This window comes from Sagittula sp. (assembly GCF_052825245.1).
Map to the genome: position 1 here is coordinate 443,715 of NZ_JBRBWD010000032.1, position 52,913 is coordinate 496,627.

The following is a 52,913-nucleotide window of genomic DNA, read 5'->3' on the forward strand; positions in this document are numbered from 1 at the left end:
CACAGGCGCGCCCTTCTGCGCCCCGCCTACCGGATCGCGGAAGCCTTCGACCTCTGACCCCCCCAGATTTTTCGAAGGAAAATCTGCCCGCCGGTAAAATCTTCGACCGAAGATTTTACCCCTGCGGCGTCATGTTCGCCCGCGCCTGCCCGCGCTTCAGGCCCAGCTGCCGTTCGCGCCAGATGATGAGCACGCCGGCCAGCACGACGATGGCCGCGCCGATCAGCACGCTGGCTGTCGGCACCTCGTCGAAGAACGCGTAGCCGAAGAGGATCGCGAACAGGATCGAGGCGTATTCGAACGGCGCCAGCACTGCCGCCCCCGCGAACTTGTAGGACGAGGTCAGGAAGATCTGCGCCACGCCGCCGATCAGCCCGGCGGCCACCAGCATCCAGAACACCGCCCAGCCCGGCCATGTCCAGCCGAACGGCACGGTCGCCAGCGAAAACAGCGTCGCCGTCAGGGAGAAGTAGAACACGATGGCGGAGGTTTCCTCGCTCGACACCATGCGGCGGATCTGGATCTGCGCCAGCGCCCGCATCACCGTGGACACGCCGATGAAGATCAGGCCCAGCATGGCCGCCTCGCTCCAGGCGTCCGGCGACAGCCGCGGCCACAGCGCGATGGTCACCCCGCCAAGCCCCAGCAGAACCGCCGACATCCGGAACAGCCTCAGGCGTTCGCCCAGCATCAGCGCAGCCAGAAGTACCGTCAGCATCGGCGCGGCATAGCCCAGCACCGTGACCTCCGGCAGCGGCAGAAGCCCCAGCGCGGCAAAGTTGCAGCCCATGGCGGTCACACCCACCAGCCCGCGCCAGACGTGCATCAGGGGGCGCGTGGCCTTGAACCCGGTGCGCAGGTCGCCGCGCAGGGTGAGCCACATAACGATCACCGGCATGGCAAAGAACGAGCGGAAGAACACCGCCTGCCCCGCGGGCACCTCGGTCGAGCTGGCCTTGATGAGCGAGGCCATGATCGTGAACAGGAAGACGGAGGCCAGCTTCAGCGCAATGCCGCGCATCGGTGACATGTGAGAAGGTCCTTTCGCGTTGCCGCTACCGTGAACCCCGCCAGTCGGAAGGTCAATCTGCCTGCCCCGTTTTACATGCCTTCGGCATGGAAAAAATCGCAATGGGTTAACGCGGCAGAGGGCCACGCAACAGGCGCGCAGCGCCGTCGGGGCGAAAAGGTTACCAACCGGCCGTTTCGCCCCCCTCAACCGGCCGGTTCACCGGTAACGGCGGTGCAAGCTGTGTGAAGATTGTCCTGCGGTGTTGTGGACAGCCACTTCCGCGCCACCACATCTGCACGGCGCACGCCCTGTTACCCTTCCGTGCGCACCGTGCACGAAACCCGATTGTCACCGCGCGTTCACACCTCGGGACCAAGGCTCACGCGCGCGCCAATGTCTCCATACCGGAAACAGTCAACGGGTCAGGTCGTCTCCAGGCAATGCCGGCGGAAGGCCTTCTTCAGCATGTCGAGCTCGGCGCGCAGCAGGTCGACCTCCGCCCGGATGTCATCGCCCAGCGCCTCGCCCGAGATCAGCGAAAAGCTCTGCAAGACGCCGTTGGTCGCCGCGTCGGTGATCAGGAAGGTCTGCACCCCGTCGCCGATCGCCTCTGCCGGGACCGGCACCTGGAGCAGCCACTGCGCCCCCGCCTCCCGTGCCTTGCCGGCCACTTCGGTCACCATCACGCCGGTCACCGGCTGGTCGTTCAGCGTCACTTCGACGTCCGGCGCGGCGGTGCCTTCGGTGCTCAGCACCCCTTCCCAGAGCCCTTCCCGGAACCGCGTCTTCGTCAGGGTGAATGCGCTCATGCTCGGGACTCCTTCCGGCGGCTCACAGCGCCGCCCGCTTGCGGCGGCTGAACGTCAGGTCGCGGAGGATCACCTGGTTCATCTCCGGCCCTTCGAAGATCAGGTCGAGCCACATCTTCTCCACCCGCTTCTCGTTCAGCTTGGTGTAGGCGAGGTCGAACTCGACGTTGATCTCTTCCTCGTTCAGCGGCAGCTCACGGACGATCTGTTCCGTGTTCGGGCCGTGCTTGATGTTCAGTCTTGCAAAGATTTCAAGGGGTTTCTCCATCTCGACGATGGTATCGATCCGGATCAGGTGGCTGCGCTTCAGGCCCTGCGACGCCTCCTGCGGCAGGTCGATGGCCAGCGACAGGTAGGACCCGTCGAAACGGAAGACGTCCAGCCGCAGTCCGTAGGCGGCAAGGTCGGCCTCCCGCGTGTTGCGGATCTGGCGCAGGGTCAGTTCGGAGCGCGCGCAGTCGTGGAACAGCGTCGCCTCCCGACCCAGCATGCTTTGCGACTCGACCGAGGACATGCCGGGCCGCGGCAGCGGGCCGCACCACAGCTCCGGCCGCCAGGCCCAGTCGGCATCCACGGGGCGCGGAAAGGCCTGGTTGCCGATCATCGGCAGGGCCAGCCGTTCCTCCGCGACGTGGATCAGACGGTCGAGGTGCGTGCGCAGGCGCCGGGCGCGGTTGCGGCTTTCCCGGAGGGCGGCGAGGTCCATGCCGGAGGCGGAGCGCGCGGCCTGCGACCAGCGTCTCAGGCCCGCGGCAAAGACCATTTTGTCCAGCCATCCCTGCCGCTGCCCTGTCGTCATGCCGTGCCGTGTCCCCAAATGTCTTTTGCGCCTCCCGAATACGACAGATCGTTTCGGGTTCGGAAACCATTATGGCTTACACCACGGTTCGAATAAACGCGAAAAACCACGATATCGTTACGCTTTTCCTTGAATCCGCCCGCGCGGCGGCTTCACCCTTCCTTCACGGACTTGCGCGTACAATGAAGTCACGCACCTGCCCCAGCATCCGCGCCCCGTCACGACCCGCCATCGCATCGCCCTCCGGCGCGTAAAGCGCCAGACCGACCATGTGACCGCCCTGCAGGAAGGCCCCCCGCCAGTAGCGCTGATCGCCCTCGCTCAGCATCTTGTCGCCGCCGCTGCCGAGGTGGGCCAGGGTCAGCCCGTCATCCTCGTAGGCCCCCAGCAGGGGCGCCCCCGCAGCCTTCGCCAGCGCAGCCGGATCGGGCACCGCGCCCCCCGGGTCCTTCGGGCCGACAGTCACCGTCACGATCACCGGCGGCACGTTGTAGCCCGCCTTGCCGCCCGACAGGATGTAGCACGACGCGATCACGGCGACCCCCTGCCCGTTCCGCGAGCGTGAGGTTTCCGGGTCGATGCAGTAGCCCTCCGGCCCGTCCACGACGACGGCGCCCCCGGCAAGGGACACCTTTTCGAGCGGGGGCTTGCTGCCCGTTGACGCGCCCGCCAGATCGGTGGCGGGCATGTCGCAGGCGGCAAGCCACAGCGCCGCCGCGAGGACCATGAAGATCGTTCCGCGCATCGGCGTCAGAGATCGGCGTAGACGTGTTTCTCGGCCTTGCCGCCCGGATGGGTGACCGCGCCCTTGTAGGTCTCACCGACCAGTTGCGCGTATTTCCAGAGCGACCCGGACGCATAGATCGTGCCCCGCGGCCCGGCCCAGGCTTTCTTGCGGGCGGCCAGTTGCTCGTCCGTCAGGTCCACCGACAGCTTGCCGGTCAGGGCGTTGATGGTGATGACATCGCCCGTCTCCACCAGCGCGATCGGCCCGCCGTGCGCCGCCTCGGGACCGACGTGACCCACGCAGAACCCGCGCGTCGCGCCGGAGAAGCGCCCGTCGGTGATCAGCGCGACCTTCTTGCCCATGCCCTGCCCGGACAGCGCGGCGGTGGTGGCCAGCATCTCGCGCATGCCGGGGCCGCCAGCGGGGCCCTCGTTGCGGATGACCAGCACCTCGCCTTCCTTGTAGGCGCGCATCTTGACCGCCTCGAAGCAGTCCTCCTCGCATTCGAAGACCCGCGCGGGGCCGGTGAACACTTGATCCTCCGCCGCGATGCCCGCGACCTTCACGATGGCGCCCTGCGGGGCGAGGTTGCCCTTCAGACCTACGACGCCGCCGGTCTTGGTGATCGGCGTTTCGATGGGATAGATCACCTTGCCGTCGGCCTCGCGCTCGATCAGGTCGAGTTCTTCGCCCATGGACCGACCCGTTGCGGTCATGCAGTCCTCGTGGATCAGGCCCGCCTTGCGCAATTCCTTCATCACGACAGGCACGCCGCCGACCTCGTAGAGGTCCTTGGCCACGTAGTTGCCGCCCGGCTTGAGGTCGACGAAGTAGGGCGTGTCCCGGAAGATCTCGCACACGTCGTCGAGGAAGAACTCCAGCCCCGCCTCATGCGCGATGGCGGGCAGATGCAGGCCTGCGTTGGTCGAGCCACCGGTGCAGGCGACGACACGCGCGGCGTTTTCCAGCGACTTCATGGTGACGATGTCGCGGGCGCGGATGTTGCGTTCCAGCAGGTTCATCACGGCGATGCCGGACGCGGTGCCGTACTGGTCGCGGCTTTCGTAGGGCGCGGGTGCGCCGGAGGAATTCATCAGCGCAAGGCCGATTGCCTCGGACACGCAGGCCATGGTGTTGGCGGTGAACTGGCCGCCACAGGCCCCGGCAGAGGGGCAGGCCGCCTTCTCGATAGCGCGCAGTTCCTCGTCGGAGTTGGCGCCTGCCTGGTGCCTGCCCACGGCCTCGAACACGTCCTGCACGGTGATGTCGCGGCCCTGGTATTTGCCCGGCATGATCGACCCGCCGTAGATGAACACCGACGGCACGTTGAGCCGCACCATGGCCATCATCATCCCCGGCAGGGACTTGTCGCAACCCGCCAGCCCCACGAGCGCATCGTAGCAGTGTCCGCGCATGGTCAGCTCGACCGTGTCGGCGATGGCTTCGCGGGAGGCGAGCGAGGCGCGCATGCCCTCGTGTCCCATGGCGATGCCGTCGGTCACGGTGATGGTGGTGAATTCGCGCGGCGTGCCGGAGGCTTCCTTGACGCCCAGCTTCACCGCCTGCGCCTGCCGGCTCAGCGAGATGTTGCAGGGCGCGGCCTCGTTCCAGCAGGTCGCCACGCCGATCAGCGGCTGGTGGATCTCTTCCTCGCTGAGCCCCATGGCGTACATGAAGGAGCGATGCGGCGCACGGGCCGGGCCTTCGGTGACGTGACGGCTGGGCAGTTTGGTCTTGTCAAACGGACGCTTGAGCACGGCTATTTCCTCCCGGTAATTGTCCCATCCGGCATAGCCTCAGTCCCCCAACGGGGCAAGCGAGTCATGGTATACCAAATGTGAAAGGGCGGGAGGTGCGCGCTAGCCCGCGCCGATCAGGGCGCCAGCACCGAACACCAGCGCCCCGCCCAGAACCACCTGGAAGGCCGCGCGCCAGAACGGCGTTTCCATGAACCTGTTCTGGATCCACGCGATGGCCCAAAGCTCGACGAAGACAACGATTGTCGCGACGATGGTGGCGGTCCAGAAATGCGGGATCAGATAGGGCAGCGCATGTCCCAGCCCGCCGAGCGCCGTCATCACACCGGCCGCGATGCCGCGCTTGACCGGCGAACCGCGCCCCGAAAGTTGCCCGTCGTCCGACGCCGCTTCCGTGAAACCCATGGAAATGCCCGCGCCGACAGAGGCCGCCAGACCGACAAGGAAGGTCGTCCAGGTGTCCTGCGTCGCAAAGGCGGTGGCGAAGATCGGCGCCAGGGTCGAGACCGAGCCATCCATCAGCCCCGCAAGGCCCGGCTGCACCCATGTCAGGAGGAACTGGCGCTTGGCCATGTCGTCCTCGGACTGGCGGGAGTCGGCGTCGAGGTGTTCGGCCTCCAGCCCCTCGGCAGCCTTCTGGTGGCCTGCTTCGGCGGCGGCGAGGTAGCCCAGCAGCTTGCGGGTGCCAGCGTCCGTGGTCCGTTGCGCGGCGGCGGTGTAGAAGCGTTCGGCGTCGCGTTCCATCGCCTCCGCCTCGGTGCGGATGCGTTCGAGCGAGAGGTTTTCAACCAGCCAGACGGGTTTGCGCGCGTAGAAGCCGGCGACGTGCTCGCGGCGGATCAGAGGGATGACCTCGCCGAACCGCTGCCGGTGCAGTTCGATCAGGGAGGCGCGGTGATGATCCTCTTCCTCGGCCATGCCGTCGAAGATCGCGGCGGTGTCGGGATACTCCGCCCGCAGCCGTTCCGCGTAGCTCCGGTAGATCCGGGCGTCGTCCTCTTCGGACGAGATCGCCAGTGCCAGCACTTCCTGCTCTGAAAGATCGCCGAAACGCCGACGCTGCATCGAAAACCGCATGTCACACCCTTCTTTAGATCGGTTCTAAAGTAGTCATCGGCCCGCCCGCCGCAAGCCGGAATTCGTGACAGGGCCAATTCGCCGCATCGCTTCTACCCACCCTTGACGTTTTCTATCCGATGCGCCATTTCTGAACCGAACAGTTTAGTTCAGAAAGTGATCGGGAGATTCTTCATGACACGTCTTGCCACTGCCGCGCTCCTTGCCGCCTCCGTCCTTGCCGCGCCCGCGTTAGCGGATGTCGGGCCTTCCTACCTGCCGAACCTGACCTTCCCGGACAACGGCCCGAAGCCCGCAACCTCGACCCAGGGGCAGGATCAGGACCAGCGCCCTGTCCAAGGTGAGGTCTGCACGCTGAACCAGCCCACGACCTGCCGGTAAACCGCTCTTGCATTGCGGCGGCTTGCCCGAACTGAACCGCGCGGTCTATACATGCGTTCTACGACAGGAGGGGCGACATGACCGCGGGACACACCGCAGAGGCCCGGGCTGACGATACAGCCCGGGATCGCGCACAGGACATCCGGAAGGGCCGCAAGTACGATCAGGTGCTCGCCGGCGCGCAGGAGGTCTTCATGCGCGACGGGTTCGAAGGTGCCTCGGTCGACGACATCGCCCGCGAGGCCGGTGTATCCAAGGCGACGCTCTACAGCTACTTCCCGGACAAGCGCCTCCTGTTCCTCGAGGTGACCTCTGCCCAGTGCTGCAGGCAGGCGGACGAGGCGCTTCTTTCCATCGAGATGACCCACACGCCGGAACACGTTCTGCGCGACGCAGGTCACCGCATCCTGACCTTCATGCTGTCGGAACTCGGCCAGCGGATCTTCCGGATCTGCGTCGCCGAAGCCGACCGTTTCCCGGAACTCGGGCGCCAGTTCTACCAGTCCGGCCCGATGATCGCCAAGCGCGCTCTGTCCGGCTATCTGGACGTCGCCCGCACGCGCGGCGAGATCGTCACCGACGACGTGTCGCTCGCCGCCGACCAGTTCGCCGAGCTGTGCAAGGCCGATCTCTGGCCCAAGGCGGTGTTCGGTCTCCAGACGGAGTTCACCCAATCCGAACGCGACCGGATTGTGGATGGCGCTGTCGCCACCTTCATGGCACGTTACGGCGCAAAGTGACCCCTTCGAAAGGAGCCGCCGCCATGACACAGGCCATGAAAACCGTATCCGAAAACCGCTGCTTCGGCGGCGTCCAGGGTGTCTACAGCCACGCCTCCGAGGCCACCTCGTGCGAAATGACCTTTGGCCTCTTCCTGCCGGAGGAAGCGACGCATGTCCCGGTCCCGGTGCTGTGGTACCTGTCCGGCCTGACCTGCACACACGAAAACGCCATGACCAAGGCCGGGGCGCAGGCCTGGGCCGCAGAACATGGCATCGCGCTGGTCTTTCCCGACACGTCGCCGCGCGGCGAGGGCGTTGCCAACGACGAGGCCTATGACCTCGGCCAGGGCGCCGGTTTCTACGTGAACGCCACGGAGTCTCCCTGGGCGCCGCATTTCCGCATGTGGGATTACGTGGCCGAGGAGCTGCCCGCGCTGATCGGTGCCAACTTCGCCATTGATCTGGAGCGGCAGGCGATCACCGGGCACTCGATGGGCGGGCACGGCGCGCTGACGCTGGCCATGTCGCTGCCGGGGCGCTTCGCCTCCGTCTCGGCGTTTTCGCCGATCGCCAACCCGACGCAGTCCGACTGGGGCACCAAGCAGCTGGGCGCCTACCTTGGCGACGACAAGGCGGCGTGGGAAAAGCACGACAGCTCCCTCCTGATGCGCGAAAAGGGTTTCGACGGGCCGGTGCTGATCGATCAGGGATCGAAGGACCAGTTCCTCGATCTCCTGAAGCCCGAGGCGCTGGCGGAGGCGATGACCGCCAAGCGGCAGGACGGGGTCTTCCGGATGCAGAACGGCTATGACCACAGCTATTTCTTCGTCTCGACCTTCATGGAGGACCACGTGGCCTTCCACGCAGAGGCAATGCTGGGCTGATCTCCGTGACCACACTTTACATCGACGCCGACGCCTGCCCGGTGAAGGAAGAGGCCGAGCGCGTGACCACCCGCCACAAGGTGCCCATGAAGCTGGTATCGAACGGCGGCATCCGCCCGTCGCGCAACCCGCTGGTGGACATCGTCGTGGTGTCCTCCGGCGCGGACGAGGCCGACAAGTGGATCGCCGATCAGGCCGGGCGCGGCGACGTGGTGGTGACGAACGACATCCCGCTTGCCGCGAAATGCGTGGAGGCCGGGGCGCAGGTGCTGCGGCCCGACGGCTCTGCGCTGACCGGCGCCAACATCGGCGCGCAACTTGCGATGCGCGACCTCGCCGCTGACCTGCGCGCTGCCGATCCCTTCCGGCAGGGCGGCGGCAAGTCGTTCACGAAGGCCGACCGGAGCCGTTTCCTCGATGCGCTGGACCGGGCGCTGCGCATGGCCGCGAAGGAGAAGGGATGACCATCGAAGCCGTGATCTTCGACGTCGGCAACGTGCTGATCGAATGGCAGCCGGAGCGTTACTACGATCCGAAGATCGGCGCCGACCGGCGCGCGGCGATGTTCGCAGAGGTTGACCTGCACGGGATGAACGACCTTGTCGACCGAGGCGCCGACTTCCGTGAAACGATCTATGGCTGGGCAGAGAAGTACCCGCGCTGGCACGATGAGATCCGGCTCTGGCACGACGACTGGCTGGAGATGGCGAAACCGGCGATCCCCCACTCCGTCCGCTTGCTGGAGGCGCTGAACGCAAAGGGCGTGACGACCTTCGCGCTTACGAACTTCGGCATCGGAACCTGGGCCATCGCGACGCCGGTCTACGGTTTCCTCAACAGCTTCAGCCATGCCTACGTCTCCGGCCACATGGGTGTGACAAAGCCCGACGCACGCATCTACGAGATGGTCGAGGCGCACTCCGGCATCGTTCCCGGAAACCTGCTGTTCACCGACGACCGGGCCGAGAACATCGAGGCCGCGGCGGCGCGCGGCTGGCAGACTCACCTGTTCGACGGGCCGCAGGGCTGGGCCGATGCGCTGGTGTCCCACGGTCTGCTGACACCGGACGAGGCGCGGTGAGCACGGCGGCGACACTCGCCGCACTGGCCCTCGCCGGGCTGCCCGCTGCGCGTGAACTGCGCCGCACACCGCGCAACGCACGTTTCCGCCAGCAGGCCCCGGGCCGTTTCGCGGAGCTGTCGCAGGGACACACGCATTACGACTGGCTCGGTCCCGAACGCGGCGCGGTCATGGTCTGCGTGCACGGGCTGACCACGCCGTCCTACGTCTGGCTCGGGCTGGCGCGGCACCTCGTCGCCATGGGTTTTCGCGTGCTGGTCTACGATCTTTACGGACGCGGCTATTCCGACGCGCCGAGGAGTCCGCAGACACCTAGCTTTTTCACGAGGCAACTGGAGGATCTGCTGGCGCACGAGGGCCTGACCGACGACCTGACGCTGGCAGGCTACTCCATGGGAGGCGCCATTGCCGCGCATTGGGGAGCTGCAAACCCGGACCGCCTGCGCCGCCTGATCCTGCTGGCCCCCGCCGGTATGGGCCATCAGGTCGGACCCGTCGCACGCTTTTGCACGGAATGGCCGCTGGCCGGCGACTGGCTGTTCCACATGGCCTACCCGACCCAGTTTGCCCGCACCGCACGGGCTGCGGCCCATGCCGACAGCAGCGTCGACGACATCGCCGGGCTTCAGGTGGCAGAGCTGCGGCGGCGCGGGTTTCTGCGGTCTGTCCTCTCCTCCCTGCGCGGCACGTTGCGGCGCGATACGGAGGAGGCGCACCGCGCGCTGCACAAGGCAAGGGTGCCCGTCGCGGCGATCTGGGGGCGCGACGACACGGTGATCCCGCTGCGCGCCATGGGTCGGCTGACCGAATGGAACCGCGACGCCCGCCACGCGGTGATCGAAGGCGCCGGCCACGGGCTGCCGTGGTCGCATACCGAACAGGTGGCCGAGGCAATCCGCGACACGTGGGAAGGGCCGATGGTCTGACCGCAGCGCAGCCGGGTCAGGCGGCCAAGGCGCCCGCAGGCGGAGTCGTGCGGTTTTCCTTCACCGGCAGGTGCACCAGCGCGCTGAACGCGCCGACCCCGACGCCGATCCACCAGACCATGGTGTAGTCGCCGAAGACGTCGTACATCCGCCCGCCCAGCCACACGCCGAGGAACCCGCCCAACTGGTGGCTGAAGAACACGATGCCATAGAGCGTGCCCATGTAGCGCAGCCCGTAGAGGTGCGCGATCAGGCCGGAGGTCAGCGGCACCGTCGCCAGCCACAGCGCGCCCATCACGGCCGAGAACACGAGCACCGACACCGGCGTGATCGGCAGCATGATGAATGCCGCCGCCGCAACGGTGCGGGCGAGGTAGATGAAGGCCAGCAGGTACTTGCGCTGGAAACGGTTGCCCAGCCAGCCCGCCGTCAGCGTACCCGCGATGTTGAACAGCCCGATCAGCGAGATGGAGACCGCCCCGAGCGCCGACGTGGTGGTTATCCCCATGCCCGACAGGATGCCCCCCGCCATGATCGGCGAGCAGAGCTCGGTCACGAGGGCGGGAAAGTGCGCGGTGACGAAGGCAAGCTGGTAGCCGCAGGAAAAGAAGCCGAGGAAGATCATGGTGAAGGACGGATCGCGGAAGGCGCGGCCGAGGATCTCGCCCATTGTCTCCTCCAGCTCGGCCTTGGAGGCCGCCGCCGGGGCGCGCATCATCGGCAGCGCCAGCAGCACTGCAAGCACCGCCACGGCGAAGACGATAAAGACCATCTGCCACGACATCACGCCCAGCAGAGCCTCTGCCACCGGTGCGCCGAAGACCTGCCCGGCGCTGCCCGCCGCGGTGGCGATAGCCAGCGACATGGAGCGGTTCTCGGCACTGGACGCGCGACCCACGACGGCAAGGATCACGCCGAAGCCGGTGCCCGCCACGCCGAAGCCCACCAGCACTTCCCACGCCTGCATGGCAAACGGCGTCTCCGCGAAGGACGACATGACGAGGCCGGCTGCATAGATCACAGCGCCGATGATGATGGCCTTCCGGTCGCCGATCTTCTCGGCCACGGCGCCGAACAGCGGTTGGCCGATCCCCCATGCGAGGTTCTGGATGGCGATGGCGAGCGAGAACTCTGCCCGTGCCCAGCCGAATTCCTCGGCGATGGGGATCTGGAAGACGCCGAAACTGGCCCGGATCGCGAAGCTGACCATGATGATCACGCAACCGACGATCAGCACGGGTGTGACAATGGGGGCCGGTCTGTCCATGATCGTTACTCCTGCAGCGTTGCACGATCAGAACCGCAGATGCGGAATTAGGTCAATTTCTCTTACGTGATATTGCCCATCACAATGCGTGATGAACTGTGCAGAAAACCAAACGACAAGGCATGGTCAGATCATGGCACAGAGGGAAATCAAGCTGGCATTTCACGGCGTTCCGAGGTCCGTCCCCCTCTACACATCCGCCGCGGCCCGCGCTAAAGGCGAGGCATGACAACTGTCCCCGACCTCTATGCCAAGCGCGTTCAGGACGGCCGGCTGAAGCCCGACGAGGCACAGCGCGGCGCCCTTCCCGCCTTCGAACGCATCCGCGCCGAACTGGCCGATCCGCCGAAGCGCGGCCTTTTCCGCAAGGCGCCGGAACCGCCGAAGGGCCTCTACCTCTGGGGGGGCGTCGGGCGCGGCAAGTCGATGCTGATGGATCTGTTTGTCGAAACGCTGAACGTCCCGGCCCGGCGCACGCATTTCCACAGCTTCATGCAGGAAATCCATTCGGAGATGCACCGCCTCCGCAAGGAGGGGGTCGAGGATCCGATCAAGCCGATCGCAAAGGCGGTGGCCGACTCGGCCAAGGTTCTGGCCTTCGACGAGATGCAGATCACCGACATCACCGATGCGATGATCGTGGGGCGGCTGTTCGAACAGTTGTTCAGCGCGGGCACCGTGGTGGTCACCACGTCGAACCGCATACCCGACGACCTCTACAAGGACGGCCTGAACCGGCAGTTGTTCCTGCCATTCATCGAGCTCATCAAGGACAAGCTGGAGGTGCGCGAGCTGGCCTCCAAGACGGACCACCGGCAGGACCGGCTAGCCGGGACGCAGGTCTTTTTTACCCCGGCAAACGCCGAGGCGCGCCAGAAGATCGACGAGATCTGGGAAGAGCTGACGCACGGCATCGAGGACACGCTGACGCTGCATGTGAAGGGCCGCGAGGTGGAACTGCCGCGCTATCGCAATGCCATGGCACGGGCGAGTTTCTTCGACCTGTGCGGCCGCGCGCTGGGACCGGCGGACTACCTCGCGCTGGCCGACGCAGTGCGCGTGCTGGTGCTGGAGGACATTCCCCGCCTCTCTCGTCACAACTTCAACGAGGCGAAGCGTTTCGTGACCCTGATCGACGCGCTCTACGAGGCCCGCGTCCGGCTGATCGCCACCGCCGCCGCCGAACCGGAGAGCCTTTACGTCGAAGGTGCGGGCAGTTTCGAGTTCGAGCGCACCGCCTCCCGCCTGCGCGAGATGCAGGCCGCCGACTGGGCCGGCGAACAGGGCTGACGCGACAAGGAACAGGGCCCCTCGGGGCCCTGCTTGGTACTGGCTGCTCGTTTTTGCTTCTCTGCCTTGAAAGGGGTCAGTCCGGGATGGTGAGCACCATGCCGGGCCTCAGTTCGCCCGGCGTGCGCAGCACGTCCGTGTTTGCCACCAGGATCTGGAGGTAGGCGACGGTGGTTCCGAAATGCCGGAAGGCGATGCCGGGCAGGCTGTCGCCCGCCTGCACCGTGTAGGTCCTTGCTGCGGCGGCGACCGGGGTGGCCGGTTCGGGTGCCGCGATGCGCGCGGCCTTGATTGTTTCGGTCTGCGGCGCCGCAGATACGGGTTTCTGAAGCTCGCGGAGGATGCCGTAGCCCATGGCCTGCATGGCATCGTTGACGCGCTGTTCGGAGGTTGCGGGGACTGCCTGGCCGGTCCGTGAAACCGCGGCCGGTTCCGGCGTCAGCGCCGCCACTTCGGACGGGCGCGCGACGGGCCGCAGGTCTGCGGAGGTGTCGGTCTCGCCAATCGGTTCGGAGGGACGCGGGGCAGCTAGCGGCTCCATCGCGGGTTGAAGGCCCATCGCATCGCGGGTGGCGCGGCTGACCTGATCGGAACGCCCCGTATCGTCCGGCATGGCGCCGCCAACCACCCAGACCAGCGCCACAGTGCTCATCACGAAGCCAGCGGCCATCAGGATCGCGCGGATCATCCGGCCCATCCTGCCCGGCGGGCCATCGCAGGCATACCGGGACGGTTCGCTGAAAGCGATGTCATGCAAGAAATCCCCCGAGACTCCGCGCCGTGATGTTGCCAGTCCGCGCGGTTGCCGAGGACCATAGGCGAATCACTTGCGCTGCGTCAACATCTAGGTGGTTCGCCTAGCTGTTCCGTATTAAGGCGCAATTCTGTGCTAGAAGTGGTAGGTCATTTTTTCGGCAGGACGAGCGTCTGACCCGGACGCAGGTCGTCCGGCCTGCTCATGATCGACCGGTTCGCCGTGAACAGCGGCCCAGTCATGTTCACGTCGCCATAGATCTTCTCGGCAATCGACACGAGGCTGTCACCGGACACCACCACATAGACCTGAGGGCCGCCCGCAGGAGTCGTGGACCCTGACGCCTCGGCCGCCGTCGCAGGCGTTCCGTCCAGCGACCGACGCACGATGGCGTGCAGCAGGCTACCGGGCTGGCCGGGCGCGGTTTCGCGGCCCGTCGCCTGGTTGAGGCTGGACAGCGTGTTCCACGTCATCCGGCGCATCTCCCGGTCGTCCGGTGTGCTGACGGCCCGTGTCACGGACGGTGCGGCGGGCTCGGCTTGCGGCAGGCTGGCCTGTTGCAGTGGCGCGGGCGCCGGTGTCGCTTCGGGCGTCATCGGGACGACGGGCACCTCAGCGGTCGCCGGTGTCGGCAAGTCTAGATCGGTGCGCGTCACGGGTTCGGCTGCTGCGGCCTCTGACACGTCCCTGCGCGCGCCCGGTTGCACGACGATCAGCGCGACGGTGATCGCGATGAACCCGATTGCGAAAAGCACCATGCGGATCATACCGACGTTCCCACTTACTGACCCGCGGCGAGGCTGAGACCAAGACCGTCCCACGCCTTCAGACCACCGCGGTAAAACTTCAGCTTTGTCGGGGGATAGCCTGCGTCCAGCAGGTTCCGCACCGCCGCAGCCGCCAGACCGTCGTCCGCCCCCCCGGCAAAAAGGACAAGGTCAAAGGCGCCGGAGAAATCCCCGCTCCGTACCCCGAGCGCCTCCAGAAGATCGTCGCGGTACGGGTTCTCCGGCGCGAGCGTGGAGGCCGGGACATTCACCGCCCCCGGCACCGTGCCGGTCGAGAAGGCCTCGGGAAGGCGGGCATCGACCAGCAGGCCGCGGCCCTCCGACACGAACAGTTCGAGGAAGTCCAGCACCTCCAGCTCGCCGACCGTCGCGACGCCGGAGGCCGCCTGCATGGGCGTCACGCAGGACGGCGGACAGACAGGCCCGCTCCGCGCGATGCGCAGCGGTTGACCGTTCAGCGTCGTCTGGAACGCGGTCAGGTTCTCCGTGATGCGGCTGGACTGGGCGAACGCGGGCACGGCCGCGCCCATCAAGGCGAAGCAAAGGGTCGGATAAAGACCTTTGGCCATGCTGCTCGTCCTCTGAGGCGCCTCTTGCGGGCCACCCGATCTTGTCGTTTTGACGAAATATAGGCCGCGGGCGTCGAATCAGTCAACATCGGGGGCCTGTTCTGGACGGATACTTGATCCCTCAAGGCATCAGTCTGCGCCGCCACCCGTCATCTGCGCGGCGATGGCGCGATCCAGTCCCAGCCAGTCCAGCGCATCCTCGACGGACCCCAACACGTGCGACGACAGGTAAGCGCTTTCGTTCAGCATGGCGACGTAGACCATGATCCCCGACAGGACGCCCGGATTGTCGGCGACGAAGGCAATCCTGCGGTGGACCTGACGCTTGGCTGCATCGGCTTTCACCATGTCCGTCATCATCTCGCTGCCGTTCGTCTGAAGCGAGAAATCTTCGGTTCCGCGCATGTCGTGCAGGGAAAAGCGCACGTCATCGGCGCCGGGCAGGGACAGGAACTCTTCGTAGCCGCGTGACATGTCACCCAGCGTGATGCGCTGCTGCCCCAGGATGCGGACGTGGAGGAGCCTGTGTTCCGCGAGAATGTGTTGATGAAACGGCAATTGCATCACCTCCCTTGCCCGGCATGGCCGCAGCTTCAGGAAAGATACTATAGGAATGCATGTTTGCGCGATCAACTATACGAATTGAGCACCCTGCCCGCCAGATAGAGAGAGCCGCAGATCACCACGCGCGCGGCGGGATCGGTTTTCCCGATCCGGTGGATGGCTTCGGTGACATCCATACACACCTCGGCAGCGTGACCGACCTCCGCCGCCATGCGCGCCGTTTCCTCCGCGGGAAGGGTATTGGCCTCCCCGGAGATGGACACCGCCAGAAGGCCCTTGGCGCGGGCGGCGAGCGGACGCAGGAAACCGCGCGCGTCCTTGGTGTTCAGCATGCCGCACACCAGCCACGTCGGGCGGTCCGGCAGGCCTGCGAGATGCGCGGCGATGGCTTCTCCGGCAGCGGGGTTGTGGCCGCCGTCGAGCCAAAGCTCGATCCCCGGCAAGCTGTCGAGGTCCGGCCCGTGCCGCAGCCTTTGCATCCGCGCCGGCCAATAAGCTTGTGTCACCGCCGCTTCATGTGCCGCCTCTCCGGCGCCGAGATGCCGCAGGGCCGCCAGGGCCGCACCTGCGTTCTGCACCTGATGTGCGCCGGGCAGATTCGGCATAGGCAGGTCCAGCAGACCGGTTTCATCCTGATAGACCAGACGTCCCCGCTCTTCCCAGGCGTGCCAGTGCTGGCCGTAGGCCAGAAGCGGTGCGCCGAGGGCCTGCGCCCGTGCCTCGATCACGTCCATCGCCTCATCCGGTTGCGAACCGACGACGCAGGGCACGCCGCGTTTCAGGATCCCCGCCTTCTCGCCCGCGATCTTCGCCAGCGTGTCGCCAAGAAAGCTTTCGTGATCCATCGAGATCGGCGTGATGATCGTCAGTTCCGGCTTCTCGACGACGTTCGTCGCGTCGAGGCGTCCGCCGAGGCCGGTCTCAAGCAGGGTGAAATCGGCGGGCGTGCGGGCCATGGCCAGAAGCGCGGCGCAGGTCGTGATCTCGAAATAGGTGATCGGCGCGCCGCCATTGGCGGCCTCGCATTCGTCCAGAACCGCGGCCAGCGCGTCTTCGGTGATCAGCGTCCCGGCCAGACGGATACGTTCATGGAACCGGACGAGATGCGGCGAGGTATAGGCGTGGACGCGCTTGCCCTCGGCCTCCAGCCCGGCGCGGATCATCGCCTGGGTCGACCCCTTGCCGTTGGTCCCGGCAAGATGGATCACGGGGGGCAGGTCGCGCTCCGGATGCCCCAGCGCCTCGAGCAGGCGCCAGACCCGGTCCAGAACGAGGTCGATGACCTTGGGATGCAGCGCCATCAGGCGCTCCAGTATCACGTCAGAGCCCTGACCCATCTCTTTCACATCCTCGAAAGGGGCGTTCAGCCCGGTCTCACGCCTTGGTGTTGTCCAGTGCCGCGTTCGGCTCCCGCACCATGTCCTCCGGCCCCGGGGCCGGAAGATCGCCCCACGTCGGCGGCGGCATCTTCATCAGCAGGCGGCACAGCACGATCAGCTCCTCGCGCATGTCGCGGCGGTCGGTCACCCGGTCGAGCATGCCGTGCTCCAGCAGGTACTCGGCGCGCTGGAAGCCTTCGGGCAGCTTCTCGCGGATGGTCTGCTCGATCACGCGCGGGCCGGCAAAGCAGATAAGCGCGCCGGGTTCGGCGATCTGCACGTCGCCCAGCATCGCGTAGGAGGCCGTCACCCCGCCGGTGGTCGGATGGGTCAGGACGACGATATACGGCAGCCCGGCTTCCTTCAGCATCTGTACCGCGACGGTGGTGCGCGGCATCTGCATGAGGCTCAGGATGCCCTCCTGCATGCGCGCGCCGCCCGCGGCCGAGAACAGGATCAGCGGGCGGCCCAGCTTCACCGCCTCTTCGGCAGCGGCGACGATGGCATTGCCCACGTACATGCCCATCGATCCGGCCATGAAGCTGAAGTCCTGCGCGGCACAGACCACGGGCGTGCGTCCGATCTCGCCGGCGCCGACCAGCATGGCCTCCTTCTCGCCTGTGCCCTTCTGCGCGGCGCGCACCCGGTCGGGGTAACGCTTGGAGTCGCGGAAATGCAGCGGGTCGGCCATCGGTTCCGGCACGGCCACCTCGGCGTAGATGCCGCCGTCGAACAGCGCGTGAAAGCGGTCACGCGGCGTGATGTGCATGTGGTGGCCGCAATTGGTGCAGACGTTCAGGTTGTCGCTGATCTCGCGGTGAAACAGCATCGTTCCGCAGCTTTCGCACTTCGACCACAGGTTCTCCGGGACTTCCCGGCGGGAGAAGATCGAATTGATGCGCGGACGGACGTAGTTGGTGATCCAGTTCATGGAAGCCCCGAGTTCATCGTTTGCGCGTCACTTATGCCCCGCTGCGACGAATTGCAATCTTCCCCTCGGGTGGCGTCTGGTTCGCGGGCGCCGTGAAAGGGCCGTCGCGCAAGCCAATCCGGCCCGCGCGACGGCCTGTAGGGCGGGGCTCTGCGCCGCCCCCGTTCCGGTCAGTAGCAGTCTACGCCGCAGCTTGGCGGCATGGGCGGCAGGTTGAAACTGCCCCCAGATCCGAGGTGGCAGACCCCACCGCAGCCGACGCCTTCGGTGTTCACCCAGCCCGGCCGCGCCGGGGTGCCGCTGTAGGGCGCGTAACGCGAATGCCGGATCGAGGTGTTGGGGACGTTGACCGTGTTGACCTCCGCCTCCACCGCCAGCGTGAACCCGGCAGAGCCCGGCCCGTTCACCGCCGAACATCCCGATCCGCCCTGCCCGCCGCGCAGCAGCTTGCACCATGTGGGGTCGTCAGGCGACACGAGGAAGACGTTGTTGCCCTTGTGACAGGCCGGGCAGGTTTCCGACAGCTCGCTGCCGTCCTTCAGGTCCCGGATCACCAGCGTCTCCGTTGCCCATGGCACGCGCTGGTTGTCGGACCGCCGGATGTTGTCCCAGAAGCAGGCGTTGCCGGTCTCGGCCGACTGGCAGATGATCCCGGCAAGGCTTCCCGGCCCGCCTGTTCCGCGCGGCAGGGCCACGCAGGCGCCGCGCTTGCCCGTGACATTCCACGTCCAGACATTGGCCACGGCGCCGGGCGAGAGCAGGTTCGTGGACAGGCCTCCCTGTTCGCGCCACGCCGTTCCGGTCAGTGCGAAATCCGGCGGCACCGGCACCCCGGCGGCGGCGCATTCCCGCATGTAGTCGGTCCGCAGGAACCACCGGATGATCCAGTCATTGATCTCCACGATGATCACGAAGTCGGTCAGCAGTTTCGGCTCGACCAGCTTCTGACGGACCATCTCGTCGCGGATGAAATCCACCCGCCAGAGGTATCCCGACCGCAGTTCGTCAGGCAGGCGGTGGGCCATCGCGCGCACCAGCTCAAGGTCGAGCAGCACCGCCTCCGGCCCTTTCAGCTCGCCGCGCCGGCGCATCTCCAGCCCGCGGTCGAGGATCTGTTTCAGTTGCGCCTCCGCCTCGCGCTCCAGCACCGGTTTCTCCGGGTCTTCCGCCCGGACGACGCCCAGCATCTCCTCGGCGATTTCTGTCATGTCGCGCTCCGACAGGGTGACACGCTGGCCCTCGATGCCGAACAGCACGCCATGTCCGGACAGCGTCATCCGCTTCTGGAAGCCAAAGCGCACGTCCGCGCGCAGCTCCGGCGGGATCATGACGCTGCCGTTGTCGAGCACGATCTGCTTGCGATCCTCGGCAGGCGTGGCGAGGAAGTCGGAGATCGCCCGCTCCATCCTGTTGTGGAAGTTGTCCTGCGCCTGGGCCGCACATGGCAGAAGCACAGGGAAAAGCACGGCGGCCACGCGGGCCACCCCCTTGAAATGTCTCATGGTTTCAATCCGTCCGGTTCAAAATAAACGGCTATGCGCCGAACCGAAGGATACCACCAATGCGGGAAACTATCAATTCTATACGCGCAAAGCGAGACGCGCGGCGAGCCAGCTTACGAAGAGCGTTGCAAGGTCGACAGGCAGGATCGCGGCCAGTGCCGCCTCGTCCTCCGGCCCGTAGGGCAGGTTCGTCAGCGCCAGGCCCGAGAGGTCGCCCTGCAGGGACATCACGCCGATGGCCACGAAGTTGTTGACGAGGTGAAAGGCGATGGCGGGGCCAAGGCTGCCCGACCGCGCCGTCAGGTCGGCGGCGGCCAGACCGAAGGCCACGGCCCACAGCGCGATGGGCACCGCATTGCTGCCCCAGACGTCCGGCGCATAGTGGCCCAGGCCGAAGGCCAGCGAGGGCAGGGTCAGCCAGGCGGCGGGCCATTTCACCCGCGCGGCAAGCGTGCTCTGGAAATAGCCGCGGAACAGCACCTCTTCCGATGCGGTCTGGACCAGCAGCGCGCCGATCGTCAGCGGCAGCAGCGCCAGCCATTGCCCGGGCGGCAGGCCCGGCTCCGACGCCATCTGCAGCGGCCAGGGCGGCAGCAGCGCGATCACGACGTTCAGCGCCACCAGAACGGCCGCGACCCGCAGGAACTGTGGCCAGAACAGCCGCGCCGGACCGAACAGGCTGCCCGCGGTGCGTCCGTGCAGGGTTTCGGCCACGACGATGGCGCCGACGCCCATGCCCCCCATCAGCGACAGTTGCGCCAGAAGCCCCCATGGGTCCTGCCCGGAGGTGATCATGCTCAGCACCGCCGGGAACCGATCCGGGCCGACGATGCCGCTGATGAGCGCGATGATGCCCCGCGTCAGGCCGAACATGATGACGGTCGCCAGAACCAGTCCCAGCACCAGCCGCCACAGCTCGCAGCGGTGGAATGTGGGCAGGGTGAGGACCGCGTGGGGCGCGTAGCTTTCGCGCTTCATCAACCTCGCGCGCTCGCCTGCCGGAGCACGTCGAGATAGCCGTTTGCCTGTGTCATCCGTTCGCCCAGCCCCTTGTCGCGCAGCATGCGGTGAAGCATCGGCAGCCTGTAGGCCGGAACGTGCATCACCAGGTGATGCTCCAGATGATAGTTGACCCAGTAGGGCGCGACCAGCAGCCGTTCCAGAGGTCCGGCAAGTGTGGTCCGGGTGTTGCGCAATGGGTCCTCGGACTTCTCGACCGCGCCGTGTTCGGCGATGTTGCGCACCCTGAGGACAAGCTGGAACCACGTCAGCAGCGGCAGGAGCCAGAAGGCGAACCACGTCCACCAGCCGAACAGCGCCCAGAACAGCGCGAACAGGACGGCGTTGACGATCAGGGCCTTGCCCAGCACAGGCCCGCTGAACGCCTGCGCGAGGTCCTGGCTCGACACGCCCTCCGTCTCTCCGGCGAGGCGGAAGGCAAAGGCGATCTGGGCTGCACGCTGCCTGATGCCGGTCTGCCCGGTCAGATCGCGGATCAGCTTGCGGCGCAGAGAGGCGCGCGTGGTCGGGAACGGCGCCGAGAGCTTCAGGTCGGGGTCCTTGTCGGTCTGCGTGTGCCGGTGGTGCATCAGGTGGTAATGCCGGTAGCTGGCCAGATCGGCGAGGATCGGTCGCCCGCACAGCCACGCCCCCGCCCATTCGTTACAGGCGCGTGTCCTGAACAGGGCGTTGTGCGCCGCCTCGTGCATCAGGATCGCCAGCCCCAGTTGACGCGAACCGATGACGATCATCGCAAGCACGAAGGTCAGGGGATTGGGCCACAGGGTGAACAGCCAGACGCTGCCTAGGATCAGCGCCCAGGCGTGCGCCACAAGCGCCAGACCCCAGGCGTCGGACCGCTGCGACAGCGTCCGAATCTCCTCGCTCGTCAGGTAGGCTTTTCCCGGTGTCATGCCGGGAATGATCCCGCGCCCACCCCCATCCTGTCAACGACTCCGCCCCGTCACTTCGAGGGAGAGAGTGAGAAGGGGTATCCCTGCGGGATCGTAGCAGACGGGGGGTCCTCCAGCCCGGCACGGCGAAAGCGACCGACAAGCCGCGCAACCCGCGCCCCGGCGCGCCGCTGGGCCGGCGCGGATTGACGCCACCGCCCCCCGTGCTATCGAACGATCATGCTGGCGATCTTCCTCAAGACGTTACCTTTCTTCGGCCTGATCGGTCTTGGCTACGGGGCCGCGCGCATCCGCTTCTTCTCCGAGGAAGCGAGCGCGCACCTGACGAAGTTCGTCTTCTACTTCGCATTGTCGGCGATGCTGTTCCGGTTCTCGGCCAACCTGTCCTTCGACGAGATCTTCGAACCCCGGCTGGCGTCCGCGTATCTCTGGGGCACGGGCGTCACCTACGCCATCGGGATGCTGATCGCCTTCGCGCGCGGGCTGGACACCCAGACCGCCGCGATCGAGGCGCAGTGCGCGGCCATCGGCAACACCGGCTTCCTCGGCGTGCCCATGCTGGCGCTGCTGCTGGGACAGGAGGCGGTGGGCCCGATCATCCTGATCCTGTCCATTGACCTGATCGTCTTTTCCTCGGCGCTGACCCTGATCGTCACGGCGGCGCGCGAGGGGTCCATGTCCCTGCGCATCTTCCAGAAGCTGGCGGTCGGGCTGCTGAAGAACCCGATGATCGTCTCCATCGCCGCCGGGCTCATGGTGTCGGCCACCGGGCTGGGGCTGCATGACGTTCTGGACAGTTTCTTTTCGACGCTGGGCGCAGCGGCGACGCCGGGGGCGCTGTTCGCCATCGGCGCCTCGCTCGCGTCCAAGTCGGCAGAGCGGCTGCAGATCGCGGCCTGGCTGTCGTTTGCCAAGCTGATCCTGCACCCGCTGTTCGTCGGGCTGGGCGTATACCTGTTCTTCCCGGTCGACGCCTACCGGGCCTCGGTCGCCGTATCCGCGGCGGCGCTGCCCGTCGCGGGAAACGTCTTCATCCTGGCGCAGCACTACGGCATCGCACCGCAGCGGGTCTCTGCCTCGATCCTGATCTCGACCGCGGCGTCGATCCTGACCGTCTCGGCGATCATCGCGCTCGTGGCCACCACCCCGCTCTGACGCCCTGTAGGGCGGGGCTTTGCGCCGCCTGCCCCTCAGTCGACGCGCCGCACCAGCAGCTGGCTGGCGGAGTTCCGGGTCTCGAACACCTTGAGCGCCTTCACGAGGTCCGACAGCTTGCGCTTGCCGTATGTCCGGGTGTCGAAGTCGGGGTTGGCCGCGGTAATGACCTGCCCGATGTCACCCAGCTTGTACCAGTCGTCGTCGCCGTCGATCGAATCCATCGCCTTGAAGATCAGGTCGCGCGCCTCGGTCATCGGCCGCTTGTCGGTCTTGATGTCCTTCGATTCTTCCGGCGCGCTGTCGATGTTCTCGAGGTAGATGAAACGCTTGCAGGCCTTGCGGAAGGCGTCAGGCGTCTTCTGCATCCCCATGCCGTAGACATCGAGGCCCTGTTCACGGATCCGGCTCGCCAGCCGGGTGAAGTCCGAATCCGAGCTGACCAGCACGAAGCCGTCGAACCGCTCGGTGTGCATCAGGTCCATGGCGTCGATCACCAGCGAGATGTCAGAGGCGTTCTTGCCCACGGTGTTCGCGGGCGAGTGCAGCGGCACAAGGCCGTATTCAGCGGTGACACGGCTCCAGCCGTTCATCTGCTGGCTGCCGAAATCGCCGTAGACCCGCCGGACGGAGGCCTCGCCCAGCGAGGCGATTTCGTCGAAAAGCGCCCTCGCATATTTCGGGGAGGTGTTGTCCCCGTCGATCAGTACGGCCAGCAGGCGTGTATCATTGGGCATCGGTGCTTCCTCGGTTCTCTCGGTGTGGCCCTCCTAACACGGACAGGGGCACTGTCGAACCGAAACCCGGAAGGCGGAGCGGACTCAGAGGAAACTGATCGGCACCGGATCGACGCCCGGCACCACGACACGCGTGCCCGGCGCGCGCAGGATCATCACCCGGTCGTCCTGGTCGTCGCGGTCCCGGTCGAAAAGGCGATCCTCCCGCGGGAAGTAGTACCCGGTGCACGAGACATTCAGCGCCACGAACTCCAGCGTGTCGAAGGTCAGGCCCGGCGGGGCGCCGTTGGCCTCTTCGAGCGCGGCGAGCACCTCGTTCGGCGGGGCGGCAAAGACGTCGAGATCACCGAAGCGCACGCGCGGGACGTCCGCGACAGCGGCGATGTAGGTGACGACACCTTCGGCGTAACCGATGCTCGGCACCAGCGGCCCGCGCTGCTCCGTCACGCCACCGCCGAACTGCGGCACGGATCGTTCCACCGCGGGCATCCCGGGCAGGGCCGCGACAGCGTCGGGCGTGTCCCCGAAGCGAACCGGCAGGAGCCCCTCGTTCGGCGCGATCTGCCATGTGACATCATCCATCATTGCACCACTCCGTTCTGCTTGAGACATTCCGCGTAGGCGACCATCTGCGCCAGCGCCGCGTCGTACTTGCCGGGGAACTTGGACTGGATGTCCGCCACGTCCATCATGACCGCCCCCATGAAGTTGCCGGACGCGATGAGCGAAGCCTGCGCGGCCTGGTATCCAAGGTAGTCCCCACCCGAGGCCGGGTGGCTGGCCGTCATCATGTGATCGGCGGTGTCCATCTGCAAGGCCGGTCCGATCGCATGGGGCAAGGGGCTGACCGCCTTGGCCGGGGTGTGGTGGCGATGACCGCCGTTCGCCGCAAGCGTGCCATAGGCGCCGCCGCGATACGGACCGCCGGGCGCCCCCGCCGCCAGATGCCGGCAGGGATTGTTCCGGGCGCAGGTCGCACAGGCCTGCGTGGCATCGGCGGGCGCGAGGGTCTGGTCGATCTCGTCGTTCGCACCGTTCGTCATCTCGTGCACGGCGGCGGCCCCGGCGGTGACGGCCGCGCCGGTCGCCGCCTGCTGCGCGCCCCGCCCGAGCAGCGCGCGTCCGGCCCACATCGCACCCTGGCGGAGCAGGTTCCACGCCAAGGGCGCAGCCAGTGCCGGCAGCGCCATCAGGCGCCCCCGTCCGGAGCGGACAACCGGGCCAGCGTATCGACAAGACGCCGGATATCCTCCTCCGGATCGCCGTCGGGGCGCATCAGGTATGACGCCACGCCGGGGTCGCGCTCGGCAGCGCCGCCGTAGACCACCTGCACGAGGCAGAAACGCGCCACGCCCTGTTCTGAGGTAATACCGAAGCGTGCGGCGAGCCCGCGGTTGCGCCGGACAAAGCCGAGAAGGGTCTCCTCCTCGACGGTCTTCGCCTCTGCCACGCGGCCCCGCAGGAACTCGGCAATCCGGAGGTCGCTTGCGTGGCGCCGTTCGCGCCTGCCCGTCCTCTCGATGAACTCACCCGATAGGAAAATCATTACAACTCAACCCAACATTGTCAGACGTGCATGTAATTCCACGCGCTTGTCGGACAAGGCAATGCGGCGCGCGCCGCTACCTGCCGCGCGCCGATCTTGAGAATCACAGGGTGCGGAACATCACCAGCGCATCCACCGCCACGCCGGATGGCAGCCGGAAGGCTCCGGGCAGGCGGCCGACCGTCTCGAAGCCGGCCTGTTCCCAGGTCTTCACGGCCCTTGTGTTGCTGGACACGACGCAATTGTACTGCATCGCCGTGAAGCCCATTCCCGGCGCCACCTCCAGCGAATGGGCCAGCATGGCGCGCGCGACGCCCCGGCCCCGCGCCGCCTCTGCCGTGACGTAGCCGCAGTTGCAGACGTGGCTGCCGCCGCCCTTCTGGTTGCGCACGATGTAATATGTGCCCAGGAGCGCGCCCGCCTCTTCGCAGACGAATACGGTGCGCTCCGGCCCGAACCAGTAGTCCAGTGCTGCGTCCTTCGGGATGTCGGTGTCGATGGCATAGGTGTCGCCTGCGCGGAACACCGGCTCCAGCATCGACCAGACCGCGTCCCGATCACTTTCAACCGCTCCTCGGATCTGCACGCCGTTCCCCTCCGTCCGGACCGCCCTGCCCGTCTGCTGGCTGACCGCGGACCCGTCGTCAAGCGTTCAGCCTGCCGGGACTGGCCCGTCTCAGGACTGCCCTTCGGTCCTGATGTGCATCACGGTCCCGCAGTGCTTGCAGTGGACCGCGTCGGCATCGTGAAGGACCAGCCCGCATTCCTCGCACTCGCACCGCACCTTGTTGGGGCGGAACAGCACCTGCACCAGCCGCAGGAACAGGGTGATGCCGAAAAGCATGACGACGACCGAGATCAGCCGCCCCACTGACCCCTGCAACACGATGTCCCCGAACCCGGTGGTGGTCAGCGCCGTTACAGTGAAATACAGGGCGTCGGCGTAGTTCCGGATCTGCGGGTTCACGTTGTACTGCGTCGCGTAGACGAGCCCGGTCATCACGAAGATGAAGACCCCGAGATTCAGTACAGCCAGGACGATATCCCCGTTGCGGCGGAAGTAGGGGAAGTCGCGCTTCAACTGTTCCGAAAGGTGGTAGGTGTGCAGGAGCCGGAGCGTCCGCATCACCCGAAGGAATCCCAGCCCCTCGCCCGCCAGCGGCGCAAGGAAGGACACGATGGCCACGAGGTCCGCCAGCGTGGTGAGCCGGGTCATCAGCCGCCAGCGGTTGGTCGAAATCCACAACCGCATCCCGAACTCAATCAGGATGACCACGCCAAAGAACGCGTCGATCGCTTCGAAAAAGGGCCCGTGCTCGGTAAACGAGGTGGCGATCACGAACAGGATGGTGCCGATGTCGAAGGCAAGCAACGCGTAGCGGAACCGGTGCGCACGCGTGCTTTCGCCGACATAGAGCTCCCGGATCCTGTTCCTCATGTCCACCCTTTCCCACAGACGCGATACGTCAGGCCACCTCGCGCCAGAATACACGGGTGAACAGAACGTAGACCGTCATCATCTCGAGACGACCCGCGTACATGCCGAAAGACAGCCACCACTTTGCGCCCTCGGGCAGGTTGGCGAAGTTGCCGGAGGGGCCGATCTGGCTGCCGATGCCCGGCCCGACGTTCGCCACCGCCGTCAGCGCGCCGCTGAAAGAGGTCATCATGTCCAGCTCGTAAAGGTCGAGCACGACGGCCAGGCCGAAGACCGTGATCGCGTAGAGCACGAAGAAGGTCATCACCCCGGTCACCACATCGTCGCCGATCACCCGGCCCTGATAGCGCGGCGAATCCATCGAATGGGGCAGGCGCACGCGCTGGAACCGGATACGCAGCACGCGCAGCATGATCAGCCACCGCATCATCTTGGCCCCGCCCGAGGTCGAGCCGCTGCACCCGCCCATCGCCGTCAGCACGAGGAAGGCCGTCGCGGCGAAGGGCCCCCATGTCGTGTAGTCGACCGTGGCATAACCCGTCGTCGTCACCACGGAGACAACGCTGAACGCCACGTGCCGCAGCACCTCGAACACCGGCTCGCCCGAGGTCCAGACCCGCCACGCCGTGATCAGCAATATCGAGACGAAGAACAGGGTTGCGAGGGCGCGCACCTGCTCGCTGCGGAAATCGCCCTTGCCGATGCCCTTCATGTACCACGCGAAGGGAAGCGCTCCGGCGGCCATGAAGAACGTCCCGGCCCATTCGAGGAACGGCTGCTCGAACTGGCCGAAGGACGCGTCGGAGGTCGAGTAGCCGCCGGTCGAAAGCGTCGTCAGCGCGTGCACCAGCGCCTCGAAGGCGGTCATTCCGCCAGCATGGTAGACCGCGAGACAGGACACGGTCAGCCCGGCATAGACCCAGAGCGTCGTCCCGGCAAAGCGGGCCGCCGTCGCCATTTCCTTGTCGCCCTTTTCGGAGCTTTCGGTCTTGAAGAGCTGCATCCCCCCGACCCGCAGGATCGGCAGCAGTGCGATGCCCGCGACGATGAACCCGATCCCGCCCAGCCATTGCAGGATGGCACGCCACAGGAGGATGCCGCGCGGGGTGGAATCCAGCCCGGTCATCACCGTCGACCCGGTGGTGGTGATCCCCGACATCGATTCGAAGAAGGCGTCCACCGGGGCCATCTGCCAGAACCACAGCGGGATCGCGCCCATGGTCGCGCCGGTGATCCAGATCGTGCCGGTGACAAGGAAGGAGTGCATGCGCCGGAAGCCGCGTGGCCGGTTCGCGACGGCGAGCGTTGACAGCCCGCCGACGAAACCCACCAGCGTCGCCGCCTCCAGGAAAACCCCGCGTGTTTCGGGATATGCCAGCCCGATCAACGCCATCAGCGCCGCCATGCCCATCATGAGCAGGCCATTCGCCAACATGACCAGCGTCATGTGCCCCAGTGCCTCCGACCATCTTCAACCGGGGCGTCCGCCAGGACGAGCGCCGGATCACCGCGCACCATGCGCCGGGTCTGCGGGAAGGTCCAGACGTGCCGTCGCCGGACCCACCCGACTGGGGTAGGTAAAACCCTACCTTGACCGGGAAATGCCCGTACCCCAGACTGACGCAACGTAATAGGTGACCGCGCCGGCGACCGATTTCGGGTCGGGCGGGTCTTTGCTCCCTTAGCCGATTTCATCACGTCCCTGTTCACCCCGGATACCGCGGGGGGCCTGACGCGCCCCGCGCGCTCCGATAGACGGAGCATGCCATGAATCAGCCGCTCAACACGCTCGAAGCCGCCCCCCAGCCGTCCTTCTCGCCACAGGCACACGCCATCCGCGTCGCCAGCTTCCGCCACCGGGTCAAACGTGCGCAGGGCTTCACCAAGGCGCCGCTGACCGTCTTCCTGAAGGAACTGACCGGCACCTTCACGAAGCAGGAGATCGAGGTGATCTTTACCGTGTTCGCCGAGTGGGCGCCCGTCGAGCTCGTCGAGGGCAAATCCGTGTCTCCGATCATCCGGCTGCAGAAGGCCCATCCGGCAGGCACGCCCGTGAACACCGACGTCTTCGATTACTACATGGGGATCGGCGCACATGCCCGGACCATCCGGGTCATGTCCTCTGCCGCCAATCCGCCGGACGAGCAGCAGCTGAACAACCCGACGCCCTCGCACTACACGAAGAAGGGCAAGCCGGTGTACGTCACCGAAAGCCCCGGCCAGCGCATCCTGCGGCAACTGGGCGAAGGAAAATACCTCTACGGCGATGTCGGCGGACTTGTCGGCGGGTTCGTGTTCTACAGTTCGAAGCAGATGGGCCACTCGCACGACGCGGCCACGGCGCACGGCAGGTTCGCCTCGGACATCGTGGGCCTGCTGTCCAACATCAAGGACGTGCGCGACGGGATAAAGAAGCGGACAGAGGCGCCGAAAGGTTACGCCGGTGCGGGCAAGCCCGGCATCCATCATGTGGGGCAGGCCCCCCAGCGCGGCGACCCGATCCGTTTCATCCCGGCCCTGCCCCTGCCAAAGGACATGGGACCGGACGCCAACCGCGCGATGACCAGCCTTCTGAAGACGATCCGCGGCAAGAACGACCAGTAGCCAGCACGTCCCGGCCGCTGATGCGTCAGAAAGAGGTGATCACCGTCGCGCCGATGGACTGGAACCTGTCCATGTTCATCAGGGCCGCCGGCGCATCCTCCAGACTGATCCGATCACCGACAAGGCGCGACGGATCGAGCTTGCCGGAGGTGATCATGTCCCGCATCACGCCATAGCGGTGGGCCTGCATCCCGTGCGAGCCGAGGATCTCCAGCTCCTTGCCGATGACCTTCGCCATGGGGACCTGCGGTGTCGTGTGCTCGCCCAGCATGAGGCCGACCTGCACGTGCTTGCCGCGCGGTTTCAGGTTCTGGATCGAGTTGAAGCAGGTCACCGGATGCCCCAGCGCGTCCAGCGAGACATGCGCGCCACCGCGGGTCAGGTCGATCACCGCTTCGGGCACGTCGCCCGTTGCGCCGTTGATCGTGGCCACCGCGCCCAGTTCCTTTGCCAGAGCCAGCTTCCGGTCGTCGATGTCGATGGCGATGACGTTGGCGCCCACCGCATTGGCGATCATCACCGCAGACAGCCCGACACCGCCGCAGCCGTGCACCGCAACCCACTGGCCCGCCGAGGCCTTACCCTGGTCCACGACAGCGCGGAACGACGTGGCGAACCGGCAGCCCAGGCTGGCAGCAGTCGCGAAATCCATGCTTTCCGGAAGGGCCACGAGGTTCAGGTCCGCCTTGTGGACCATCACGTACTCCGCGAACGACCCCCAGTAGGTGAAGCCGGGCTGCTCCTGTGCAAGGCACACCTGCTGGTGTCCGGCGTGGCACTCAGGGCAGGACCCGCAGCCCGAGATGAACGGGACGGTCACGCGGTCGCCGCGCTTCCAGTTGACCACGTCCTTGCCCACCGCCTCGACGATGCCGGCCAGTTCGTGCCCCGGCACATGCGGCAGATGGATGTCGCTGTCGTGCCCCATCCAGCCATGCCAGTCAGAGCGGCAGACTCCGGTCGCCTCGACCTTGATGACGACGCCGTGCGGATCGGGCGTCGGGTCGCTGACCGTCACGACCTTCGGGGCTTCACGGAATTTCTCGAAGAGGACCGCTTTCATGGGGCTGGCTCCGTTTTCGTGGGCTGGAACGAGGGGCGGCAGGCAGACCGCCACGCCCGGAAGGCGTGACCATGGGCCGCCGCCGGTTGATCGGGCCCGCGCAAGAGCGGCGCGGGCCCGGCCTTGTCAGTAGACCACGACCGAGCGGATCGACTCGCCCGCGTGCATCAGGTCGAAGCCCTTGTTGATCTCGTCGAGGGTCAGCGTGTGGGTGATCATCGGATCGATCTCGATCTTGCCCTGCATGTACCAGTCGACGATCTTCGGAACATCCGTGCGCCCGCGCGCACCGCCGAACGCGGTGCCTTTCCAGACCCGCCCGGTGACAAGCTGGAAGGGACGGGTGCTGATTTCGGCCCCGGCCGGCGCCACGCCGATGATGATCGATTCACCCCAGCCCTTGTGCGCCGCTTCCAGCGCGGTGCGCATCACGCCCACGTTGCCCGTCGCGTCGAAGGTGTAATCCGCACCGCCCTTGGTCAGGTCCACGAGGTAGGGAACGAGGTCGCCCTCCACGTCCTTCGGGTTGACGAAATCGGTCATGCCGAAACGCGTCGCCATCTCGACCTTGTCGGGGTTCAGGTCCACGCCGACGATCTGGTCCGCGCCCGCCAGCCGCAGGCCCTGGATCACGTTCAGGCCGATCCCGCCCAGGCCGAAGACGATTGCGCGCGACCCGATCTCCACCTTGGCGGTGTTGATGACCGCGCCGATGCCGGTGGTCACGCCGCAGCCGATGTAGCAGACCTTGTCGAAAGGCGCGTCCGGGTTGATCTTTGCCAGCGCGATTTCCGGCAGGACGGTGTGGTTCGAGAAGGTCGAACAGCCCATGTAGTGCAGGATCGGCGTACCATCGAGCATCGAAAAGCGCGAGGTGCCGTCCGGCATCAGGCCCTGCCCCTGCGTGGTCCGGATGGCCTGGCAGAGGTTGGTCTTGGGGTTGAGACAGTATTCGCATTGGCGGCATTCGGGGGTGTAGAGCGGGATCACGTGATCGCCCGGCTTCAGCGAGGTCACGCCCGGTCCCACCTCGAGCACCACACCCGCGCCTTCATGGCCGAGGATGGCGGGGAACAGCCCCTCCGGATCGGCACCCGACAGGGTGAATTCGTCCGTGTGGCAGATGCCCGTCGCCTTGATCTCGACCAGGACCTCGCCCGCCTTCGGACCTTCGAGGTTCACTTCCATGACCTCCAGGGGTTTGCCCGCTTCCAGCGCCACCGCCGCTTTTGTCCGCATCGTCATCTCTCCTTAAGACACACTGATTTGCGCGGACACTGCGCCAAACCACTTGACGCCGCAACCCGACAGTCCTGCGCCGGAGGATGCTTCCGGCCGCGTGCGGCCCGCTTGCAGAATTTTAACCGAATCTTCGGAACTCGCCGCCAGTCTCGGGCGGACCCTGCGGAGAGAGGTTCCCATTCCCATGACCGCCCCGACCCTGCCCGACGCCTTCCTGTCTCCGGAAACCGCGCAACTGGTAGCGCGGCTGCGGGCGGTCGAACGCCCCGACCTGCTGCGCGAGGCAATTGTCACCCATTGCGACGGCGCGGTGGAAGGCGGGTATCTGGCGCTTCTCCTGTCGGACAGCCGCGATCCCGCGGCCATCCGCGCGCGCCGCATCGCCCGGCGGAGGGAGGCGCTGACCGCCTTGAAGGCGCTCGACACCTCGCTCAGGGCGCGGACCCAGGCGGCGGATACGACGGACGAGCGGCAGCTTGTCGATGCGCTCCGCCATTCCGTCCGAAGCTGCGACCTGCGGCTTCGGAAGGAACTGGAAGACCTCATCCGCTCCGGCGAGGACACCGGCGAACTGCGCGCCGCCCTGCGCCGCCTAACCGAAGAACCGGAGGCGGACGCGCCGCGCGTTTCGGCACACCGGGGCTGACGCGTCAGGTCAGCCGCACTTCAGCTCGGTGATGACGTCCTGCCCGTCGAGGTACACGTTCGTGCGGTTCGACCTGTAGTCCTCCGTCACCATGTCGCCGGGGCGGATGATCCGTTTCGGGTCGGGTACGGCGGCGGCCGCGGCGACCGGTTGCCCCACGATGCCGGCGAATTGTCCTGCGGCGCAGGTGGGCGCAGGGCCGCGCGGGTCCGTAACCGGCTCGCAGGCCGCCAGCGCGGGAATCACCAATGTCAGTATCCATGCCTGTCGCATGAGCTTGCTCCTTCCGGCGGGCGGGACGTCGTGTTTCCGTAACCGCACGCACACCATGTCGTAGGGCGGAGTTCACTCCGCCTTCCATCCAAACATCGGTCGGCATGCCGGATTTTCCAACAACCACGGCCTGTTGCAGTCCGCGTTGCGCCGTTTTCCGCCCAAGCACCCGCAGCCCGCCGGACTCGACTCCCCGGCCCGCCCCCTATAGAACAAATGAAGAACAACGCTGCTGCCTCATGTCCAAACGCCGTATCCTCTCGCTCTGGTTTCCCCGCCTCGGCGCCGAACGCTGGCTGCGGGCGGAGCCGCATCTTGCCGGGCAACCCTTTGCCACCGTCGCCTCTGACGGCAACGCCCAGACGCTGGCCGCGCTCTCTGTCGAGGCCACGGCCGCGGGGCTGTCCCGCGGGCAGTCCCTGCGAGATGCCCATGCGCTCTGCGCGACGCTGCTGACCCGCCCCGCGATGGCGCACCGCGAGCAGGGGTTCCTCGACGCGCTGCACCGCTGGGCGGGCAAGTTCTCGCCATGGGTCGCGGCAGAGCCGCCCGACGCGCTGGTGATCGACCTGACCGGCTGCGCGCATCTCTTCGGTGGAGAGCGGCAGCTGTGCGATCAGGTCGCGCGCGACTGTGCCGACCTTGGCCTGACGGTGCGGCTCGGGCTTGCCGACACGCTGGGGGCGGCCTGGGCGCTGGCGCGGTTCGCCGAAGGGGGGCGCAGCACCGCCCGCTCCGGCGACGCCATCGACCAGGAGGCCCCCGCCACCCGCGCCCGGGCCGGCAAGCGCCGGGCGATCTCCGATGTCCCGGCCGACGGTCCTGTGGCCACGCGCATCGCCGCCCCCGGTGCCGCGTGGGGGGCGCTGTCCGCCCTGCCGATCAGCGCCCTGCGCCTGCCGCCGCAGACGGTCGAACAACTCACGCGGCTGGGCCTGCGGCAGGTGGGCGACATCCTCGGTCAGCCACGCGCCGGCCTGGCGCGGCGCTTCGGGCGCGGGCTGGTCGAACGGCTGGATCAGGCCATGGGCAGCGCGCCGGAGCCGGTCTCTCCGAAGGCCGCGCCGGAACGCTTTGCCGTGCGCATGTCCTTCCCCGATCCCATCGGGCTGGAGGACGACGTGGCAGAGGCCTTTGCCCGCATGACGGAGCGCCTGTGCGCCCGGCTGAAGAACGCCGGGCGCGGCGTCCGCACCCTGCGGATGGAAATCCACCGCTGCGATCACGAGATGATCTGGCAGACGGTGACCGCCGCCCGCGCCGCGGATCAGGCACACCGGCTGGTGCCGCTGATGAAGCTGAAGATCCCCGGGATGGACGCGGGCCCCGGCATCGACATGCTGCGGCTGGAGGCCCTGGTGACGGAACCGCTGCACGCCCGCATCACCGCCGGCCATGCAGAGGCGGCGGCCCTCGGCGCCCGCCGCCGCGACAGGGGCGCCGCGCTGGAGGACCTGATAGGCCGCCTCGGCGCCCGGCTGGGGATGGAGGCCGTCACCCGCCGCCATCCCGCCGACAGCCACATCCCCGAGAAGGGCTCGAAGGTGGTGCCCGCCGCCTGGACAGATCCCTCCCGCGACTGGCAGCCGCCGCCGCGCCCGCGTCCGCTGATGCTCTGGCATCCGGAGCCGGTCCACGCACCCGACACGCCGCGCCTGCCCGGCCGGTTCCGCTGGCGCGGGCGGGACTGGCAGGCGACGGGGCAAATCGGCCCGGAACGCATCGCGCCGGAATGGTGGTTCGACGATCCGGCCTGGCGCTCCGGCCATCGCGACTACTGGCAGGTGGAGACCGACCGGGGCGACCGGCTGTGGCTGTTCTACGCCCACGGCGGGACGCTGTCGTCCGGCTGGTTCTGCCACGGCAGCTTTGCCTGAGGCGGTCAGCCGGTCGCCGCAGCTACTCCGCCGTCACGATCCGGCTGCCCAGAGAGGACAGCGACTCGTCGATAAGGTCCAGAACCTCATGCGTGGGGGCGATGCTGCGCGGATAGCGGGGCGCGGCACGGTCGTTCAGCACCGCCGCCTCCCAGCCGGAGGTGGTGGCAAAGAACGCTTCCGCCCCGGCACGCCCGTGCAGGTGAAGGAACCCGCCGATCACCGTGTCGAGGTAGCTGAGCAGGATCGCGTTCTCAGGACCGGGGGCGCCGCTGTGTTCCGGCGGGACGGAGTATATCGCGATCTGCCCGGCCTCGCTGTCATGGGTCACGTCCGCCGTGGCGTCGTGGCGGGCATAGGCCGCCTCGCGCAGGTCGAGCGCGGCCCAGTCGCCATCGGGCACCGGGGCAATCGCCCCTTCGACCTGACTGGCAGGATCGCGCACCACGCTCAGGTAGCACAAGGCGCGCTGCGGCGTCGCCACCCAGGTCCGCCGCCAGCCGCGCACCGTTGCGGGCAGGCAGGGCGCGTGCGCATGGGTGGCCGCGTTCACCAGCGAGCCGTAACCGAAGAAAAACATGCTTCTCATAGACGGCATTTATTTGGCCAAATTGATGCATGTCAAACGCTTGTCCCCCGCGAGATGCCATACAGACCGCGCAACAAAGGGATCGGAGGGCCGTCCGTGCGAGTCACCAAGAGAACCAACATCGCCATGCGCGTCCTGATGTATTGCGCGGCGCACACCGGACGACTGGTGACCAAGCACGAGATCGCGCAGGTCTGCAACGCCTCGGAAAACCACCTTGCACAGGTCATCAACCAGCTTGCCCAGCTTGGCTTCCTTCACACCCAGCGCGGCCGCAACGGCGGGCTGGAACTGGCACGCCCGGCCAGCGAGATCGTCATCGGCGACGTCTTCCGCCATCTCGAGCAGCCGGTTCCGCTGGCCGAGTGCTTTGCCGACGTGGACAACACCTGCCCGCTGACAGAGGCCTGCCGGCTGCGCGACCTGCTGACCAAGGCCGCGAACTCCTTCTACGAAACGCTCGATCCGATCACGCTGGACACGCTGGTGTGCGACAATGTTCCGCTTCTGGACATCATCGCACCGCAGGCGAAATGCTCTGGCCGGGCGTCGGTTGCGGCGCGGGCCAAAGGGGCCGACAGCGCGCTTGTCATCGCCGAAGGCATCCACTAGCGTCCGGAAAATCCAGACGGGAGAACCGGCAAGCGCCGGTGCCGAAGGCGCAACCGCCCCGGAAACGCTCAGGCCCAAGGACCGTCGGGGGAAAGAAGACTCTGGAGAGTGGCGCGTCACGCGTCCGCCGAAGGGATAACGATCTCAGGCGACGGGACAGAGGGGGCAGACGCGGCGTGCCGAGGGGCGCGCCAGACCTGTCCCGGCGCGATGCGGCCCCGGGAACGACCTAGAGGAGCGCGCATGGCCCACGACCATAGCCACGACCATGATGACGACGAGGACGGCCTGAAGGAAACCGTGCTGAACGGGCTGCACCGTTCGCTGGGCGCCAAGATGGTGCCCTTCGCCGGGTACGAGATGCCGGTGCAATACGGCCTTGGCGTCATGAAGGAACACCTTCACACCCGCGCCGCCGCCGGCCTGTTCGACGTGTCCCACATGGGCCAGGTCGTGCTGCGCGGACCCGGGCTGGACGAGGCGCTGGAAAAGATCGTGCCGGTGGACATCGCGAACCTGCCCGAGGACCGTCAGAAGTACGGTTATCTCACCAACGCCGACGGCGGGATCGTCGACGACCTGATGATCGCCCGGCGCGAGGATCACCTGTTCGTGGTGGTCAACGCCGCCTGCAAGGACACCGACCTCACCCTGATGCGCGCCGCGCTGGAGCCGGAAGGCATCCGCGTGAAGCTGCTGGAAAACCGCGCGCTGATCGCGCTGCAGGGCCCGGCTGCGGAGGACGTCCTGGCCGAGCATCACCCCGCCGTCCGCGACATGAAGTTCATGGACGTGGCAACGCTGCCCCTTGGCGGCGCGGAATGCTGGGTGTCGCGTTCGGGCTACACCGGCGAGGACGGGTTCGAGATCTCGCTGCCCAATCAATCGGCAGAGGCCTTCGTGAAGGCACTGCTGCAGGACCCGCGGGTCGAGCCCATCGGCCTCGGCGCACGGGATTCGTTGCGGCTCGAGGCCGGGCTGTGCCTTTATGGCCAGGACATCGACGAGAGGACGACGCCGGTCGAGGCCGGTCTGACATGGGCCATGGGCAAGCGCCGCAAGACGGAGGGCGGCTTCGAGGGGGCGGATTACATCCTTGGCCAGCTTGCCGACGGCGTGAAGCGCAAGCGCGTCGGCCTGCGGCCCGAGGGCCGGGCGCCGATGCGGTCGGGCGTGCCGCTCTTCGACGCGGAGACCGGCGGCACGCAAATCGGCGAGGTGACCTCCGGCGGGTTCGGTCCGACGGTTGGCGGGCCGGTGGCAATGGGCTACGTCGCGACGGACTTCGCAGGCGAGGGAACGCGGCTGTGGGGCGAGGTACGGGGCAAGCGGATGGCGGTCGACGTCGCCGCGCTGCCTTTCGTTCCGGCAGGATTCAAACGGTGAACGGACAGGAGACGACACATGAAATTCACCGAAGAGCATGAATGGCTCGAAGTCGAAGGCGACCTCGTTGTCGTCGGCATCACGGCGCACGCCGCCGAGCAACTGGGCGACGTGGTCTTTGTCGAACTGCCCGATGTCGGGCGTGAGGTTTCGAAGGACGACGAGGTCGTGGTCATTGAATCCGTGAAAGCGGCGTCGGACATCCTCGCGCCGCTGGACGGCGAGATCGTGGAGGTCAACGAGGCGATCGTCGAGGACCCGGGCAAGGTGAACGAGGACCCCGAAGGGGACGCCTGGTTCTTCAAGCTCAAGGTCGAGGACCTGTCCGAGCTGGAGGACATGATGGATGAAGCGGCCTACAAGAAGTTCATTTCCTGAGGCTGCCTGTCTGGCTGGGGCGGCGGCGCAAAGCCCCGCCCTACCCGCCGGCGCGCCCGTGGCAGGTGGATGCCCGCCGTCCGCAGGGGTGATCTGATGGAGATGACACCGACACAGTCCGCGGTCTGGACGCAGGTCGGCAAGGCGCTGTCGCACCAGATCTTCGACCGCTTCGAGCGGTTCGAGGACGCGGTGGACGAAGCGGTCTCCGGCATCGCGCCGGACGAACGCCCGGTCCTGCGCGGATTGCTGGAGGACATGCTGGCCAGCGGCGAGGACGCCCGATCCCTGTGGGAGCCCAGCGGCGCGGGCATCGCCTTTCAGGACGCCCGCGGCGCCCGCATGGCGATGGAGATGCTGCTGCAGGCGGTGAAGTCGAAAGGCTGAACACCGCCCCGGCGTCTGGTCCTTCCCGCAACGGCGTGCTTAAAGCGCGCGACATTCCTTGTCGGGGGACCCTCATGCTTATCGCCTCGCTCATCGCGAAACCGGGCACGCTGGACGCGGCCCTTGTGGACAGCCTGCGCAACGCCTTCGGGGGCGGCACCGCGACCTGGCTTTCTCCGGACGAAGCAGCCGAATTTCCGCTGGAGGTGAAGCCCGGCAATTTCGACGAGGTGCGCGACAGCATCGCGACACAGGCAGATCTGAACCTCGTCCCCGCCGAGAACCGCCGCAAGAAGATGCTGCTGGCCGACATGGACAGCACGATGATCCAGCAGGAGTGCATCGACGAACTGGCCGAAGAGGCGGGCGTCGGCGCGCATGTGAAGGACATCACGGCGCGGGCGATGAACGGGGAACTGGACTTCGAAGGCGCGCTGATCGAACGTGTCGCGCTGCTGAAGGGTCTGCCGGAAAGCGTCATCGACAAGGTCGTGGCCGAACGCATCACGCTGATGCCGGGCGGCCAGACCCTGATCGACACGATGCACGCCGCGAGCGGACATGCGGCGCTGGTGTCGGGCGGTTTCACCGCCTTCACCGCGCGCGTTTCGGCGCTTCTGGGCTTCGACGAGAACCGGGCCAACACCCTGCTGATCGACGCGGGCCAGCTGACGGGTGAGGTCGGGCGTCCGATCCTCGGCCGCGAGGCCAAGATCGAGGCACTGGAACAGATCACCGCGCGGCTCGGCATCACGGAGGCCGATGTCGTCGCGGTGGGCGACGGGGCCAACGATCTCGGGATGCTGAACCGGGCAGGCATGGGCGTCGCGCTGCACGCCAAGCCCAGCGTGCAGGCGCAATGTGACCTGAGGATCAACCATGGCGACCTGACGGCCCTGCTGTTCCTGCAGGGCTACGCCCGGTCCGACTTTGCCTAGACGCTAGAAGACGCCGGGGGCGGGGCGGACCCAACCGGTGACGCGCCCGTCCCAGTTGCGGATCTCGGGGTTGAGGAAGCGCTTCACATCGGGGTGCTCCGCACTCAACACCCCCAGGCGGACGAGGATCGCCGCCATGGCGCATTCGGAGGCACGCGTGGCCCCGTCCGCGATCTTCAGCGAGATGCCAAGCCCGCGCTCCGGCAGGATGGCGATGAAGTAGCCTTCGGCGCCGGTCTTGATCGCCACCGGCTCTTTCGCGGCCTGCATCATCAGCGTGCAGGCGCGGCCTTCGCCCGCGACCAGCAGCGGGTGCGCGATCATCGCCTCCACCAGCCGGGCCGCGGAGCGTGACAGAAGGTCGCCCCGCTGGCTGGCCGTCGCGTAGAAGGCCATCGCCCGGGCCATGCCTGACATGGAGGTGGCGAAGTTCGGCGCGGAACAGCCGTCGATTCCGAAGCCGGGGGATTCCATTTCGGTGACTTCCTCGAAGGCCGAAAGGCAGGCCCTCTGCACCGGGTGATCGGGGTCGCAATAGCCCGCCCCTGCGCCGAGGTGACGGGTCAGCGTCAGGAAGCCGGTGTGCTTGCCCGAGCAGTTGTTGAGAACCCGGCCCGGCTCCTGGCCGTCGCGGATCATGCCAAGCCACAGGTCCTTGTCGCGGGAGGGCTGCGGCCCGCAGATCAGATCACCCTCCGAGCGGCCGATATCCGCCAGCCATTCGCGCACCGCGGCATTGTGAACGGGCGCCCCTTCGTGGGACGCGCAGGACAGCGCAAGCCGTTCGGTCGACAGGGAAAATGCGTCCGCCGCGCCCGAGGCGACAAGCGGCAGGGCCTGGATCATCTTGCCCGAACTGCGCGGCAGGATCACGGCTTCGGGATCGCCCCAGACCTCGACGATTTCGCCGGTGCCGTCGCAGACCACAGCATGGCCTGCATGCACGCTTTCTGCCAGCGGTCCGCGCCAGACTTCCACCATCATCCGAGCTGCCATTCCGACCTCCTTTCGCCTGAGCGACTTTCTGCCAACGGGGCTTTCGCATTTTGCTTTTTTCAGGCTAAAGTCCTGCCGTCGAGAGAAAACACCGCCGCGGACCACAATGGTCGGGACAGGGCCGGGAACGCGGACGGTCAGAGGCATGGACAGCTGGAGGCTGCAGGAATGAATTCTACTCTTGGTCGCATGGTTGGCGCCGTGGCGATGATGTTGGGCGCGACCTTTGCACAGGCGCAGGAAAGCAGCACTAACCGGGTCGACGCGATGACCGACTGGTCGGTGTTCGAGGGTCAGAACCCGCGCGAATGCTGGGCTGTCACCACGTACAAGGAAAGTGTGAACACCAAGGATGGCCGCGTGGTCGCCGTGACCCGGGGCGAGATCCTCCTGATGGTGTTCTTCCGCCCCGAGGCGGGCGTCAACGGCCAGGTGGCCTTTACCGGCGGCTACCCGTTTGCACCGGGCTCGACCGTGAACGTCACGGTCGATGGCACCGAGCTCGAGATGTACACCGAGGGCGAGTGGGCATGGCCCGCCACGCCGCAGGACGACGCCAAGCTGGTCACCGCGATGAAGCGGGGCTCCAGTGCCGTGCTGACCGCCGTTTCCTCGCGCGGGACCACCACGAAGGACACCTTCTCCCTGCTGGGCTTCACTGCCGCGGTCGAGGACGCCGAAACGCGCTGCAAGTCCTGACGCGTCTGACATGAGCGCTCCGGACTGGATTGCCGCCGACTGGGGCACGTCGCACCTGCGCCTCTGGATGATGCAGGGCGACGCCCCCGTGCGCCGGATCGACGACCCGCGCGGCATGTCGAAACTGTCCCCGGACGGTTACGAAGCCGTGCTTCTGGAGCTTCTGGGCGACAGCCTGACCGGCCCGACCGATGTGATCATCTGCGGCATGGCCGGGGCGCGGCAGGGCTGGAAGGAAGCACCCTACGCATCGGTGCCCTGCGCGATCCCGTCCGAAGGTATCCCTGTCCCCACCTCCGATCCCCGCCTGCGCGTGCGCATCCTGCCGGGGATGAGCCAGTCCGCCCCACCCGATGTCATGCGGGGCGAAGAGACCCAGATCGGCGGTTTTCTTGCTGCCGAGTCCGGCTTTGACGGCGTCCTCTGCCTTCCGGGCACGCATACCAAGTGGGTGCATGTCAGCGCGGCAGAGGTCGTTTCCTTCCGGACCTTCATGACCGGCGAGATGTTCGACCTTCTGTCGAAGCAGTCGGTCCTGCGCTTCTCGGTCGGCGATGGCTGGGAACAGGACACCTTCCTCGAAGCCGTCGATCAGGCGATGGGCCGCCCTGCGACGGTCGCGGCGGACCTCTTTGCCATCCGCGCCGGGAGCCTTCTGTCCGGCGATGGACCCGGCGCTGCCCGCGCCCGGCTGTCGGGCCTGCTGATCGGCCTCGAACTTGCGGGCGCCCGGCCCTACTGGCTGGGGCAGCAGGTCGTCATCCTTGGCGAAAACGCACTGGCAGAGATCTATCGCAGCGCGCTTGCGGCACAGTCGGCCATGGTGCGCACCGTGTCCGTCGAAGGCGTGACACTGGCCGGCCTGACTGCGGCCTACAGAAAAGGAACCGCCTGATGCGGAACATCATCGCCATCCTCCGGGGCCTCACGCCGTCGGAGGCGGAGCCCGTGACCGAAGCGCTGATTGCCGCCGGGATCACCCGCATCGAGGTGCCGCTCAATTCGCCGGAGCCGTTCGACAGCATCGCGCGCATGGTCCGCTGTGCAGGGGATCGCGCGCTGATCGGCGCGGGCACCGTTCTGGACCCGGCCGATGTGCTGCGGCTGAAGGACATCGGCGCGGGCATGGTCGTGTCGCCGGACTGCAACCCGCGCGTGATCGTGGCAACCAAGCAGGCTGGCATGGCCTCCTACCCCGGTGTGTTCACCGCGACAGAGGCGTTCACCGCCCTGCGCAACGGGGCCGACGGGCTGAAGTTCTTCCCCGCGTCCAAGCTTGGCCCTGATGGGTTGTCTGCATTGAAAGCCGTGCTGCCTGCGGGGACCGAGACGTTTGCCGTGGGCGGCGTCGGGCCGGACGACTTCGCCGACTGGCACGCTGCGGGCGTGTCCGGCTTCGGCATAGGTTCGCAGCTTTTCAAACCGGGCAGGACCGCCGAGGACATCGGCAAGCACGGGGCAGAGATCGTCGCCGCCTTCGACGCCGTCTTCCTCTAAACCCCGCAGAACGTTCCAAAAATTCCCGTTGACAACGAAACGTTACTGAATAACATTGCGGCTACGCGATGAGATAACATGCGCATCGAGGTTGGAACGGCTCCGATCATCTTCTCGCAGTCCAATGCGTCCAAGGTGGGGCAGGACTGCGGAATGATTGCGTTTCATGAATCCGTTACGAGGGTGTCACACTGCCGAGACCTCGCGGCCCTATCGGCAGGCTGTAGAATGCCAACTGGGAGCAACCCGATGAAAAAGACCCTCGTGTCGATGGCCGCCATTCTGGCCGCCACCTCCGCATTTGCCGAAAGCCATGCCATGGACCTGCCGCAGGCCGGTTCCGACTGGTACACCGCCGGTCAGTCGCACATCGAAGCGATGCTGGCCCGCCAGCCCAACACCGGCCGCGCCAAGAACGTCATCGTCTTTGTCGCAGACGGCAACGGTGTCGGCACCAACTACGCCGTGCGCCTGTTCGACGGCCAGCAAAAGGGCATGCTGGGCGAAGAGAACGTCCTCCCTTACGAGACGCCCGAGTGGTACTCGGCGCTGGTCAAGACCTACAACATCAACGCCCAGACCCCAGACTCCGCCCCGACCGCGGGCGCGCTGAACACCGGCGTCAAGCAGCGCTTCAACCTCATCAACCTCGGTGAGAACGCGATCCACGACGATTGCACCACCGAGGAAGGCAACCGCCTGACCACCTTTGCCGAGATCGTCTCGGGCATGGACAAGTCGGTCGGCATCGTCTCGACCGCGCGCATCACGCACGCCACCCCGGCGGCCGTCTACGCCAAGACCGCCAACCGCAACTGGGAAGGCGAGATCGAGGGCGACTGTGCAGGTTCCAAGGACATCGCGACCCAGCTGATCGACCAGATGGAAGCGGGCGTGATCGACATGGCAATGGGCGGCGGCGGCCGCTTCTTCCTGCCGGAAGGCGAGACCAACGGCCAGTCCAAGGGCCGCCGCACCGATGGCGTGAACCTGATCGACCGGGCCACCGGCCTGGGCGCGCAGTTCGCCGAAGACACCGCCGGCTTCGAGGCGCTGACCATGGACGCGCCGATCCTCGCGCTGTTCAACGACAGCCACATGGAATACGAGGCCGACCGCGCCGACGAGGACGAACCCTCGCTTGCCGACATGACCCGCAAGTCCATCGAGTTCCTGTCGCAGAACGAGAACGGCTATTACCTCGAGGTCGAGGCGGGCCGCGTCGACCACGCGAACCACGACGGCAACGCCTACCGCACCCTGTCCGACGGCGTAGCCTTTGCCGAGGCCGTGGCGCTGGCCGACGAGATGACCGATGACGCCGACACGCTGATCATCGTCACCGCCGACCACGAACACGCCATCGCGTTCAACGGCTACTGCGGCCGCGGCTCCGACATCCTCGGCCTGTGCATGGGCGTGTCGAAGGAAGGCGAGGCCAACGACGGCACCCCGCTGACCGCCGCCGACGGCAAGCCCTACACCGTGCTGGGTTACCTGAACGGCGCCGGTTCCGTGCTGAAGGAACCGACCGACGGCAGCAACGACTGGACCGGCTCGCGCGGCGATCTGACCCAGGAAGAGGCCACCGACATCGACTACGTCCAGCAGGCACTGATCCCCATGTCCTCGGAAACCCATTCGGGCGAGGACGTGTCGGTCTACGCCAAGGGCCCGTGGTCGCATCTGCTCGACTCCACCATCGAGCAGAACGTGATCTTCCACGTGATGAAACACGCGGTGGACGCAGAATAAACGGCCGCGCAGGCTGAGAGGGGCCGCCCTGTTCCGGGGCGGCCCTGTTCGTCCGACATGATATGTGGGACACGTTAGACAGACCAGACCAAGGAGACGGACCATGGACCGCCGCACCGCCCTGACAACCGTTCTCGCCGCGCCTTTCCTTCTGCCGACGCTCGCCCGGGCCGCCGACGGGCCCGCCAAGATCCGCGAACTCTACGAGAAGAACGGCGATTTCTCTTCGTTTGCACAGGACGCCTCCGGCAGCCGCATCCTGTTCGAAGGGTTCATGGCCCCGCCGCTGAAGGCGGAGTCGCGCTTTTTCGTGCTGACGAAACGCCCGATGGCCGTCTGCCCCTTCTGCGAGACGGAGGCCGAGTGGCCCGACGACATCCTCGCGATCTACACGAAGCGGATCGTCGACGTCGAACCCTTCAACGTGAAGCTCGCCGTGCGCGGCGACCTGACCCTCGGGGCCTACAAGGACCCCGACACCGGCTTCCTGAGCATGGCCCGCCTGACGAACGCCACCTACGAGCGCGCCTGACATGGGTCTCGCCCTGCACGTCCGTGACCTGACTGTCGCCTCTCGCCGGGGGCGGCTTCTGCTGACGCTCCCCGCGCTTGACCTGCCCGCGGGCGGCCTTCTGGGCGTGCGCGGGCCATCGGGCGCCGGCAAGTCGACATTCCTGAACGCGTTGAGCGGTCTGCTTGATGCGAAGGGCCGCGTGCAGTGGGGCGAAACTGACATCGCCAGCCTGTCGCCGGAGCGCCGCACGGCGTTCCGCGCCGCGCAGATGGGCATGATCTTTCAGGACTTCCTGCTGTTCGAGGAACTGTCGGCAGAGGCCAGCGCCCGCGCGACCGCAACCCGCTGCCGTTCCCCGCCCGAGAAGCTCTCTACCGTGCGCGCGCCAGAGGGGACGGCCAGCCGGGACAGACGGTCCCTTGCGCGGCTCAGGATGCCCGGGCGGTTGGCGGCGGGTGCGAATTGTGCGGTCAGCGCGCCCGGGTCCGAGCTGACAATGATGATGGCCGCCGTCTACCTGCAGGCCAGCGACGTGCCGCTTCTGGACGGCGCCGCCTACGACCTGATCGCCAATCACCCGCAGGTGAAGATCGCCGCCCCCATCGCCTTTGGCGACAGCTATAACGGCGCGCCGGTTGTCGGGACCATCGCGGACTTCGTCACCTACCTGTCGGACGACCGGATCGAGGGCCGGCTTTTCCGGAAAAGCGGAGAGGCCGTGGTGGGTGCCGCCGCCGGGCTTAAGGTCGGCGACAGCTTTACCCCGCAACACGGGCACGGCGCCTCTGCCGACGACGAGGCGCATGAAGGGTTCGAGATCGAGGTGGTCGGCCTTCTGCCCCGGACGGGTTCCCCCTGGGACCGCGCCGTGCTGATCCCGGTCGAAACCGTCTGGGAAGTGCACGGCCTTGCCAACGGGCACGCCTTCGACGAGGGGGACCGCATCGGCCCGCCCTTCGATCCGGCGCTCTTTCCCGGCACACCGGCGGTGATCGTCCGCGCCAAGGAACTGTGGGCCAACTATGCCCTGCGCTCCGAATTCACCCGCAAGGGCGAGATGATGGCCTTCTTCCCCGGCACCGTGCTCTCCAACCTCTATCGCGTCATGGGCGACGTCCGGCAGGCCATGTCGGTCATGTCCGTGGTGACGCAGGTGCTTGTCGCGGCATCGGTCCTGTTGGGGCTGTTCATCCTGTCGCGCCTGTTCCAGCGGCAACTGGCGATGCTGCGCGCGCTCGGCGCGCCCCGCCGCTTCGTCATGGCCGTTGTCTGGGGCTATGGCGTCGCACTGCTGATGGCAGGCACGGTCCTGGGCCTTGTCTTCGGCCTTGGCGCCGCATCGGTCCTGTCGCAGGTAGTGACGGCGCGCACCGACATCCTCGTGACCGCCGGTATCGGCTGGCCCGAGATCACCCTGGCACTGGCCTTCCTGTCGGCCACGTCCGTTTTGTCGCTCATCCCCGCGGTCATCGTTCTTGCCCGCCCAATCGTGGAGTCCCTACGCGCATGAAACACCTTCTTCTAGCCACCGCGCTTCTGACCACGCCGCTTGCCGCAGAGGAAACCCACCTCTTCGAGGTTGGCGGGCTTGAGGTCCTGCACCCGTGGACCAACGCGACGACCCACGATCACGCGCTGCTTTACATGGAACTCCACAACGAGGGCGACGCGCCTGTTGAGATCATCTCGGCCCGGACTGAGGACGGCGTGAACGGTCAGCTTGTGGGCTTCCGCATGGCGGATGGTACCATGGTGGCGGACCCACTGCCCCCGATCCCGGTCGCCCCCGGTACAGAGCTGGCGCTTGAACCGGACGTGATCGCGATTTCCTTCGACGGACTCCCCGCGCCGCTGGAAGAGGGCGATCACCTGGAGATCGTCCTCGAGACCTCTGCCGGAGAGCTGGCCGTCGAGGTCGCCGTGGAGGCCGCCGACGCCCGCCAGCACAGCCACGCCGGTCACAGCCACTGAGCCCGGCCGCTGCCGCATTTGACGGACGACGGACCGCTCGCGTACACCAGTCGTACACATCCGGGGAGGACAGCGATGACCGGCAGCAGAAAGACCGCGTGTCTTGAAGATCTCCGGATGCGGATCCTGAAGCTGGAGCTCGCGCCCGGTGCCGAACTGGACGAAACCCAGGTGGCCACCGCCTACGGGCTGTCAAGGACGCCACTACGCGAGGTCTTCCAGGTGCTTGGCGGAGAGGGCTACCTGCGGCTCGAACACAACCGGGGCGCCCGTGTCGCCGCCATGGACCTTGCCGCGTTGCGCTGTCTTCTCCAGACCGGACCGCTGCTGCTGGCGACGATGGCCCGGCAGGCCGCCGAGCACCGGGAGGAAGCCGCGCTACCGCCGCTGCGCGACGCACAGGCGGGCTTTGCCGCAGCGACAGAAGAAGGCGACGCCGCTGCCGCCGCCCTGTTCAACCACAGCTTTCACACGCAGGTCGCCTGCATGGCGTCGAACCCCTACCTGATGCCGGCGCTGCGGCGCCTTCTGATCGACCACACGCGCCTGACGCAGGGCTTCTTCCAGCCGGTCAAGAAGAAGGAGAAGAAGCAGCTCAGGAAGGTGTCTCAGCACCACGCCACCCTGACCGACGCCATCGCGGCGCAGGACGCGGAGGCCGCCGTCTCGACCACGCTCCAGAACTGGGACCTGTTCCGGGAACGGATCGAGAAGCTGATGACCCCCGAGGCCCTGCCGATCTCGGTGGAGGCCGCCGCGGCGACGGCCTGACGTTACTCTGCCGCGCTTACCGCCGTTGGCATGTCCGGCTGACTGGTCGCGCTGGTCCGGTCCACAGCCGAAATGCCCGCCCCCAGCCCGCGCAGCCGAAGCGCGTTCGTCAGGACGAACACCGACGACAGCGCCATCGCTCCCGCCGCGAGCATCGGCGACAGCATAAGCCCGGTCAGCGGATAGAACACACTGGCGGCGACCGGGATCAGCACGACGTTGTACCCGAAGGCCCAGAAAAGGTTCTGGCGGATGTTGCGCATGACACGGCGGCTGACGTGGTGCGCGGTGACGACGCCGGACACCCGGCCCGAGGCCATGACCACATCGGCGCTTTCGATGGCGACATCCGTGCCGGTGCCGATGGCCAGACCGACCTCTGCCGCGGCGAGCGCCGGGGCGTCGTTGATGCCGTCGCCGACAAAGGCCACCTCGCCGAACCGCTGTTGCAGGTCGCGCAGCGCGTCCAGCTTGCCTTCCGGCAGGACCTCCGCGGTGACATGTGCGATGCCGAGGTCGCGCGCGATGGCCTCTGCCACAGGACGGGCATCGCCCGAGATCAGCGCGACCTCCAGCCCTTCCGCCCTCAGCGCGGCAACGGCGGCGCGGGCGTCGGGTTTCAGCCGGTCAGCCACGCCGAAGACGGCGGCGATCTGTCCGTCGACCGCGACAAGCACCGGGGTCTCTGCCGCCTGCGCCGTCCGGTCGAGCGCGTCGGCAACCGCGGTCGTGTCGATCCCGCGCGCCGCCATCAGGCGCGGGGCACCGACGAGGATCGCGCGGCCATCCACCACCGCCTCGAGCCCCTGCCCCGGCAGCGCGGTCACGTCCTCGGGCTGCGGCGCATCGGGGGAGGCGCGCATCAGGGCCTGTGCGATGGGATGCTCGGACCCCTGCTCTGCCGAGGCGGCGAGACGCAGCACCTCATCGGCATCAAAGCCGGGCGCAGCCGTGGTGTGGCTCAACTCGGGACGGCCTTCGGTCAGCGTGCCGGTCTTGTCGAAAGCCACCAGTTTCACCGTGTCGAGCCGCTGCAGCGCGTCCCCCTTGCGGAAGAGCACACCCAGTTCGGCCGCGCGCCCGGTGCCGACCATGATCGACACGGGCGTCGCCAGCCCCATGGCGCAGGGGCAGGCGATGATGAGGACGGACACGCCCGCGACCAGCGCGAAGGTCAGGCCCGGACCGAACACCAGCCAGGTCAGCGTCGTCAGCGCGGCCAGCACCAGCACCGCGGGCACAAACCACAGCACGACCTTGTCCGCCAGCGCCTGGATGGGCAGCTTGGCGCCCTGCGCCTCTTCGACCAGCGCGACGATGCGGGACAGCACGGTATCCTTGCCGACGGCCTCTGCCCGGTAGCGCAGCGTGCCGTTGCCGTTCACCGTACCGCCGGTCACAGCCGAACCTTCGGCCTTTTCCACCGGGGCGGGTTCGCCGGTCAGCATGGACTCATCGACGAAGGACCGCCCCGTCAGGACAACCCCGTCCACGGCAATGCGTTCGCCGGGGCGGACAAACAGCGTGTCGCCCTTCTGGATCTCTTCGATTGCGGTCTCGGTCATCGTGCCGTCGCGGTCGACCATGGCCGTCGCGGGCCGCAGGCCGACGAGATGGCGGATGGCAGCGCCGGTCCGACCCTTGGCGCGCGCCTCGAGGAAACGGCCCAGCAGGATCAGCGTGACGATGACGGCGGCGGCCTCGAAATAGACGGCGCGGGCGGTGTCCGGCAGCAGCCCCGGCGCCAGAAGCGCGACCGTCGAATAGACCCATGCCGCCAGCGTCCCGAGCGCGACAAGCGTGTTCATGTCCGGCGCGCCCTTCATCAAAAGCGGCAGGCCGATGCGATAGAACCTTCGTCCCGGCCCGATCAGGACAGCGGTGGTCAGCAGGAACTGGATCGTCCACCACGTCGTCTGGCCCAGCGTCATGGTCAGCCAGTGATGGAACGGCGGGAACAGGTGTCCGCCCATCTCGCCAATGAACACCGGCATGGTGAGCAGAGCGGCGAGGATCAGATCGCGTTTCAGCCGCGCCTGCTCGACCTGCTGGCGGTCTTCGGTCGCTTCCGCATCCTGCAGGGGCTTTGCCGGATAGCCGGCCTCCGTCACGACTTTTGCCAGCGAGGGCGCATCGGTCGAGCCGGTCAGGCTCACGACCTCGGCGGTTTCGGTGGCAAGATTCACGGAGGCACGCAGCACGCCCGGGTGACCGGCCAGCGCCTTTTCGACGCGCGCGGCGCAGGAGGCGCAGGACATGCCGTCGATGGCAAGGCGCGTCTGGCTCTCGGCTGCTGGATAACCTGCCGCCTTCAGCGCCGCCTGCAATGTGGCGGCCCCGGCACTGCCGCTGACTTGCGCCGTCTTGTTCGCAAGGTTGACGGAGGCGCTGTCCACACCTTCCGCCCCCGCAAGGGCACGTTCGGCGCGCCCGGCGCAGCCGCCGCAGTTGAGTTTCGTGACTTCGAATCGCAAATCGGTCATGGGTCTTGCCCTCCTGACCGGTCACATAAGGGTTCCAGTTAGGGGAGGGTCAATACCCTCCTGTCACCTTCGCCGGATGACGCCCGATTTCAGCCCGAACGGACCTCTGCCTCGATCTCCTTGCGGGATTTCCGGGCACGTTCAGTTGTGGACTTGAGCTGCCCGCAGGCGGCCATGATGTCCTCTCCGCGCGGCGTGCGGATGGGCGAGGCATAGCCGGCCTTGTGCACGATGTCGGCGAAACGTTCGATCCGCGACCAGTCCGACCGCTCGTAGGGGGAGCCGGGCCATTCGTTGAACGGGATCAGGTTGATCTTTGCCGGGATGCCCGCGATCAGCTTGACCAGCCGCCGCGCATCCTCGTCGCTGTCGTTCACGCCTTTGAGCATCACGTACTCGAACGTGATCCGTTCGGAGTTCGACAGCCTCGGATATTCCCGCAGCGCGTCCAGCAGCGTCGCGATGTTCCAGCGCTTGTTGATCGGCACCAGCTTGTCGCGGACCTCGTCGGTCGTGGCGTGGAAGGACACCGCCATCAGGCAGCCGATCTCTTCGGCGCACTTCGCGATCTCCGGCACGACACCGGAGGTCGACAGCGTGATCCGGCGGCGCGACATGGACAGACCTTCGTGGTCCATCGCGATCTTCATCGCGTCGCGCACGTTGTCGAAGTTGTAGAGCGGCTCGCCCATGCCCATCAGCACGATGTTGGACAGAAGGCGCGGCCCCTGATCGCCCGTGCCGGTGCCCGGCTCGGGCCATTCGCCAAGGTCGTCGCGCACCAGCATGATCTGACCGACGATTTCCCCGGCGGTCAGGTTGCGGACCAGCTTTTGCGTGCCGGTGTGGCAGAAAGAACAGGTCAGGGTGCAGCCCACCTGCGAGGAAACGCAGAGCGTGCCGCGATCTTCCTCGGGGATGTAGACCGTCTCGACCTCGTGGCCGCCCGCGATGCGGACAAGGTACTTGCGCGTGCCGTCGGCCGAGACCTGCTTCGACACGATCTCCGGCAGGGAAATCTCGAAGGTGGCGGCCAGTTTCGCGCGGTAGTCCTTGGCAAGGTTGGTCATCGACTCGAAGTCGCGGACGCCCCAGAAGTACACCCATTGCCAGACCTGATTGACCCGCATCTTGGCCTGTTTCTCGGGCGTGCCCATGGCCAGAAGCGCATCACGCAGCCCGGCCCGGGTCAGGCCGACCAGGTTGATCTTGCCGCCTTCCGGCAGCTTGCGCGGGATCGTCACGAGATCCTGAGTGATGGGTGCGTCAGACATTAGAGGCGTCCTTCGGATAACAAGCGGCCTGTATACAGGATTCGGGCGGAATTTCCATGGCCTTTGGCGCAACTGCGTCCGGCCCCGCCCCGATCCATGCAGACCTGTGGTGCGCTTCGCGGATTACAACCGCCGGCGGCACCTGACCCTCAGGTCTTTGCCGGAAAAAGGAAAGGGCCGGGCGTCCTGTCCCGGCCCTTCTTGACCCCATCACGCCAATGTCAGGCGGCTTCGTTCAGGACGGCGTGGGTCTGGCTGCGCCGCTCGGAATAAGCCCGGGCGGCGGAAACGAGTGCGCGGAAGATCGCGCGTTGTCTGTGTGCGTAAAACAGGTGCTCGGGGTGCCACTGAACACCCAGCGCAAAGGGATCGCTCTCCCGTTCGATGGCCTGCACCATGCCGGCGGTGTCGCGGGCACTGACGCGCAGCCCCTCCCCCAGCTTGTCGACGGCCTGCGTGTGCAGGGCGTTCACCTTCATCGGCTGTTCGCCGACGTAGCGGGCGAGCTGGGTCTCGGCCACGACGCAGACCTCCCGCTTGGGCAGGATCGTCTTGATCATCGGGGAGTCGCTGAAGGTCTCCCACGCGTTTTGATCCAGCGTGCCGCCAAGCGCGACGTTCAGCATCTGCGCCCCGCGGCAGATGCCGAGGACGGGGATGTTGTCCTGCATGGCCTGCGCGGCAATGGCGGCTTCAAAGCGGTCGCGTTCACGGTCCAGCCGGGCCGAGACGCCGATCTTCCCGCCGTAGAGTTCCGGCGCGATGTCGTCGCCCCCACCGATGATGACGCCATCCACCGCGGCCAGGTCCGAAGGCCGGCCCGCGCCCCAGCGCACGCCGCGCGCGCCCGCAAGCCAAAGGTTGAGGTTCACCAGCGGATAGATCCGCCATCCCGAACGCGAAGACGTGGTCACACCGATCAGGGGGCGGCTCATTGCACCGCCTCCGGCTCTGATACGTCGTTGCTCTGGAACAGTTTCGAGACGCGTTCGGCCCAGCGGCCCTCCGCACCCGGAAGGTAATGGTTGTGCTCGAGCCACGCCGTCCGAAGGGTATCCAGCATGTGCGCGTCATTGGCGACATGCTCCACCCGCGCCCAGAGGTTCCACGGCCGCGCCAGCGACCACCCCTCTTCGTCGATCCGGCAATCCGGCAGGCGGAAGTGGAACGTCGGACGCGCCGACAGCTTGCTTTGCGCAGGGAAGATGCGGTCAAACAGATCGCGGTCGTGATGCGCGAAAAGCGGCATCAGGTCGAGCCCGTGGTTGCGCGACGAGATATGCCGCGCCGCGACGGACATCAGCTCCCTCAGCGTCGATGGCTGGTCCTTCACCAGTTGCGTGACGAAGGCATGCGGCCACGTCTCGATGAACGGCATCAGCCGGCGCGTCATGTCCAGGTCTTCCGCGCGGCGCAGCCAAGGTTCCAGCAGCCCGAAAGCGGTGATGGTGTTCAGAGTCTGCGGATCGTCCGCGCCCACGATCTCCGGGTTAAGGTGCACGCCGAAACCCAGCAGCACGCCCGCCCGGGACCCCCTCGCGCCGCGATGGCGCAGTTCGTCCAGAAGCGCGCCGAGGCGTATGACTTCCTTACGGGTCAGCGGTTCGGTGATGATCTCGACGGGGACAACAGCCTTCGCCATGTTCAGGCCCTGCTCCAGCAGAGGGATGTCCTTCTTGCGCAGAGAAATGTCCAGTTCGACCCGGATGTCGCCCAGCTCGGTGCCTTCGACGGTCAGTTCGTGGGAATGCGGTGCGGTCGCCGTGCCGCCGAGGAATTCAGCGACGATCTCGCCGGTCTGCACCTCGCCAAGGCCGGAGAACTCGACTTCGACGCCCGTCTTGCGTTCGTCACCGTCACGTGTCGTGCGGTGCGGCAGGCTGGCGTAGCTGTCGGTCATCGTCCCTCGGAGTTTTTTCGCTGGGTAAGCGTGATTTCAGAAGGGCAACGCGTGTCCCGGGAACATGGTTCCGCGAAGAATGCTTGTCAGGCGCTTCTGAACATCTTCGACTCCGCCGACGTGAAGGACATCTTGCCCATCAGCGTGACGGTCCACACCAGCAACGGCAGCGATACGATGCCGCCGATCGGACCCCAGAGCCACAGCCCGAAGAGGATCGACAGGAACACGACAAGCGGGTTGAGCCGCAGTTGCTGGCCGACCAGGGACGGCGTGACGAACTGCGCTTCGATCATGTTCAGGCCCAGGTAGGCCAGCGGCGGCAGCAGGATCGAGGCGCCGGAAAAGTTCATGACACCCGCGACCAGCAGCGAGGCCAGCAGCACGATGGGTCCGAGGTAGAGCACGAAGTTCAGGAGGAACGCCGCGCCGCCCCAAAGCATCGCGTTCGGAAGTCCGATCAGCATCATCGCACCGAACACCGCCAGCCCGAGACCGGCGTTGATCGCCGTCACCGTGATGAAATAGTGCGACACGGCCTTGTCGGCCTGCTTCAGCTTGCCCGCCTGCCGGGGGAAGACATTGTAAATGTCCTCTCCGGTCAGCACGAAGAAGAACAACGTGCCGAGGAAGATCAGCGACTGCGCGGCAAAGTTGGGCGCCATCCACAGTGCATCCACCAGGCTGGGCATGGCCTGCTTGACCGCTTCCTCGCCGCCTTCGGACAGGGTTTCCTCGATCTCGCGGCCGATGCTGTCGACGCCGCGCACAAGGCGGATCGCCTCGTCCATCCATTCGCGGATCTCGCGCTGGATCTTCGGCATCTGCTCGGCCAGCCCCGACAGGACGGGACCGAGCGCCGAGATCAGCAGGACAAGAAGCACGACCGCGATGACCAGCGCCAGCGCCGCGCTGAGCGAGCGCGGCACGCCGAAACGGCTGAGCCGGTTGACGACCGGGGCAAGCACGACGCCCACCACCAGGCCAAGGGCCACGGGTGCGGCGAAGTCGCTCGCCAGCCTGAGACCGGCGATGAGTGCCACGGTTGCC

58 protein-coding genes and 1 riboswitch (2 of these 59 cut by a window edge) are annotated in these 52,913 nt (G+C 66.8%); of the genes, 25 read left to right on the forward strand and 33 right to left on the reverse strand.

Annotated features, from left to right (window positions below; all coding sequences use genetic code 11):
- Positions 1-57: the 3' portion of an NAD(P)/FAD-dependent oxidoreductase gene (locus ACU0DV_RS13135; RefSeq protein ID WP_446241578.1), read on the forward strand. The gene continues 1,242 nt to the left of window position 1, outside the view; the window shows 57 of its 1,299 coding nt (coding positions 1,243-1,299); its start codon lies beyond the left edge, outside the window; its stop codon occupies positions 55-57.
- A 58-nt stretch (positions 58-115) separates the two neighbouring features.
- Here ACU0DV_RS13135 and ACU0DV_RS13140 read toward each other — a convergent pair whose 3' ends face one another.
- From ACU0DV_RS13140 to mbfA, 6 genes are all read right to left on the reverse strand, one after another.
- The gene (locus ACU0DV_RS13140) at positions 116-1,030 is read right to left on the reverse strand and encodes a DMT family transporter (RefSeq protein ID WP_446241579.1); all 915 of its coding nucleotides are present in this window, start codon (positions 1,028-1,030) and stop codon (positions 116-118) included.
- A gap of 404 nt (positions 1,031-1,434) precedes the next feature.
- Positions 1,435-1,821: a hypothetical protein gene (locus tag ACU0DV_RS13145; RefSeq protein ID WP_100928521.1), complete on the reverse strand. Its 387-nt coding sequence runs from the start codon at positions 1,819-1,821 to the stop codon at positions 1,435-1,437.
- A gap of 22 nt (positions 1,822-1,843) precedes the next feature.
- Positions 1,844-2,620 carry a DUF6478 family protein gene (locus ACU0DV_RS13150; protein ID WP_100928522.1) on the reverse strand — a complete coding sequence of 259 codons (777 nt, stop codon included), beginning with the start codon at positions 2,618-2,620 and terminating at the stop codon, positions 1,844-1,846.
- 163 nt (positions 2,621-2,783) lie between these two features.
- Complete coding sequence (locus tag ACU0DV_RS13155; protein WP_446241580.1) at positions 2,784-3,365, reverse strand: dihydroxy-acid dehydratase; 582 nt, start codon at positions 3,363-3,365, stop codon at positions 2,784-2,786.
- A 5-nt stretch (positions 3,366-3,370) separates the two neighbouring features.
- A complete protein-coding gene (gene ilvD / locus ACU0DV_RS13160; RefSeq protein ID WP_446241581.1) occupies positions 3,371-5,104 on the reverse strand; it encodes a dihydroxy-acid dehydratase in 1,734 nt (577 codons plus the stop codon).
- Between the two features lie 102 nt (positions 5,105-5,206).
- Positions 5,207-6,181, reverse strand: a complete 975-nt coding sequence (gene mbfA, locus ACU0DV_RS13165) for an iron exporter MbfA (RefSeq protein ID WP_100928525.1) — start codon at positions 6,179-6,181, stop codon at positions 5,207-5,209.
- Between the two features lie 174 nt (positions 6,182-6,355).
- On the opposite strand from mbfA, the gene ACU0DV_RS13170 reads away from it, so the two are divergent.
- The 6 genes from ACU0DV_RS13170 (at position 6,356) to ACU0DV_RS13195 (ending at position 10,175) form a co-directional block, all read left to right on the forward strand.
- Entirely contained in the window at positions 6,356-6,562 is a 207-nt protein-coding gene (locus tag ACU0DV_RS13170) for a hypothetical protein (RefSeq protein ID WP_446241582.1), read from the forward strand.
- A gap of 77 nt (positions 6,563-6,639) precedes the next feature.
- A complete protein-coding gene (locus tag ACU0DV_RS13175; RefSeq protein ID WP_446241583.1) occupies positions 6,640-7,302 on the forward strand; it encodes a TetR/AcrR family transcriptional regulator in 663 nt (220 codons plus the stop codon).
- 35 nt (positions 7,303-7,337) lie between these two features.
- A complete protein-coding gene (fghA, locus tag ACU0DV_RS13180) occupies positions 7,338-8,168 on the forward strand; it encodes an S-formylglutathione hydrolase (RefSeq protein WP_446241686.1) in 831 nt (276 codons plus the stop codon).
- Positions 8,169-8,173: 5 nt separating this feature from the next.
- Positions 8,174-8,632 (forward strand): YaiI/YqxD family protein, encoded by a 459-nt coding sequence (locus ACU0DV_RS13185; protein ID WP_283981554.1) that lies wholly within the window; start codon positions 8,174-8,176, stop codon positions 8,630-8,632.
- Entirely contained in the window at positions 8,629-9,249 is a 621-nt protein-coding gene (locus ACU0DV_RS13190; protein WP_446241584.1) for an HAD family hydrolase, read from the forward strand. The genes ACU0DV_RS13185 and ACU0DV_RS13190 overlap by 4 nt, the downstream gene beginning before the upstream one ends.
- Entirely contained in the window at positions 9,246-10,175 is a 930-nt protein-coding gene (locus ACU0DV_RS13195) for an alpha/beta fold hydrolase (RefSeq protein WP_446241585.1), read from the forward strand. Before ACU0DV_RS13190 ends, ACU0DV_RS13195 begins: the two co-directional genes overlap by 4 nt.
- A 16-nt stretch (positions 10,176-10,191) precedes the next feature.
- Here ACU0DV_RS13195 and ACU0DV_RS13200 read toward each other — a convergent pair whose 3' ends face one another.
- A complete protein-coding gene (locus ACU0DV_RS13200; protein ID WP_100928530.1) occupies positions 10,192-11,442 on the reverse strand; it encodes an MFS transporter in 1,251 nt (416 codons plus the stop codon).
- A 225-nt stretch (positions 11,443-11,667) separates the two neighbouring features.
- On the opposite strand from ACU0DV_RS13200, the gene zapE reads away from it, so the two are divergent.
- Positions 11,668-12,732 (forward strand): cell division protein ZapE, encoded by a 1,065-nt coding sequence (gene zapE, locus ACU0DV_RS13205; protein WP_370311415.1) that lies wholly within the window; start codon positions 11,668-11,670, stop codon positions 12,730-12,732.
- A 76-nt stretch (positions 12,733-12,808) separates the two neighbouring features.
- On the opposite strand, the gene ACU0DV_RS13210 is transcribed toward zapE, so the two are convergent.
- The 9 genes from ACU0DV_RS13210 to ACU0DV_RS13250 form a co-directional block, all read right to left on the reverse strand.
- Positions 12,809-13,420 carry a LysM peptidoglycan-binding domain-containing protein gene (locus ACU0DV_RS13210; RefSeq protein WP_446241586.1) on the reverse strand — a complete coding sequence of 204 codons (612 nt, stop codon included), beginning with the start codon at positions 13,418-13,420 and terminating at the stop codon, positions 12,809-12,811.
- 215 nt (positions 13,421-13,635) lie between these two features.
- Positions 13,636-14,253, reverse strand: coding sequence for a LysM peptidoglycan-binding domain-containing protein (locus ACU0DV_RS13215; protein WP_446241587.1), 618 nt, complete (start codon positions 14,251-14,253; stop codon positions 13,636-13,638).
- A gap of 14 nt (positions 14,254-14,267) precedes the next feature.
- Positions 14,268-14,843: a rhodanese-like domain-containing protein gene (locus ACU0DV_RS13220; protein WP_446241588.1), complete on the reverse strand. Its 576-nt coding sequence runs from the start codon at positions 14,841-14,843 to the stop codon at positions 14,268-14,270.
- Positions 14,844-14,972: 129 nt separating this feature from the next.
- Positions 14,973-15,401, reverse strand: coding sequence for a hypothetical protein (locus ACU0DV_RS13225; RefSeq protein WP_446241589.1), 429 nt, complete (start codon positions 15,399-15,401; stop codon positions 14,973-14,975).
- A gap of 71 nt (positions 15,402-15,472) precedes the next feature.
- Positions 15,473-16,744, reverse strand: a complete 1,272-nt coding sequence (locus tag ACU0DV_RS13230; RefSeq protein WP_446241590.1) for a bifunctional folylpolyglutamate synthase/dihydrofolate synthase — start codon at positions 16,742-16,744, stop codon at positions 15,473-15,475.
- Positions 16,745-16,781: 37 nt separating this feature from the next.
- Positions 16,782-17,717: an acetyl-CoA carboxylase, carboxyltransferase subunit beta gene (accD, locus tag ACU0DV_RS13235; protein ID WP_100928537.1), complete on the reverse strand. Its 936-nt coding sequence runs from the start codon at positions 17,715-17,717 to the stop codon at positions 16,782-16,784.
- 170 nt (positions 17,718-17,887) lie between these two features.
- Positions 17,888-19,219, reverse strand: coding sequence for a hypothetical protein (locus tag ACU0DV_RS13240; protein WP_446241591.1), 1,332 nt, complete (start codon positions 19,217-19,219; stop codon positions 17,888-17,890).
- 78 nt (positions 19,220-19,297) lie between these two features.
- Positions 19,298-20,197 (reverse strand): CPBP family intramembrane glutamic endopeptidase, encoded by a 900-nt coding sequence (locus tag ACU0DV_RS13245; protein ID WP_446241592.1) that lies wholly within the window; start codon positions 20,195-20,197, stop codon positions 19,298-19,300.
- On the reverse strand, positions 20,197-21,132 hold the full coding sequence (locus tag ACU0DV_RS13250; protein ID WP_446241593.1) for a fatty acid desaturase family protein: 936 nt from the start codon (positions 21,130-21,132) through the stop codon (positions 20,197-20,199). Before ACU0DV_RS13250 ends, ACU0DV_RS13245 begins: the two co-directional genes overlap by 1 nt.
- Before the next feature lie 219 nt (positions 21,133-21,351).
- On the opposite strand from ACU0DV_RS13250, the gene ACU0DV_RS13255 reads away from it, so the two are divergent.
- Positions 21,352-22,287 carry an AEC family transporter gene (locus ACU0DV_RS13255; RefSeq protein ID WP_100928541.1) on the forward strand — a complete coding sequence of 312 codons (936 nt, stop codon included), beginning with the start codon at positions 21,352-21,354 and terminating at the stop codon, positions 22,285-22,287.
- A 35-nt stretch (positions 22,288-22,322) separates the two neighbouring features.
- Here the strand turns inward: ACU0DV_RS13255 and ACU0DV_RS13260 are convergent, their stop codons facing one another.
- From ACU0DV_RS13260 to ACU0DV_RS13290, 7 genes are all read right to left on the reverse strand, one after another.
- Positions 22,323-23,024 carry an NYN domain-containing protein gene (locus ACU0DV_RS13260; protein ID WP_100928542.1) on the reverse strand — a complete coding sequence of 234 codons (702 nt, stop codon included), beginning with the start codon at positions 23,022-23,024 and terminating at the stop codon, positions 22,323-22,325.
- 84 nt (positions 23,025-23,108) lie between these two features.
- Positions 23,109-23,609, reverse strand: a complete 501-nt coding sequence (locus tag ACU0DV_RS13265) for a hypothetical protein (protein WP_446241594.1) — start codon at positions 23,607-23,609, stop codon at positions 23,109-23,111.
- Positions 23,606-24,214: a hypothetical protein gene (locus ACU0DV_RS13270; protein WP_446241595.1), complete on the reverse strand. Its 609-nt coding sequence runs from the start codon at positions 24,212-24,214 to the stop codon at positions 23,606-23,608. The genes ACU0DV_RS13265 and ACU0DV_RS13270 overlap by 4 nt, the downstream gene beginning before the upstream one ends.
- Positions 24,214-24,570, reverse strand: coding sequence for a hypothetical protein (locus ACU0DV_RS13275; protein WP_100928545.1), 357 nt, complete (start codon positions 24,568-24,570; stop codon positions 24,214-24,216). The genes ACU0DV_RS13270 and ACU0DV_RS13275 overlap by 1 nt, the downstream gene beginning before the upstream one ends.
- A gap of 103 nt (positions 24,571-24,673) precedes the next feature.
- Positions 24,674-25,108 carry an N-acetyltransferase family protein gene (locus ACU0DV_RS13280; protein ID WP_446241687.1) on the reverse strand — a complete coding sequence of 145 codons (435 nt, stop codon included), beginning with the start codon at positions 25,106-25,108 and terminating at the stop codon, positions 24,674-24,676.
- Positions 25,109-25,246: 138 nt separating this feature from the next.
- Complete coding sequence (locus ACU0DV_RS13285; protein ID WP_100928546.1) at positions 25,247-26,008, reverse strand: potassium channel family protein; 762 nt, start codon at positions 26,006-26,008, stop codon at positions 25,247-25,249.
- Between the two features lie 28 nt (positions 26,009-26,036).
- Positions 26,037-27,455: a TrkH family potassium uptake protein gene (locus ACU0DV_RS13290; protein ID WP_446241596.1), complete on the reverse strand. Its 1,419-nt coding sequence runs from the start codon at positions 27,453-27,455 to the stop codon at positions 26,037-26,039.
- Between the two features lie 320 nt (positions 27,456-27,775).
- On the opposite strand from ACU0DV_RS13290, the gene ACU0DV_RS13295 reads away from it, so the two are divergent.
- Positions 27,776-28,612 carry a hypothetical protein gene (locus tag ACU0DV_RS13295; RefSeq protein ID WP_446241597.1) on the forward strand — a complete coding sequence of 279 codons (837 nt, stop codon included), beginning with the start codon at positions 27,776-27,778 and terminating at the stop codon, positions 28,610-28,612.
- Between the two features lie 25 nt (positions 28,613-28,637).
- Here ACU0DV_RS13295 and ACU0DV_RS13300 read toward each other — a convergent pair whose 3' ends face one another.
- Both ACU0DV_RS13300 and ACU0DV_RS13305 read right to left on the reverse strand, forming a co-directional pair.
- Positions 28,638-29,675: a zinc-dependent alcohol dehydrogenase family protein gene (locus ACU0DV_RS13300; RefSeq protein ID WP_446241598.1), complete on the reverse strand. Its 1,038-nt coding sequence runs from the start codon at positions 29,673-29,675 to the stop codon at positions 28,638-28,640.
- 126 nt (positions 29,676-29,801) lie between these two features.
- Entirely contained in the window at positions 29,802-30,914 is a 1,113-nt protein-coding gene (locus ACU0DV_RS13305; protein WP_100928550.1) for an S-(hydroxymethyl)glutathione dehydrogenase/class III alcohol dehydrogenase, read from the reverse strand.
- Positions 30,915-31,101: 187 nt separating this feature from the next.
- Between ACU0DV_RS13305 and ACU0DV_RS13310 the strand changes: the two genes are divergently transcribed.
- On the forward strand, positions 31,102-31,563 hold the full coding sequence (locus tag ACU0DV_RS13310) for a hypothetical protein (protein WP_446241599.1): 462 nt from the start codon (positions 31,102-31,104) through the stop codon (positions 31,561-31,563).
- Positions 31,564-31,572: 9 nt separating this feature from the next.
- On the opposite strand, the gene ACU0DV_RS13315 is transcribed toward ACU0DV_RS13310, so the two are convergent.
- Positions 31,573-31,836, reverse strand: coding sequence for an I78 family peptidase inhibitor (locus ACU0DV_RS13315; protein ID WP_283981572.1), 264 nt, complete (start codon positions 31,834-31,836; stop codon positions 31,573-31,575).
- Between the two features lie 239 nt (positions 31,837-32,075).
- Between ACU0DV_RS13315 and ACU0DV_RS13320 the strand changes: the two genes are divergently transcribed.
- Positions 32,076-33,713 (forward strand): Y-family DNA polymerase, encoded by a 1,638-nt coding sequence (locus tag ACU0DV_RS13320; RefSeq protein ID WP_446241600.1) that lies wholly within the window; start codon positions 32,076-32,078, stop codon positions 33,711-33,713.
- Between the two features lie 22 nt (positions 33,714-33,735).
- Here the strand turns inward: ACU0DV_RS13320 and ACU0DV_RS13325 are convergent, their stop codons facing one another.
- Complete coding sequence (locus ACU0DV_RS13325; RefSeq protein WP_283981574.1) at positions 33,736-34,293, reverse strand: gamma-glutamylcyclotransferase family protein; 558 nt, start codon at positions 34,291-34,293, stop codon at positions 33,736-33,738.
- A 105-nt stretch (positions 34,294-34,398) separates the two neighbouring features.
- Between ACU0DV_RS13325 and ACU0DV_RS13330 the strand changes: the two genes are divergently transcribed.
- The 5 genes from ACU0DV_RS13330 to serB all read left to right on the forward strand — a co-directional run bounded on the left by ACU0DV_RS13330 (position 34,399) and on the right by serB (position 38,003).
- The gene (locus ACU0DV_RS13330; RefSeq protein ID WP_100928555.1) at positions 34,399-34,914 is read left to right on the forward strand and encodes an RrF2 family transcriptional regulator; all 516 of its coding nucleotides are present in this window, start codon (positions 34,399-34,401) and stop codon (positions 34,912-34,914) included.
- 7 nt (positions 34,915-34,921) lie between these two features.
- A riboswitch (glycine riboswitch) is annotated at positions 34,922-35,008 on the forward strand.
- A 149-nt stretch (positions 35,009-35,157) separates the two neighbouring features.
- Positions 35,158-36,300 carry a glycine cleavage system aminomethyltransferase GcvT gene (gene gcvT / locus ACU0DV_RS13335; protein ID WP_446241601.1) on the forward strand — a complete coding sequence of 381 codons (1,143 nt, stop codon included), beginning with the start codon at positions 35,158-35,160 and terminating at the stop codon, positions 36,298-36,300.
- 18 nt (positions 36,301-36,318) lie between these two features.
- Entirely contained in the window at positions 36,319-36,678 is a 360-nt protein-coding gene (gcvH, locus tag ACU0DV_RS13340; protein ID WP_100928557.1) for a glycine cleavage system protein GcvH, read from the forward strand.
- Between the two features lie 96 nt (positions 36,679-36,774).
- Complete coding sequence (locus ACU0DV_RS13345; RefSeq protein ID WP_446241602.1) at positions 36,775-37,065, forward strand: hypothetical protein; 291 nt, start codon at positions 36,775-36,777, stop codon at positions 37,063-37,065.
- 74 nt (positions 37,066-37,139) lie between these two features.
- On the forward strand, positions 37,140-38,003 hold the full coding sequence (gene serB / locus ACU0DV_RS13350; RefSeq protein WP_446241603.1) for a phosphoserine phosphatase SerB: 864 nt from the start codon (positions 37,140-37,142) through the stop codon (positions 38,001-38,003).
- A 3-nt stretch (positions 38,004-38,006) separates the two neighbouring features.
- Here serB and ACU0DV_RS13355 read toward each other — a convergent pair whose 3' ends face one another.
- Complete coding sequence (locus ACU0DV_RS13355) at positions 38,007-38,984, reverse strand: asparaginase (protein WP_446241688.1); 978 nt, start codon at positions 38,982-38,984, stop codon at positions 38,007-38,009.
- A gap of 183 nt (positions 38,985-39,167) precedes the next feature.
- Between ACU0DV_RS13355 and ACU0DV_RS13360 the strand changes: the two genes are divergently transcribed.
- The 8 genes from ACU0DV_RS13360 to ACU0DV_RS13395 all read left to right on the forward strand — a co-directional run bounded on the left by ACU0DV_RS13360 (position 39,168) and on the right by ACU0DV_RS13395 (position 46,206).
- A complete protein-coding gene (locus ACU0DV_RS13360; RefSeq protein ID WP_100928560.1) occupies positions 39,168-39,698 on the forward strand; it encodes an invasion associated locus B family protein in 531 nt (176 codons plus the stop codon).
- Positions 39,699-39,708: 10 nt separating this feature from the next.
- Positions 39,709-40,593: a 2-dehydro-3-deoxygalactonokinase gene (locus ACU0DV_RS13365; protein WP_446241604.1), complete on the forward strand. Its 885-nt coding sequence runs from the start codon at positions 39,709-39,711 to the stop codon at positions 40,591-40,593.
- Positions 40,590-41,195, forward strand: a complete 606-nt coding sequence (locus ACU0DV_RS13370) for a 2-dehydro-3-deoxy-6-phosphogalactonate aldolase (RefSeq protein WP_283983541.1) — start codon at positions 40,590-40,592, stop codon at positions 41,193-41,195. The genes ACU0DV_RS13365 and ACU0DV_RS13370 overlap by 4 nt, the downstream gene beginning before the upstream one ends.
- A 249-nt stretch (positions 41,196-41,444) precedes the next feature.
- A complete protein-coding gene (locus tag ACU0DV_RS13375) occupies positions 41,445-42,950 on the forward strand; it encodes an alkaline phosphatase (protein WP_100928562.1) in 1,506 nt (501 codons plus the stop codon).
- Between the two features lie 103 nt (positions 42,951-43,053).
- Entirely contained in the window at positions 43,054-43,482 is a 429-nt protein-coding gene (locus ACU0DV_RS13380) for a hypothetical protein (protein WP_100928563.1), read from the forward strand.
- A gap of 1 nt (position 43,483) precedes the next feature.
- Positions 43,484-44,974 (forward strand): ATP-binding cassette domain-containing protein, encoded by a 1,491-nt coding sequence (locus ACU0DV_RS13385; RefSeq protein WP_446241605.1) that lies wholly within the window; start codon positions 43,484-43,486, stop codon positions 44,972-44,974.
- A complete protein-coding gene (locus ACU0DV_RS13390) occupies positions 44,971-45,435 on the forward strand; it encodes a copper chaperone PCu(A)C (RefSeq protein ID WP_446241606.1) in 465 nt (154 codons plus the stop codon). Before ACU0DV_RS13385 ends, ACU0DV_RS13390 begins: the two co-directional genes overlap by 4 nt.
- A 75-nt stretch (positions 45,436-45,510) precedes the next feature.
- Positions 45,511-46,206: a GntR family transcriptional regulator gene (locus tag ACU0DV_RS13395; RefSeq protein ID WP_446241607.1), complete on the forward strand. Its 696-nt coding sequence runs from the start codon at positions 45,511-45,513 to the stop codon at positions 46,204-46,206.
- A 2-nt stretch (positions 46,207-46,208) separates the two neighbouring features.
- Here ACU0DV_RS13395 and ACU0DV_RS13400 read toward each other — a convergent pair whose 3' ends face one another.
- The 5 genes from ACU0DV_RS13400 to ACU0DV_RS13420 all read right to left on the reverse strand — a co-directional run.
- The gene (locus tag ACU0DV_RS13400) at positions 46,209-48,689 is read right to left on the reverse strand and encodes a heavy metal translocating P-type ATPase (protein WP_446241608.1); all 2,481 of its coding nucleotides are present in this window, start codon (positions 48,687-48,689) and stop codon (positions 46,209-46,211) included.
- 89 nt (positions 48,690-48,778) lie between these two features.
- Entirely contained in the window at positions 48,779-49,963 is a 1,185-nt protein-coding gene (gene rlmN / locus ACU0DV_RS13405; RefSeq protein WP_370311442.1) for a 23S rRNA (adenine(2503)-C(2))-methyltransferase RlmN, read from the reverse strand.
- A 221-nt stretch (positions 49,964-50,184) separates the two neighbouring features.
- Positions 50,185-50,898 carry a gamma-glutamyl-gamma-aminobutyrate hydrolase family protein gene (locus ACU0DV_RS13410; RefSeq protein WP_283981589.1) on the reverse strand — a complete coding sequence of 238 codons (714 nt, stop codon included), beginning with the start codon at positions 50,896-50,898 and terminating at the stop codon, positions 50,185-50,187.
- Complete coding sequence (locus ACU0DV_RS13415; protein WP_446241609.1) at positions 50,895-51,863, reverse strand: amidoligase family protein; 969 nt, start codon at positions 51,861-51,863, stop codon at positions 50,895-50,897. The genes ACU0DV_RS13410 and ACU0DV_RS13415 overlap by 4 nt, the downstream gene beginning before the upstream one ends.
- A gap of 86 nt (positions 51,864-51,949) precedes the next feature.
- A protein-coding gene (locus ACU0DV_RS13420) for an AI-2E family transporter (RefSeq protein ID WP_100928570.1) crosses the window boundary here: on the reverse strand, positions 51,950-52,913 show its 3' portion. It continues 59 nt past the right edge of the window; the window shows 964 of its 1,023 coding nt (coding positions 60-1,023); the start codon falls outside the window, past its right edge — the gene reads right to left on this strand; it ends in the stop codon at positions 51,950-51,952.

What these genes read in the sequence shown, in the direction of transcription:
- ACU0DV_RS13140 (WP_446241579.1), bottom strand. Translation starts at nt 1,030, where the DNA reads ATGTCACCGATGCGCGGCATTGCGCTGAAGCTGGCCTCCGTCTTCCTG.
- ACU0DV_RS13145 (WP_100928521.1), bottom strand. Translation starts at nt 1,821, where the DNA reads ATGAGCGCATTCACCCTGACGAAGACGCGGTTCCGGGAAGGGCTCTGG.
- ACU0DV_RS13150 (WP_100928522.1), bottom strand. Translation starts at nt 2,620, where the DNA reads ATGACGACAGGGCAGCGGCAGGGATGGCTGGACAAAATGGTCTTTGCC.
- ACU0DV_RS13155 (WP_446241580.1), bottom strand. Translation starts at nt 3,365, where the DNA reads ATGCGCGGAACGATCTTCATGGTCCTCGCGGCGGCGCTGTGGCTTGCC.
- mbfA (WP_100928525.1), bottom strand. Translation starts at nt 6,181, where the DNA reads ATGCGGTTTTCGATGCAGCGTCGGCGTTTCGGCGATCTTTCAGAGCAG.
- ACU0DV_RS13170 (WP_446241582.1), top strand. Translation starts at nt 6,356, where the DNA reads ATGACACGTCTTGCCACTGCCGCGCTCCTTGCCGCCTCCGTCCTTGCC.
- ACU0DV_RS13175 (WP_446241583.1), top strand. Translation starts at nt 6,640, where the DNA reads ATGACCGCGGGACACACCGCAGAGGCCCGGGCTGACGATACAGCCCGG.
- fghA (WP_446241686.1), top strand. Translation starts at nt 7,338, where the DNA reads ATGAAAACCGTATCCGAAAACCGCTGCTTCGGCGGCGTCCAGGGTGTC.
- ACU0DV_RS13190 (WP_446241584.1), top strand. Translation starts at nt 8,629, where the DNA reads ATGACCATCGAAGCCGTGATCTTCGACGTCGGCAACGTGCTGATCGAA.
- ACU0DV_RS13200 (WP_100928530.1), bottom strand. Translation starts at nt 11,442, where the DNA reads ATGGACAGACCGGCCCCCATTGTCACACCCGTGCTGATCGTCGGTTGC.
- zapE (WP_370311415.1), top strand. Translation starts at nt 11,668, where the DNA reads ATGACAACTGTCCCCGACCTCTATGCCAAGCGCGTTCAGGACGGCCGG.
- ACU0DV_RS13210 (WP_446241586.1), bottom strand. Translation starts at nt 13,420, where the DNA reads ATGATCCGCGCGATCCTGATGGCCGCTGGCTTCGTGATGAGCACTGTG.
- ACU0DV_RS13215 (WP_446241587.1), bottom strand. Translation starts at nt 14,253, where the DNA reads ATGATCCGCATGGTGCTTTTCGCAATCGGGTTCATCGCGATCACCGTC.
- ACU0DV_RS13220 (WP_446241588.1), bottom strand. Translation starts at nt 14,843, where the DNA reads ATGGCCAAAGGTCTTTATCCGACCCTTTGCTTCGCCTTGATGGGCGCG.
- ACU0DV_RS13230 (WP_446241590.1), bottom strand. Translation starts at nt 16,744, where the DNA reads ATGGGTCAGGGCTCTGACGTGATACTGGAGCGCCTGATGGCGCTGCAT.
- accD (WP_100928537.1), bottom strand. Translation starts at nt 17,717, where the DNA reads ATGAACTGGATCACCAACTACGTCCGTCCGCGCATCAATTCGATCTTC.
- ACU0DV_RS13240 (WP_446241591.1), bottom strand. Translation starts at nt 19,219, where the DNA reads ATGAGACATTTCAAGGGGGTGGCCCGCGTGGCCGCCGTGCTTTTCCCT.
- ACU0DV_RS13245 (WP_446241592.1), bottom strand. Translation starts at nt 20,197, where the DNA reads ATGAAGCGCGAAAGCTACGCGCCCCACGCGGTCCTCACCCTGCCCACA.
- ACU0DV_RS13250 (WP_446241593.1), bottom strand. Translation starts at nt 21,132, where the DNA reads ATGACACCGGGAAAAGCCTACCTGACGAGCGAGGAGATTCGGACGCTG.
- ACU0DV_RS13255 (WP_100928541.1), top strand. Translation starts at nt 21,352, where the DNA reads ATGCTGGCGATCTTCCTCAAGACGTTACCTTTCTTCGGCCTGATCGGT.
- ACU0DV_RS13260 (WP_100928542.1), bottom strand. Translation starts at nt 23,024, where the DNA reads ATGCCCAATGATACACGCCTGCTGGCCGTACTGATCGACGGGGACAAC.
- ACU0DV_RS13265 (WP_446241594.1), bottom strand. Translation starts at nt 23,609, where the DNA reads ATGATGGATGATGTCACATGGCAGATCGCGCCGAACGAGGGGCTCCTG.
- ACU0DV_RS13270 (WP_446241595.1), bottom strand. Translation starts at nt 24,214, where the DNA reads ATGGCGCTGCCGGCACTGGCTGCGCCCTTGGCGTGGAACCTGCTCCGC.
- ACU0DV_RS13275 (WP_100928545.1), bottom strand. Translation starts at nt 24,570, where the DNA reads ATGATTTTCCTATCGGGTGAGTTCATCGAGAGGACGGGCAGGCGCGAA.
- ACU0DV_RS13280 (WP_446241687.1), bottom strand. Translation starts at nt 25,108, where the DNA reads ATGCTGGAGCCGGTGTTCCGCGCAGGCGACACCTATGCCATCGACACC.
- ACU0DV_RS13285 (WP_100928546.1), bottom strand. Translation starts at nt 26,008, where the DNA reads ATGAGGAACAGGATCCGGGAGCTCTATGTCGGCGAAAGCACGCGTGCG.
- ACU0DV_RS13290 (WP_446241596.1), bottom strand. Translation starts at nt 27,455, where the DNA reads ATGACGCTGGTCATGTTGGCGAATGGCCTGCTCATGATGGGCATGGCG.
- ACU0DV_RS13295 (WP_446241597.1), top strand. Translation starts at nt 27,776, where the DNA reads ATGAATCAGCCGCTCAACACGCTCGAAGCCGCCCCCCAGCCGTCCTTC.
- ACU0DV_RS13300 (WP_446241598.1), bottom strand. Translation starts at nt 29,675, where the DNA reads ATGAAAGCGGTCCTCTTCGAGAAATTCCGTGAAGCCCCGAAGGTCGTG.
- ACU0DV_RS13305 (WP_100928550.1), bottom strand. Translation starts at nt 30,914, where the DNA reads ATGCGGACAAAAGCGGCGGTGGCGCTGGAAGCGGGCAAACCCCTGGAG.
- ACU0DV_RS13310 (WP_446241599.1), top strand. Translation starts at nt 31,102, where the DNA reads ATGACCGCCCCGACCCTGCCCGACGCCTTCCTGTCTCCGGAAACCGCG.
- ACU0DV_RS13315 (WP_283981572.1), bottom strand. Translation starts at nt 31,836, where the DNA reads ATGCGACAGGCATGGATACTGACATTGGTGATTCCCGCGCTGGCGGCC.
- ACU0DV_RS13320 (WP_446241600.1), top strand. Translation starts at nt 32,076, where the DNA reads ATGTCCAAACGCCGTATCCTCTCGCTCTGGTTTCCCCGCCTCGGCGCC.
- ACU0DV_RS13325 (WP_283981574.1), bottom strand. Translation starts at nt 34,293, where the DNA reads ATGTTTTTCTTCGGTTACGGCTCGCTGGTGAACGCGGCCACCCATGCG.
- gcvT (WP_446241601.1), top strand. Translation starts at nt 35,158, where the DNA reads ATGGCCCACGACCATAGCCACGACCATGATGACGACGAGGACGGCCTG.
- gcvH (WP_100928557.1), top strand. Translation starts at nt 36,319, where the DNA reads ATGAAATTCACCGAAGAGCATGAATGGCTCGAAGTCGAAGGCGACCTC.
- ACU0DV_RS13345 (WP_446241602.1), top strand. Translation starts at nt 36,775, where the DNA reads ATGGAGATGACACCGACACAGTCCGCGGTCTGGACGCAGGTCGGCAAG.
- serB (WP_446241603.1), top strand. Translation starts at nt 37,140, where the DNA reads ATGCTTATCGCCTCGCTCATCGCGAAACCGGGCACGCTGGACGCGGCC.
- ACU0DV_RS13355 (WP_446241688.1), bottom strand. Translation starts at nt 38,984, where the DNA reads ATGGTGGAAGTCTGGCGCGGACCGCTGGCAGAAAGCGTGCATGCAGGC.
- ACU0DV_RS13360 (WP_100928560.1), top strand. Translation starts at nt 39,168, where the DNA reads ATGAATTCTACTCTTGGTCGCATGGTTGGCGCCGTGGCGATGATGTTG.
- ACU0DV_RS13365 (WP_446241604.1), top strand. Translation starts at nt 39,709, where the DNA reads ATGAGCGCTCCGGACTGGATTGCCGCCGACTGGGGCACGTCGCACCTG.
- ACU0DV_RS13375 (WP_100928562.1), top strand. Translation starts at nt 41,445, where the DNA reads ATGAAAAAGACCCTCGTGTCGATGGCCGCCATTCTGGCCGCCACCTCC.
- ACU0DV_RS13380 (WP_100928563.1), top strand. Translation starts at nt 43,054, where the DNA reads ATGGACCGCCGCACCGCCCTGACAACCGTTCTCGCCGCGCCTTTCCTT.
- ACU0DV_RS13385 (WP_446241605.1), top strand. Translation starts at nt 43,484, where the DNA reads ATGGGTCTCGCCCTGCACGTCCGTGACCTGACTGTCGCCTCTCGCCGG.
- ACU0DV_RS13390 (WP_446241606.1), top strand. Translation starts at nt 44,971, where the DNA reads ATGAAACACCTTCTTCTAGCCACCGCGCTTCTGACCACGCCGCTTGCC.
- ACU0DV_RS13395 (WP_446241607.1), top strand. Translation starts at nt 45,511, where the DNA reads ATGACCGGCAGCAGAAAGACCGCGTGTCTTGAAGATCTCCGGATGCGG.
- ACU0DV_RS13400 (WP_446241608.1), bottom strand. Translation starts at nt 48,689, where the DNA reads ATGACCGATTTGCGATTCGAAGTCACGAAACTCAACTGCGGCGGCTGC.
- rlmN (WP_370311442.1), bottom strand. Translation starts at nt 49,963, where the DNA reads ATGTCTGACGCACCCATCACTCAGGATCTCGTGACGATCCCGCGCAAG.
- ACU0DV_RS13410 (WP_283981589.1), bottom strand. Translation starts at nt 50,898, where the DNA reads ATGAGCCGCCCCCTGATCGGTGTGACCACGTCTTCGCGTTCGGGATGG.
- ACU0DV_RS13415 (WP_446241609.1), bottom strand. Translation starts at nt 51,863, where the DNA reads ATGACCGACAGCTACGCCAGCCTGCCGCACCGCACGACACGTGACGGT.